This window comes from Micromonospora sp. NPDC127501 (assembly GCF_040302185.1).
In the GTDB taxonomy this organism is placed as follows: Bacteria; Actinomycetota; Actinomycetes; order Mycobacteriales; family Micromonosporaceae; genus Micromonospora.
In genome coordinates, this window is sequence record NZ_JBEORJ010000005.1 from 397221 (window position 1) to 451094 (window position 53874).

Genomic DNA, 53874 nt, shown 5'->3' on the forward strand with positions numbered 1-53874 from the left:
ACCGGCTGGTCGCCGCCGGCATGCTGGAGCGCGAGCCGGGCCGCTTCGACCGGCGGGAGATCTCGCTGCACCTCACCCCCGAGGCCCGCCGGCTCGTCGCCCAGCTGCGGGCCGACCGGCAGGCCCAACTCGCCGCCGTGTTGGCCGGGATGAGCTCGGAGGGCCGCGACGCGCTGCTGAGCGGGATGCGGGAGTTCGACGAGACCGCCCGCCGCCAGCAGACGCAGAACGCGCCGGCGCCGGATGAGTCGACGGGCCAGGGGGACTGGCCGAACGACCCGGACCGGCCCGGTGGACGATCGGGGGACTGGTCGGGCGATTCGGGTCGGCAGACCCGAACGGGGTGGACGGGTTCGTCGGGCGGTCCGGAACGATCGGTCGGCACCACCAGGGAATGGCCGGCCGGCGACCCGCCGGTGGCGCGTACCGCCTGATCACGCCGGCCGGGCCGGCACCCGCCGGTCATGCCGGCGTCGACGCGCCCACGGCCAGCATCGCGATGTCGTCGTGGGCCTGCCCGCCCAGCCAGTCGTCGACCGCGCCAAGCACCCGGTCGATCAGCGCCGCCGGCGGTTGCCCGGCCGCCGACGCGAGCGCGGCCCGCAGCCGGGCCTCGCCGAACATCGCGGCGTCGCGCGGGCCGTGAGCTTCGGTCACCCCATCGGTGTACGCGAGCAGCAGATCGCCCGGATCGAGGTGCACCCGGGTCTCGGCGAACCGGGCGGCCGTCAGCGCCCCCACCGGCATGCCACCGACCGGGACCGGGGAGACCGTGCCGTCGGCGGTGACCAGCAGTGGCGCCGGGTGACCCCCGCCGGCGATGCGGACGTCCAGCCCGGCCGGCCCCCGGTCCAGGGAACCGAGCAACAGGGTGGTGAACTGGTTGCGCCGTGCCGCGTCCGGCGCGTCGAACAGCGCCTGGTTGAGCAGGTGGATCAGCTCCAGCGGGCGTTGCTCGACGAGCCGCAGCGTCTGCAACGACTGGCGGACCCGGCCGGTCAGCACCGCCGCGCCCACGCCCTTGCCGCACACGTCGCCGAGCGCGAACAGGGCACCGCGCGGATGCGGAAACACCTCGTAGAAGTCGCCGCCGATGCGCAGGGTGTCGCCCGCTGCCCGGTAGCCGCCGGCCATGCTCACGCCGGGCACGACGGGCAGCTCGGGCGGGAGCAGACTGGTTTGCAGCACCCGGGCCAGGTGGGCCTGCTCACCGTGCAGGTCGGCGGTGGCCAGCGCGGCACCCGCGCGGGCGGCGAACTCCCGGGCCAGCTCCACGTCGCGCGGGTCGAAGCCGGCCCGCCCGGACCGGCGGATGAGCAGCAGCGCACCGGCCGACCCGCTGGCGCCGAGCAGCGGGCTGACCAGCACCATGCCCGGGGGGCCGAACCCGGGTGGCAGCAGGTCGGCCAGGTCGGTGAGCGGGGCGTCCGGCCAGGGGCCCGGCTCGGCCCGGTCGCCGGCCAGCGCTTCGGCCAGCCCGGGCACCGCGCTGGTCAGCGCGGGGCTGGCCGGCCCGGTGATCGGGGCGGGCTCGCCGTCGGCGTACCGGATCCATCGCGGGTGCGGCTCGGCCGGCACGGTCGGTCGGGGCAGTGCCACGGCGACGTCGGCCAGGTAGGGAACGGCGAGAGTGGTGGTGGCCAGGAGAACCTGGTCCCGGTGCAGGGCCAGCGCCAGCCGACTGCCGGCCTGGGCGAGGAACGCGGTGCGAGAGCGTTCGGCGAGCAGGGCGTCGGCGCGGGCGTGCTCCTCGGTGACGTCGCGGACGTACCACGCCCAGCGGGAACCGGCGAGTTGCCGTCGGACGCCGCGCAGTCGCCGGCCGTGGTGCTCGGCGTCGAAGCGGTCAGCGCCGCTGGCGACGGCCCGGGCCAGGGCTGCCACCGAGCAACCGGCCAGCTCGGTGCCGGCGTCGATCTCCGGGATCAACTCGGCCGCCATGGCGTTGACCAGGGTGACCCGACCGGTCCCGTCCGTTGTCAGCACGGCCTCGGCGAGCCCGTCGAGCAGTTCCCGGGCCAACCGTTCGTCGGCTGGCAACGGGGTGCCGCCGGGTTGCTGGGTCGTGGTCACCGCCGGACGCCGGCTCGCGTCTGACGACGTGTGCGCATGCTGCTTCTCGACTCCTCACCGGGGATCGTTGCCTGAGAGCAAGGGTACCGATTCTCTTGGACAGCGGCGCACGGCGCGGGGTGGCGATCAGCCGGCGCGGGCCAGCCAACCGGCGGGCTGGCCGACGATCCTGCGCACCACCGAGCCGGCGGCGCCTACCGCGGCGGCCTCCGCGCCGAGCGTCGACGGGCGGACCGTGACCGGCGACCAGGCCGCGGTGAGCACCCGGGCGCCGATCTCGGCGAGGACCGGGGGGCACAGCCAGGGTGAGAGCGCCGCGTAACCGCCACCGAGCACCACGGTGTCCAGGTCGAGCAGATTGACGACGCCGGCCACCGCGACGCCGAGCGCCGTTCCGGCATCGTGCAGCGCCCGCAGCGCGTCGGCGTCGCCGGCCTCGGCCAGCTCGGCCAACCGGGCCGTCGCGGTGTCCGCGGGAAGCTCGGCCCGGGCCAGCCCGGCGGCGGCCACGATCGCCTCCTGGCCGGCGTACTGCTCCAGGCAGCCCTGCCCACCGCAGCGGCACGGACGGCCCTCGGGGTGCACCGGAAGGTGCCCGATCTCGCCGCTCCACCCGCGTACGCCGCGAAACAGCGCGCCGTCCAGCACGATGCCGGCGCCGATGCCCACCTCTCCGGAGATGTGCAGGAAGCTGGCCGGGCCGGGTGGCTGCGAGTGCAGCTCGCCGAGCGCGGCGAGGTTGGCTTCGTTGTCCACCACCAGTGCGGGGACGCCGGGCACCTGCTCGATCAGCGGAGGGTGCTCGGCGAGCAACGCGGGCACCGGTACGTCACGCCAGCCGAGGTTCGGTGCGAGCCGGACCAGCCCGGCGTCGTCCACCAGGCCGGGCACCGCGAGCGCGGCCCCGACCAGGGTGAGGCCGCGCCGGGCAGCGTCCTCGCGGGCTGCCCCGGCCATCTCGACCAGGCGGGCCAACGCGTCGGCGGGGGCCACCGGGCGCAGGTCGGCCCTGTGCACCGTGCGGTGTCTGACCTGGCCGGCGAGGTCCACCACGCAGACCGCCAGGTAGTCCACGTTGACCTCCAGGCCGAGCCCGGCCGGCCCCTGGTCGGCCAGGACCAGTCCGCGCGCCGGTCGGCCGGCACCCGAGCGGGGCGCGGGGTCGGACTCACTGACCAGCCGGCCGGCGAGCAGGTCCTCGACCACCGCGGACACGGTGGCTCTGGTCAGGCCGGTCGCGGTCGCCAGGTCGGCCCGGGAGGGAGGTCGGTCGGCCGTGGCGATCCGGCCGAGGACCAGGGCGAGGTTGAGCTCGCGCAGGCTGCCCTGACGGACTGCGCCGGCCGGGGCGTGGGTGAGGCTCACCCCTTGACAGTGCCATAGGGTGGGCAAATAATTCAATCGCTGAACAAATAGAGGACAACACCACCCCGGAGGTTGCTCATGGCACCCCGTCCCACCCCCGCCGACAAGTTCTCCTTCGGGCTCTGGACCGTGGGCTGGCAGGCCCGCGACCCGTTCGGTGACGCCACCCGTCCCGAGCTCGACGCGGTCGAGGCAGTGCACCGGCTCGCCGAGCTGGGCGCGTACGGCATCACCTTCCACGACGACGACCTGATCCCGTTCGGCGTCGACGCGGCCACCCGTGACCAGCACATCGCCCGGTTCCGCAAGGCCCTCGACGAGACCGGCCTGGTGGTGCCCATGGTCACCACCAACCTCTTCACCCACCCCATCTTCAAGGACGGCGGCTTCACCAGCAACGACCGCGACGTCCGCCGGTACGCGCTGCGCAAGGTGCTGCGTCAGGTCGACCTGGCCGCCGAGCTGGGTGCCAGCACCTTCGTCATGTGGGGCGGCCGCGAGGGCTCCGAGTACGACCTCGCCAAGGACGTCCGGGCTGCCCTGGACCGCTACCGCGAGGCCGTGGACCTGCTCACCCAGTACTCCATCGACAAGGGCTACAACCTGCGGTTCGCCCTGGAGCCCAAGCCCAACGAGCCGCGCGGCGACATCCTGCTGCCGACCATCGGGCACGCGCTCGGTTTCATCTCCCAGCTGGCCCACCCGGAGCTGGTCGGCCTCAACCCGGAGGTCGGGCACGAGCAGATGGCCGGGCTCAACTACGCCCACGGCATCGCCCAGGCGCTCTGGCAGGGCAAGCTGTTCCACCTGGACCTCAACGGTCAGCGCGGCATCAAGTACGACCAGGACCTGGTCTTCGGCCACGGTGACCTGATGAACGCGTTCGCCCTGGTGGACCTCCTGGAGAACGGCGGCCCCAACGGCGGACCGGCCTACGACGGCCCCCGGCACTTCGACTACAAGCCGTCCCGCACCGAGGACATGGAGGGGGTGTGGGCCTCCGCGGCGGCCAACATGAGCACCTACCTGCTGCTCAAGGAGCGGGCGGCGGCGTTCCGTGCCGACCCCGAGGTGGTCGAGGCGCTCGCCGCCAGCAAGGTCGGCGAGCTGAGCACGCCGACGCTCGGCGACGGCGAGGGCTACGAGGAGCTCCTGGCCGACCGCTCCGCGTTCGAGGATGTCGACGTGGACGCGGTGGCCGCCCGGGGCTTCGCCTTCGTCCGGCTCAACCAGCTCGCCGTCGAGCACCTGCTCGGCGCCCGCTGAGGCCCCGCCATGCCGTTGGTCGCAGGCGTTGACTCGTCCACCCAGTCCTGCAAGGTGGTGATCCGGGACGCGGAGACCGGCGCCCTGCTCCGGCAGGGCCGGGCACCGCACCCGGACGGCACTGAGGTCGACCCGGAAGCCTGGTGGCAGGCGCTACGTAGCGCCGCCGACCAGGCCGGCGGGTTGGCCGACGTGGCGGCGATCTCCGTCGCCGGCCAGCAGCACGGCATGGTGTGTCTCGACGAGGACGGCCGGGTGGTCCGCCCGGCGCTGCTGTGGAACGACACCCGATCCGCCGACGCCGCCGCCGACCTCATCGAGGAGGCCGGCGGCGGGTCGGCCGGGAGTCGGTTCTGGGCCGAGGCCACCGGCAGCGTTCCGGTGGCCAGCTTCACCCTGACCAAACTGCGGTGGTTGGCGACGCACGAGCCGGAGCTGGCGGCACGGGTGGCTGCCGTCTGTCTGCCACACGACTGGCTGACCTGGCGGCTGGCCGGTGCGCCGGGGTTGGGCGCGCTGCGCACCGACCGGGGTGACGCCAGCGGCACCAGTTACTGGTCGCCGGCCACCGGTGACTACCGACTGGACCTGCTGGAGCGGGGCTTCGGCCGACAGTTGGTGCTGCCCGAGGTGCTCGGCCCGGCGGAGTCGGCGGGAAAACTGGCCGACGACCTGGGTGGGTCGGGTGGCGCGCTGCTCGGCGCGGGCACCGGGGACAACGCCGCCGCCGCACTCGGCGTGGGTGCCGGGCCGGGTGACGTGATCGTCTCGATCGGCACCTCCGGCACCGTGTTCAGCGTCGCGGACGTTCCCGCGGCCGACGAGAGCGGTGCCGTGGCGGGCTTCGCCGACGCGTCCGGTCGGTTCCTGCCGCTGGTTGCCACGCTCAACGCCGCCCGGGTGCTGGACGCCGCCGCCGCGATGCTCGGCGTCAGCCTGGACGAGCTGGCCGACCTGGCGCTCTCCGCACCAGCCGGAGCGGACGGGTTGGTCATGGTGCCGTACCTGGAGGGTGAGCGGACACCGAACCGGCCGCTCGCCACCGGCGCGGTGCACGGCCTGACCCTGCGTACCTCGACCCCCGCGCACCTGGCTCGGGCCGCCGTGGAGGGCATGCTCTGCGCGCTCGCCGACGGCCTGGACGCCTTGACCGCGCAGGGTGCCACCGCCCGCCGGGTCATCCTGATCGGCGGCGGGGCGCGGTCGGCAGCGGTGCGTCAGATCGCGCCGCAGGTCTTCGGCTGCCCGGTGGTCGTCCCGCCGGCGGGGGAGTACGTCGCCGACGGCGCCGCCCGGCAGGCCGCCTGGGTCGCCCTGGGCGGTCCCACGCCGCCGGTCTGGGCGGTCGAGGGCACCGAGGAGTACGCGGCAGCGGCCGTCCCCGCCGTCCGTGACCAGTACGCCGCGGCGCGCGGGTTGGTGCTCGACCGGCGCTGACCGTCGGGATCGACGCGGATGGGTGCCGGTCGACGGTGACCGGCACCCACCCGCGTGACGACCTCCGCCATGGAGTCTGGTTGGCTGCCGGTCATGACGGTGACCACTGGCGGGCCTGGCCTGCGCCCGCACGGTCGGGGCGGTGGGCGGGCGCACCGGTTGTACAGCGTCGTGGTGTTCGTGCTGCTCGCCTCGCTGGACAACGTGGCGATCGGGCTGGTTCCCCCGCTGTACGGCCCGATCTCCGACGCGTTCGACGTGTCCGGGCGGCTGCTCGGCGTGGTCACCGCGGTCAGCTTCCTGGTCAGCGCGCTCGCGGCGGTCGGCTGGGCGTACGTCGGGGACCGGACCAACCGCAAGCCGCTGCTCATGGTGGGCACACTGCTCTGGGCGGCCGGCACCGGCGGTAGCGCGCTCGCCGGCGGCTACCTGACGTTCCTGGCCGCGCAACTGGTCGCCGCGGTCGGCCTCGGCGCGGTCGGCTCGGTGGGCTTCTCCGTGGTCACCGACCTGATCTCACCGACCCGGCGCGGGCTGGTGATGAGCTTCTGGGGGCTCTCCCAGGGGGTCGGCACCCTCGCGGGCACCCTCGTCGGCGGGTTGCTCGGGGCGGCCGACTGGCGGCGACCGTTCCTGCTGCTGACCGGCGTCGGCCTGGTCGCCACAGTGGCCTACCTGTTCACATACGACATCCGGCGAGGCCAGAGCGAGCCGGAACTGGCCGGCAGGTTGGACGCCGGCGCCGAGTACGACTACCGGATCAGCCGCGCCGACCTGCCGCGCATTCTGGCCCGGCGGACCAACCGGTGGCTGATCCTGCAGGGTCTGACCGCGCAGGCCGCGTTCGGTTCGCTGGTCTGGCTGCCGGTGCTCTTCGCCGAACGGGCCGAGGCCCAGGGCTACTCCGCGTCGACAGCGGTGGTGGTGGGCAGCGTCTTCGCCACCCTCTTCCAGCTCGGTGGGGTGCTGTCCATCGTGGGCGGGCTGATCGGTGACGCCGTGCAACGTCGTACCCCGCGCGGGCGGGCGCTCGTCGCCTCGATCGGCATCCTCGCCGCGCTGCCGTTCTACCTGGTGTTGTTCTTCGTCCCGGTGACCATCGACGTGCCGGACGGCGCGAGCGGCGGCGCGGTGGTCGGCGCGGTGCTGAGCAGTGTGTTCACCGAGCCGTCGGTGGGGCTGAGCCTGCTCACCGCGATCGTGGCGCTCGCGTTGACCTCGGCCAACTCGCCGAACTGGTTCGCGTTGATCGCCGACGTCAACCCGCCGGAGCACCGAGGCACGGTCTACAGCCTGGGCAACCTGGTCAACGGGGTCGGTCGCGCGGCCGGCAACGGGCTGGTCGGGGTGGCCTTCCAGGCGCTGCGAGCGGCATTCCCACCACCGCTGAACTTCGCCGTCGGGCTGGCCGCGTTCCAGCTCTTCTTCATCCCGACCGGTGTCATGTACTGGCTCGCCTCGCGAACCTCACCGGCGGACATCGACAACGTGCACGACCTGCTGCACACCCGGGCCGACCGCCTCTGAAGCGCCGCGCTGCCCCGCGCGCCCCGCGCCCCGTTCCCGCGCCCCCCGGCCGTACCGCGCCCCCGCCGCACCGCGCGCCGCCGTACCGCGCCCCCAAGATCGCGCTACTTCCTGGTTCTAGTTGCTTTCCGGTGGGCCGAGGCCACTACATCCTGCAAATAGCGCGATCTTGGGGCGTGGGCTGCGCATCCGGCGGCTGGCCGGCGTCCGTTCGGCGTTGGCGCGCACAGCGCGATGCGGGCGGCGCGGGGCATGAATCGTTTACGACATCAGCTCCACAGCGTGCTGGCTCGCCCCGACCGGCCCGCCCCCGACCGGCCCGCCCCCGACCGGCCCGCCCCCGACCGGCCCGCCCCCGACCGGCCCGCCCGCGAGTACCGCTCGGCGGGACGGGCCGGTCGGCGCGAGATCAGCCTCGCAGCCAGACGGTCACGTCGGCCGGGACCGCGCCGTCGTCGTCCAGGGGCGCGCTGGCGGCGAGCACCTCGGCGCCTGCCGGCAGCGGCACCGGGGCGGCACCGAAGTTGGTCAGCACGGTCAGCTCACCGTTGCGGAAGCTCAGCACCTCGTCGCCGGAGGACAACCACTCCAGGGTGCCGCGACCCAGCCCGTGGGTACGCCGCAACCGCAACGCCGCGCGGTACAGCTCGTACGTCGAACCGGGCACGTCGCGCTGGCGGTCCAGCGCGTACTCCGCCCAGAGCGCGGGCTGCGGCAACCAGCTCGCGTCGGTCGGCCCGAAGCCGTACGACGGGGCGTCGGCCTCCCACGGGATCGGCACCCGGCAGCCGTCCCGGCCGCGCTGGGTGTGCCCGCTGCGGACCCAGGTCGGGTCCTGCCGGGCCTCGTCGGGCAGGGTGGTGTGCTCGGGCAGCCCCAGCTCCTCACCCTGGTAGAGGTACGCCGAGCCGGGCAGCGCCAGCATCAGCAGGGTGGCCGCCCGGGCCCGGCGCAGACCGAGGGCGGCGTCCGGCTGCGGGTCGCCGATGCCGATGCCGTTGGGGCGTACGGTGCCGACCGGCAGGCCGAGCCGGGAGGCGTGCCGCACCACGTCGTGGTTGGACAGCACCCAGGTGGTCGGCGCGCCGACCGAGTCGGTCGCCTCCAACGAACGGGTGATCACCGCGTACTGGGCTGGTGCGCTCCACGCGGCGAGCAGGTACTCGAAGTTGAACGCCTGGTGCATCTCGTCCGGGCGGACGTAGCGGGCCAGCCGCTCGGCCGGTTCCACCCAGGCCTCGGCGACCAGCACCCGCTCGCCGGGGTAGCTGTCCAGGACCTGCCGCCACTGCCGGTAGATCTCGTGCACGCCGTCCTGGTCCCACATCGGCGGGCGGGGCTTGTCGACCTCGTTGCCGGAGAGGATCTCCTGCGGCTCCTGCCAGTCGGCCAGGTCGGCCTGCTTGATGAGGCCGTGCGCCACGTCGACCCGGAAGCCGTCCACGCCGCGGTCCAGCCAGAAGCGCAGCACGTCCAGGAACTCCGCGTGCACCTCCGGGTTGTCCCAGTTGAGGTCGGGCTGCCCGGTGTCGAACAGGTGCAGGTACCACTGGCCGGGCTGCCCGTCGGCGTCGACCGTCCGGGTCCAGGCCGGACCACCGAAGACGCTCTGCCAGTCGTTCGGCGGCTGGTCGCCGGCCGGACCGCGGCCGTCCCGGAAGATGTACCGCGACCGTTCCGCGCTGCCGGGCGCGGCCGGCAGCGCGGCCTGGAACCAGCGATGCGCCGAGGAGGTGTGGTTCGGGACCAGGTCGACGATCACCCGCAGGTTGCGGGACCGGGCCTCCGCGATCAGCTTGTCCGCGTCCGCGAGGGTGCCGAACAGCGGGTCGATGTCGCGGTAGTCGGCCACGTCGTAGCCGGCGTCGGCCTGCGGCGAGGGGTAGAAGGGGGAGAGCCACACCGCGTCCACGCCCAGCTCGACCAGGTGATCGAGGCGGGCGGTGATGCCGGGCAGGTCACCGATCCCGTCCCCGTCCGAGTCGGCGAACGAGCGGGGGTAGATCTGGTAGATGGCGGCCTCGGTCCACCAGCCGGTGGCCGGGTGACCGGAGGGGGTCTGCTGCGTCGGGTCGGTGTTCAGGGTCGTCTCCCGTGTTGCGGTGTTTGGATTTCAGTGTGCCCGGGGCGGTGCGGTCGAGTCCCGGACCACCAACCGGGTGGGCAGGACCACCGGAGTGTCGCAACCGGCGCCCCGCTGAGTGACGATGGGGCCCGGCGGTCGGGCCCCGAGCGGGTCGAGCAGCATCTGGGCGGCCAGCCGGCCCTGCTCGGCGGCGGGCTGGGCGACGGTGCTGAGCCCGAGCACACCGGCCAGGTCGTGGTCGTCGATGCCGACCACGCTGACGTCCTGCGGCACCCGCAGTCCGACGTCGCGCAGGGCGGTCATCGCGCCCATCGCCATCTCGTCGCAGGCGGCGACGATCGCGGTCGGTGGCTCGCCGCGGGCCAGCAGCTCGGCGGTGGCCCGGTTGCCGCCGTCGATGGTGAAGGTGGACTCGATGTCCAGTGTGGGGTCGGGCCGCAGGCCGGCGGAACGCAGTGCCGCCTGGTAACCCCGGCGCCGGTCGAGGTGGGTGGTGAAGGCCAGCTCGTCGTCGGGGTCGCCGGAGATGTGGGCGATCCGGTGATGGCCGAGGTCGATGAGGTGCTTGGTGGCGACCCGCGCGGCCGCCACGTCGTCGATCCGTACGCACGGCCAGTTGGGCACCCTGCTGCCCGAGCTGATGGTGACGCCGGGCAGTTCCAGCGTGGCCAGCGCGGTCAGGTCGGCCGGGCGCAGGGGCGTGGCGACCAGCATCATGGCGTCCACCCGCTTGTGCAGGTTGGCCGTACGCAGGACCCGCTGGCGGACCTGCTCCCGGCCGCCCAGGTTGTAGAGCAGCAGGTCGTAGCCGGCCTGGTGGAGGTACTCCTCGACCGCCTCGACGACGGTGCTGAAGAACCAGCGGGTGATCCGGGGGACCACCACCGCGACCGTGCCGGTCCGGCCGCCGGCGAGCCGGGACGCGCTCGGTGAGACCTCGTAGTCCAGTTGCTCGGCGGCGGCGAGTACCCGGCGTCGGGTGGCGGCCGAGACCGTCGGTAGTCCGCGCAGCGCCCGCGAGACGGTGGCCGTGGACACTCCGGCCAGCCGGGCAACATCATCGATCCTCGTCACGGTTTCCCCCGCTCGGTGCCCGGAGCGCCCGCCGCCGCCCGAGGGGCCAGGCGGCGGCGGACGCGCGGGTCAGCCCTTGACGCTGCCGGCGAGCAGACCTCGCACGAAGAAACGCTGCAGGGACAGGAACACGATGAGCGGTATGACGATGCTGACGAACGCACCGGCGGTGAGGCGCTGCCACTCGTTGCCCCGGGTGCCGGCCATCTCGGCGAGCCGGACGGTCAGCGGGGCGGTCTCGTCGCCGCCGCCCGCGAAGATCAGCGCCACCAGCAGGTCGTTCCAGACCCAGAGGAACTGGAAGATGCCGAACGCCGCCAGCGCCGGGGTGATCAGCGGCAGCACGATGGTGCGGAAGATCTTCGGGTGGGTGGCCCCGTCGACCCGGGCCGCCTCCATCAGGTCCCCCGGCAGCTGCGAGATGAAGTTGTGCAGCAGGAAGACGGCGAACGGAAGCGCGAAGCAGGTGTGGGCGAACCACACCTGGGCGAACTTCTGCTCGTCGACCAGGTCCCAGGCCGGCATCAGGGTGACGCCGCCGAGGGTGACCCCGGTGGAGAAGAACCTCAGCAGCGGCACCAGGGCCATCTGCAACGGCACGATCTGCAACGCGAAGATCGCGATGTAGACCCAGTCCCGGCCGCGGAAGTTGATCCACGCCAGCGCGTACGCGGCGAGGCACGCGAAGGCGAGCGGGAAGAGCACCGACGGGATGGTGATCGCCAGCGAGTTGATGAAGGAACCGGCGAGCTGCCCGGAGGACGCCGAACGCCCGAACAGGACCTGCTCGTAGTTCTCGAAGGTGAACTGCGGGTTGGTGAACGAGGTCCACCAGCCGGTGGTCTTGATCTCGTCCTCCGGTCGGAGGGAGGAGACGAGCAGGCCGAAGGTCGGGATGGTCCAGACCACCGCGATGACGATCGAGACGAGCGTCGCGGTGCGGCTGTTCAACCGCTTGCGGACCCGGCCGGCCGTGGTGGTCGGGGTGCCGTCGGTCTTCTGGGTGCCGACGGCGACGGTGGGCGTTGCGGTGGTCATCTCAGCCCTCCCGCTGTTGACGGAGGTTACGGATCTGGTAGATCACGACCGGGATGACCAGGATGAAGAGGAAGACCGCGAGCGCGGAACCCCGCCCGTTCTCGCTGTACCGGAACGCCTGGTTGTACATCTCGTTGGCGATCACGCTGGTGTCGTAGTTGCCGTTCGTCGAGGTCCGGACGATGTCGAAGACCTTGAGCGTGGCGATCGTGAGGGTCACCATCACGACGATCAGCGCCGGTCGGATGCTCGGCATGGTGATCTGCCAGAACATCTGCCAGGGGCTGACACCGTCGAGCCGGGCGGCCTCGACGATGTCGCCGGGGATCGCCTTGATCGCGGCGGAGAGCACCACCATGGCGAAGCCGGCCTGGATCCAGACCATGATGACGATCAGCAGAAGCGTGTTCAGTGGCGACTCGAGCAGCCACTGCTTGGGCTCACCGCCCAGGCTGACCACGATCTGGTTGAGCAGACCGATCTGGTCGCCCTCACCTCGGTAGGCGTAGACGAACTTCCAGATGATGCTGGCGCCGACGAAGGAGATGGCCATCGGCAGGAAGATCAGTGACTTGGCCACGGACTCGAACCGGGCCTTGTCCACCAGCACGGCGTAGATCAGGCCGAAGCCGGTCGCCACCAGTGGGACCAGGAGTACCCAGATCAGGGTGTTGATCAGGACCCGGACGATCGCGTCGTCGGAGAACATCCAGCCGAAGTTGTCCAAGCCGACCCACTCCGTGCTGGTCCTGTCCATCAGGGAGAGCAGCACGGTGCGGATGGCCGGCACGACCAGACCGATGGTGAGCAGCAACAGCGTCGGCAGCAGGAAGAAGAGCGCGAAGATCCCCTCCCGCTGCTTGGGTCGACGGGGAAGTGGAGCACCACCCACCGAGGCGGCGACGAGCTGCGCCTCCCGCCGCCGGGCGAACCAGGCCGGCACCACGTCGAGCAGCAGTAGGAGACCACCCACCACCAGCACGAAGGCGACCAGCCCGTACATCAGCATGAGGAGCTTCGGCTGCTCATCGGCGAAGTCGAACTCCATCAACCCTCCCTTCCGGGTCCACCTCGGCCGGTGGCCCGGTCCGCGTCAGCGGACCGGGCCACCGCCGGGGATCACTTAGGCCAGCTGCTCTCGATGCCCTGGAGCACCGGGGCGGTCGCCTTGCCGTTCAGCCACTCGACCATGCCCTTCCAGAACGTTCCCGCGCCGACGGCGGCCGGCATCAGGTCGGATCCGTCGAAGCGGAAGGTGCCCGTCTTGTCCTGGAGGATCTGGACGGAGAGCTTGTCGATCGGGCTGGCGACGTTGGCGATGTCCAGCTTGTTGTTCGCCGTGACCCAGTTGCCGAGCTTCGCGCGGCTGTTCACGTACTCCGCCGAGACGAGGTAGGTCTGCACGGCCTGGACCTCGGGACGGTCGGCGTAGCCGACGACGAACTCGCCTGCGCCCAGCACCGGCTTGCCCTTGGACGGGTCGATGGCCGGGAAGTAGAAGGCGAACGCGTCGCCGTCCTCGGCCACCTTGGTGCCCTCGGGGAACTGGTTGGCGTAGAACGACGCCTGTCGGTGCATCGCGCACTTGCCGGTGGTCACCGGCAGGCCCGCCTCCTGGAAGGCAGTGGTGGTGATGCTCTTGACGCCGCCGAAGCCGCCGTTGACGTACTTGTCGTTCTTGAGGATGCTGCCGGCGCGGTCGACCGCGTCGACGATCTTCGGGTCGTTGAACGGGATGGTGTGGGTGGTCCACTGGTCGTAGACCTCGGGACCCTGCGTACGCAGGACCACGTCCTCGATCCAGTCGGTGGCCGGCCAGCCGGTGGCGTCACCGGACTCGACGCCCGCGCACCACGGCTTGATGCCGCTGGCGGCGATCTTGTCGCTCAGGGCGATGAGCTGGTCCCAGGTGGTCGGGACCTCCCAGCCCTTCTCCTTGAACGTCTTCGGCGAGTACCAGACGAAGGACTTCACGTTGGCGCCGAGCGGCACGCCGTAGAGCGTTCCGTTCACGGTGCCGTACTTCAGCCAGTCGGCCGGCATGTTCTGCTCGGCGAGGGCCTTGGTGTCGGCGCCGAGGGACTTCAGCTTGCCGGCGTCCGCGAATCGCTTCACCAGGCCCGGCTGGGGCACGAAGGCGATGTCGGGGGCGTTGCCGCCGTCGACCCGGACGGGGAGCTGCGCCTCGAACTCGCCGCTGCCCTCGTAGTCGATCTCGATGCCGGTGCACTCGGTGAACTGCGACCAGGACCGCTCCAGCAGGTCGGCCTCGGCGTCACGGATGGACGCGTAGATGGAGACCTTCTTGCCGTCGTGGCCCTCGTACTTGTCGTATGCGGCGCACTCCGCGGAGCCCGCTTTGCTGCTCTTCTTGTCGTCGCCGGTACCGCAGGCGGTGGCGCTGAGCGCCAGCCCGATTACACCGGCGATCACGAAGGCCTGGCGTGGTCTGGTAAAGACCGCCATGCCGTCCTCCTTCCTAGCCGGCGCGGTCGTGCTGGTGACCTGTCGCCGGTCCGATTGGGCGTGCACACATGTAAGCGCTTGCATCCGGCCCGGTCCACCCCCAGTCAGACACGAGCGAGTAACAATCCGGAAACCTGCGCTCTGCCTGGTGGGCGCGCTCCCGGGACAAGCTGGGGACTCTTTCGAAGATTGACGATATCTGTCAGGCTAGGCACCTCACATCGAAGGTTTTCGACATAGGAGGAGCTGTATGCGAAAGCGGTGGATCAGCCTGCTGGTGACGGGTCTCTTCGTCGGGGGAGCGCTGGTGCCGGCGACCCCGGCCCTGGCCGCGCCGACCTTCAAGGTGCCGTTCCCGTGCGGCCAGTCCTGGTCCGGGCAGACCCGGTCGGATCACAGCCCGGCGTACGCCGTCGACTTCAACCGCACCGACGACCTCGGCGACCCGGTGGTCGCCAGCGCCCCGGGCACTGTCGACCGGGTGACCGACCTCGGTGGCACCAGCTACGGCAAATACGTGCGAATCAACCACGGCGGCGGTTACAGCACCTACTACGCGCATCTCAACGGCTTCAACGTCTCGGTCGGGCAGACGGTCGGGTACGGCAAGGTGCTGGGCTGGGTCGGCAGCACCGGCGGATCGACCGGCCCCCACCTGCACTACGAGCAGCGCCTCAACGGGGCCGACATCCAGGTCCGCTTCAACGGCACTCTCGCGCTGTACTGGGGCACCAAGAGCTACACCAGTAACAACGGGTGCTCCTCGGGCAGTGGCAACGGCACTGTCGACACCAGCGGCACGCCGCTGACCGTCCGCTCCGGCCCCGGCACCGGGTACGCCTCGGTGGGCACCGTCGCCGACGGCACCCGGGTGACCATCGCCTGCCAGACCAGCGGCACCACGGTCACCGGCACGTACGGCACCAGCTCGATCTGGGACCGGATCGGCTCCGGCCGCTACATCGCGGACGCGTACGTGTACACCGGCTCCGACGGATACATCCCCGGCGTGCCCCGCTGCTGACCCGGTGACGGCCACGGTCCCCGGCGGACGCCGCCGCCGGGGACCGTGCCGTCAGTTGTTCAGCTGCCAGATCGACAGGTTCAACGCGGCGGCGAAGGTGACCCAGGCCCAGTACGGCAGCAGCAGCGCCGTCGCCACCCGGGACACCCGGGCGAACAGCACCACGGTCAGGCCGATCGCCAGCCACATCAGCACGATCTCGGCGAACGCCAGCCCGTACCGCCCCGCGCCGAAGAACAGCGGGGTCCAGATCGCGTTGAGCACCAGTTGGGCGGTCCACGCCCAGAGGGCGGGGGAGAAGCCGACCCGGCGCCAGACCAGCCAGCCGGCCACCGCGATCAGCGCGTAGAGCAGCGACCAGACCGGGCCGAACAGCCACGAGGGCGGGGCCCACCCGGGCTGCCGGAGGTTCGCGTACTCCGCGGTGGTGCCCTGCACGCCCAGCCCGCCGATCGCGGCGGCGACGAAGACCGCGGCCGCGAAACCGGCGAGGGCCCACCACGCTCGCCGTCCGGAGGTCGCCGGCGCGTCCCGAGATATCTCCATCGTCGAGATATTTCCTCTCGAGGTCGGCTCAAACCGACGAGCGGGAGGGTGCTTCACGGAGCCGGCCAGCCACGAAAAAGCGCCGGGATCGCCACGGCCGATGCTTCTGTCGGGAGGACGAAGCTTCGGTCGCGGCGACCCCGGCGGGTCCCGGTGTTAGGGCGTACGAGCGCTAATTGAAGATGCTGACACCACCCGGGCCGACCAACAGCCCGACGACGATGAGGACGATGCCCCACAGGATCTGCCGGCGGAACAGCGCGAGGATGCCGGCGACCACGAGTACGACTGCGAGAATCCAGAGAATCAGCTCCATGACCTCTGACTACCCGACTGGCCGATCGGGGAAACCTGGTCGGTGTCGAGTTGATCGCCAACGTGAAAGACGCTGTACGCCTGCTTGATCACCGGGTGCGCGACGTTGCGGACACGTACCCCGCCGGGGGTCGTGCCGCGCTCGGTGCCGGCGTGCGCGTGCCCGTGCACTGCCAGCGCCGTGGGCGCCGAGTCGATCGCCTGCCCCAACTGGTACGACCCCAGGAACGGGTAGATCTCCAACGGCTCCCCGACCAGCGTGTCCGGCACCGGTGCGTAGTGCGTGAGCGCCACCAGCATGTCGCAGTCCAGCGAGCGCAGCGCCGTGCCGAGGCGTTCGGCGCTCTCGGTGGTCGTTCGCACGAACGCCTTCATCTCCGGCTCGCCGAAGTCACTGGCGCACCGCCCGGCGAACCCGCCGCCGAAGCCCTTGACGCCGGCGATGCCGAGCCGGCCACCCGCGCAGTCCAGCACGACGCCGTTGCCCTCCAGCACGGTGATGCCCGCGTCCTCCAGCACCTTGACCACCTGTGGCACCTGGTCACACTGGTGGTCGTGGTTGCCCAGCACGGTCACCACCGGTACGGCCAACCCACCGAACTCCTCTGCCACGCAGCGCGCCTCGGCCTCGGTGCCGTGCCGGGTCAGGTCCCCGGCCAGCAGCAGCACATCGGCGCACTCCGGCAGCTCCTCCAACGCCGGTCGGAACCGGCCGACCACGTCCTCGTCCAGATGCACGTCGCCCACAGCGGCAATCCGGATCACCATGGAACCTCCCTCAGGGCAGTTGCTCGATCTCCGTGGGCGCCTGCGTGCGGATCACCCCGATGTCGCTGGTGACCGGCACGTCCGGGAAGCGCTCGGACACCCGGCGCAGGATCTCCTCCCGCCGGTGCGGGCTCTCCACCTCGCCGTGTAGCACGAGGACGCTGTCCCGCCGGACCACGGTGATCCCCTGTTCGGCGACGGCCGGATTCTCGGCGAGCATCCGCTGGATCTCCGCTTCGACGTACTCGTCCGGTGGCCCGGCGCCGATGTCGCGATCGTGGGTCACGATGTCCCCTCTCCTGGCTGGGTGCCGGCGGCCGGCACCACCTCCAGCCGGTCCAGCAGCACCAGGAACGCCTCGGCGTACGGCGAGTGCTGCGTCTCCTTGCGTACCCGTTCCCAGTCGATCTGCTCCCGCAGCGAGCGGGCCAGCGGCAGACCGCGGGCGAAGTCGCAGTAGTGCTGGGAGAAGCTGAGCAGTTTGTGCACCATCAGCTGGGTCGCGGACAGCACCGGCATGTGAATCGCGTCCACCGGTCGGATGACCGTGTCGGCGAACGTCTCCTCGGTCACCGGCGTCTCGATCGGCCGGTGGATCAGGTCCACCATCCGGCCGTCGTCGAAGACCTTCACCAGCCAGTCCTCCGGTGGGCGCTCGGCGACGAAGCCGGCGGCCACCAGGGCCTCCAGTGCCTCTTCCACGTCGGCCTCCCGGATCAGGAAGTCGACGTCGTGATCACTGGAGTGACCCCCGTGGGCGTAGACCGCGAAGCTGCCGCCCAGGGCGAACGGAATCTCGGACTGCTTGAGCACGGCGGCGACCTTCTTGAGGGTGTGCACAAGACTCTCGTCTCCGCGCTCAGCCATCTGGTTCCTCCGTCGTGGTGTTGGTGGACCGGCGGTTGGATTTCAAACTCCGGTACCCGGCATTCCGGTCGTCCACACCTGCTGGTGTCTCGGTCGGGCGTCAACAGGGATGAAGCACCACAAACCTCGCGGAGCAGGTGCGTGGGTCGGATAACCTGTGGAGAGTGGCCAGATCATCGGGGATGCGACGACGCAAGGCCCGATTGCGCACCGTCGCCCTGATCGGGATCGACGGTTCGGGCAAGACCACGCAGGCACACCGGCTGGCCGACGCGCTGACCGCCGCCGGACGCCCCGCCACCTACCGCCGCAACGCCAGTGGCCGCCGCTGGCTCGGCCGCCTCGCCCAACGCCTCGGCCGGCCGGACGCGCAACGGCTCGTCGGTCGCGACGGCGTGCTCGCCGTGGAATCGGTGCTGCGCTGGCTGGCCATCGCCATCGCCCTGCTCAGCTGTCTGCTCACCGGCCGGACGGCGGTGATGGACCGCTACTCGGCCTGCCAGTACGCGAGCATCCGGGCGCACGGCGGGCAGCGCTGGGAGCGGCTCGCCCGGGCCGGCTACCGGCTGTTCCCCACGCCGCAGGTGACCTTCCTGCTCGCCGTCGACCCGGCGGAGGCGTACCGGCGCATCGAGGAACGCGGCACCGACCACGAGACGATGGGGTGGCTGACCGCCGCCGACACCGCCTACCGGGCACTGCCCGAGTACCCCAGCTTCGTGCTGGTGGACGCGGGCCGCCCGGCCGAGGAGGTGACCGAGCAGATTCAGGCGCACCTGGAGACCTGGCTACCGCCGTCCGCCTCGGGCGGAGAGGACGCCGGCCCGGTGGTGGCTCAGGCCCGCCCGTAGACCGGCACCGTGGCGCCACTGGTCGGGGCGGAATCGGCCGACGCGAGGAACCGGATCACCGGCGCGATCTCGGCCGGGGTCACCCAGCGGGAATGGTCGGCGTCGGGCTGGGCCGCCCGGTTCGCCGGGGTGTCGATGACGCTGGGCAGCACCGTGTTGCAGCGCACGTTCTGCGACCGGTACTCCACCGCGACAGCGTTGGCGAAGGCCAGCACCGCCGCCTTGGCCGTCGAGTAGCCGGCCGCGCCGCGGAACGGGGTGACCGCCGCGCGGGCCGAGACGCAGACCACCGCGCCGCCGCCAGACGCCACCAGGTGCGGAAGCGCGGCCTGGGTGACCAGGTAGGTCGGCCGCAGGTTGACGGTGAGCATCCGCTCGAACTCCTCGACCGGGGTCTCGTGCACCAACCCGCCGCTGGCGTACCCCCCGACGAGGTTGACCACCGCGCGCAACGGCGCCGCCGGTTCGCCGGCCGCGGCCTCGACCGCCTGCGCCGCGCCCGCCGGCTCGCCCAGGTCCGCGACCACCCGGACCAGTCCGGCCGCCGCCGGCTCCGACCCGGGCCGAGCTTTCCGCTCCGGTACGACCACCCGCCAGCCCGCCTCGACGAACGCGGTGACGACCGCCCCGCCGAGCCCGCCGGAACCCCCGGTCACCAACACGCTGCGCTCTCCCATGCGCCCCACGGTAGTGCCCCGCCCCCTTCGAGCCCCTCCGTCGATCATGAAGTTGTCGCCGTGACACACCGATCTGAGTGGCAACAACGTCATGATCGCGGTCTGCCGTGGGCAGATTGGTTGGGATGTGCGGACCTTGGGGGCGCAGGATCGGCGGATGCGGATCCTCATTCTCGGTGGCACCCGGTTCCTCGGTCGGGCGGCGGCACGGCTCGCCGTCGAACAGGGGCACGAGGTGACCTGTGCGGCCCGGGGCGTGTCCGGAGCGGTGCCGGCCGGGGCGCGGTTCGTGGCGACCGACCGCGATGATCCCGAGTCGCTGGTCCCCCTCGCCGCCGCGGGCTTCGACGCCGTGGTCGACGTGACCCGCCAGATCAGCCACGCCCGGCACGCGCTGGCCGCGCTCGCCGACCACGTCGGCCACTGGTCGTTCGTGTCGACGATCTCGGTGTACGCGGACCACACCACCCCGGGCCAGACCGCCGCGGACGCGCCGATCCTGGCGCCGGCCCCGCCGGACGTGGACGGTCCGGTCGGCCCGGACCACCGCTGGTACGGCGAGTGCAAGGTGAGCATCGAGGAGCTGGTCCGGGAGCGGATGGGCGTGGACCGTTCGTTCATCTGCCGAGCGGGGCTGATCGTCGGCGCGGAGGATCCGAGCGATCGTTTCCCGTACTGGGTGCGGCGGCTGTCGGCCGGTGGCGAGGTGCTGGCCCCCGGGCACCCGACCGATCGGGTGCAGTTCGTGGACGTCGCCGATCTGGCCGGTTGGCTGTTGCACGCCGCCGGCACCCGCCTCGGCGGCACGTACGACGGCAGCGGTCCGGCGATGTCCCGGGCCGAGATGTTGGCCGGGGTGGCCGCCGGGCTGGGCATCGCCGATCCGGCCTTCACCTGGGTCGACCAGGAGTTCCTGCTGTCCAACGACGTACGCGAGTGGTCGGGGGAGCGGGCGCTGCCGCTCTGGGTGCGGCTGCCCGAGACCGCTGGCCTGATGGACCGGGACGTCCGGCCGGCCCTGGACGCCGGTCTGACGGTCCGTCCGCTGGCCGATACCGTTCGGGCGACCGCGTCCTGGATGGCCGCGCACCCGGCGGCCGTCCGGCAGGGTGGACTCGACCCGGCGGATGAGGCGGCGATCCTGGGAAAGTGGCAGGCTGTGCGGGACCGGTGATCCCGGCGATCGAAGTTTCCCCCCACCTCGGACAGTCATAGTTGACGCTCACGCCTGCTGAAAGTAAGTTTCATCCGTGGCGAAGAGTGCGAAGATTTCTGCGAGTCACGAGCCCGGTGGGCTGATCGTCCACATCAGCGGGCTGTTGCCATCGCTGTCGCCCGCCGAGCAGCGGGTCGCCCGGTTGGTGGTCTCCGACCCGGCGGCCGCCGCCCGTCGGACAATCACCGACCTCGCCACCGCAGCCGAGACATCCGAGGCGACCGTCATCCGGTTCTGCCGTTCGGTCGGCATGGACGGTTATCCCCAACTGCGCATCCGCCTCGCCGCCGAGGCCGCCCGCCGGATCGAGCCACCGGACGCCCGAGTGGTCGGCGGTGACATCCCGCCCGGCGCCGACCTCGCCCAGATCATCGCCACCATCGCGTTCAACGACGCCCGCGCGGTCGAGGAGACCGCCGAGCAACTCGACCCCGCCGTCTGCGAGCAGGTGGTCGAGGCGATCAGCGGTGCCGGTCGGATCGACATCTACGGCGCCGGCGCCAGCGGGTTCGTCGCCTCGGACTTCCAGCAGAAGCTGCACCGCATCGGCCGGATCGCCTTCTACTTCCCGGACGTGCACACCGCGCTGACCTCTGCCGCACTCCTGGGCCGGGGAGACGTGGCGATCGGCATCTCGCACACCGGCACCACCTCCGACGTGATCGAGGTGCTGGAGCAGGCCCGTACCCGCGGTGCCGCGACAGTGGCGCTGACCAACTTCCCGCGCTCGCCGATCACCGACGTGGCGGACTTCGTGTTGACCACGGCGGCCCGGGAGACCACCTACCGCTCCGGCGCGACGGCCAGCCGGCTGGCCCAGCTCACCGTGGTCGACTGCCTCTTCGTCGGGGTGGCCGCCCGCAACCGGGCCCGGGCCCGCAAGGCCCTGGAGGCGACCGCCGAGGCGGTCCAGTCGCACCGGGTGGGTGCCAACCGGAGGCGGGCATGACGGCCGGTGCGGAGATGCCCGCACGGCCTGCTCGCCCCACGGTCCGGGTGGGTGCCCCCACCGAACGGCGTAACCCGCTCAGCGTCGACCTCGACCTGATGTCGACCCGGGACGTGCTCACCGTGATCAACGAGGCGGACCGGCGGGTTCCCGCGGCGGTCGCCGCGGTGCTCGACGAGATCGCCACCACCGTCGACCTGGCGGTCGCGGCGCTACGCGGCGGTCACCGGGTGCACTACTTCGGTGCCGGCACCTCCGGCCGACTGGGCGTGCTCGACGCGGCCGAACTGGCCCCCACCTTCAACTCGCCCCGACACTGGTTCTGCGCGCACCTCGCGGGGGGCCCGGACGCCATGTGGCGGGCCGTCGAGGACGCCGAGGACGACGAGCGGGGCGGCGCGGTCGAAGCGGCCAGTTGTGTACGGGCCGGGGACCTGGTGGTGGGTCTGGCGGCCAGCGGACGCACCCCGTACGTCCTCGGGGCGCTTGCCTCGGCCCACGCCAAGGGCGCCTCGACGGTGCTGCTCTGCGCCAATCCGGAGGCGGAGGCCGCCCGGTCGGTCGACGTGTTCATCGGGGTGGACACCGGACCCGAGGTGGTCACCGGGTCGACCCGGATGAAGGCGGGCACAGCGCAGAAGTTGGTGCTCAACACGTTCTCGACCGCCGTCATGGTGCGCCTGGGGCGGGTCTACTCGAACCTCATGATCGATATGGTGGCCACCAACGCGAAACTCCGCGGACGAATGATCTCGATTCTGGTCGAGGCCACCGGTTGCTCGGAGGAGCTCTCCCGGCAGGCCCTCACCGAGGCCGACGGGGATCTGAAGACGGCGCTCGTCGCCCTCGTCTCGGGCGCCGAGATCGACGCCGCCCGGGCCGCGCTGGCGCGCTCGGCCGACCAGGTGCGTGGCGCCCTCGCCCTTCTCGCCTCCTAGCGCCACCCGGCGACCGGGAAGCGAACCGGCCCTCGGATTGTTCATCTGGCCGGGGGGTAATAACACCCCCGTGAATGAACCGACCGGTCCACGGGTGCGTATCTCGCAGTGACCAGGATCGCATCGCGGTGGTGACCCGGGTCGCTGTGCCCCCACGGCGGGCGGTGTTGCCATGGTGCGGTAACCCGTACGTGGTGCCCAGTGGCGAGCCACCCGATGGGGTGCTGACAGCAAACATGGACCGTGCTCTCAGCTACTACTCAGGCATTCGTGACACTTTCGACTCACGACGAGGAATCCCCGACACGTCTCATCTGTTGTGTAGGTGTCAGCACCGATCGGCACAGCAGAAGTTACCAGGGGCTGACAGGTGTGGGGAATGGCAAGGAACCGGGCAACCGGCGCGAGCGAGGGGACCGTGGGCAACGTGGACAAGAACATCGGCATGCGAACCGACGAGGTTGCCGAGGAGCGCGACCTGGTCGGCGTCTACCTGCACGAGATCTCCCGGACGCCACTGCTGGACGCCGCCAAGGAGGTCGATCTCTCCAAGGCGATCGAGGCCGGCCTCTACGCCGAGCACCTGCTCGGTGAGGAAGCCGTTCCCGCCGGTGTCGACCGGGCCGACCTGGAGTGGCTGGTCGTCGAGGGGGAGCGGGCGAAGGACCTCTTCATCCGCGCCAACCTCCGACTGGTCGTGTCGATCGCCCGACGGTACGTGCGCTCGGGGATGCCCATGCTGGACCTGATCCAGGAGGGCAACACCGGCCTCGTCCGGGCGGTCGAGAAGTTCGACTACGAGCGCGGCTACAAGTTCTCCACCTACGCCACCTGGTGGATCCGGCAGGCGATCAGCCGGGCGATCGCCCAGCAGGAGCGCACCGTCCGTCTACCGGTGCACCTGGTGGAGGACGTCAACCGGATGCGCAACGTGGCCCGGCAGCTGACCCGCGAGTTGGGCAGCGACCCGGAGCCGGAGCAGATCGCCAACGCCCTCGGCGTCACCGTCGAGCGGGTGAACGAGCTGCGCCGCTGGTCGCAGGACACCGTTTCGCTGGACACCCCGGTCGGCGACGACGGCGACACGAACCTCGGTGACCTGGTCGCCGACAGTGACGCGCCGTCGCCGGAGGACATCGTCCTCAGCGGCCTGGAGCGGCAGCGCATCGAGGGGCTGCTCAACCACCTCGACGACCGGTCCGCCGGCATCATGCGGGCCCGCTACGGGCTGGAGGACGGCCGGGAGCACTCGCTCACCGAGGTCGCGTCCCGGTTCTCGCTGTCCCGCGAGCGGATCCGGCAGCTGGAGATCCAGGCCCTCGGCCGGCTCCGCGAGCTGGCTCGGGCGGAGGGGCTGCAAGCAGCCTGACCTGGTAGCAATGACGGCGAACGGCCGGCGTCCGATAGGGGGACGCCGGCCGTTCGCCGTTTCCGGTTGTGGTTAGCGGACCCGGCCGTAACCCTGGATGGACATCATGTTCATGCCACGCTTGAGCACGTTGCGACCGGCGCTGGGCGCGTCGATCACCTGACCGTCGCCCACGTACAGGGCGACGTGCCCGAGCCCGCTGTAGAAGACCAGGTCGCCGGGGCGTAGTTCGCCCCGCCCGATGTGGGCGACCGCGCTCCACTGCATCCGGGTGTTGTGCGGCAGGGACTTCCCGGCCGCCCGCCAGGCCGCCGAGGTCAGGCCGGAACAGTCGTAGCCGTTCGGCCCGTCGGCCGCCCAGACGTACGGCTTGCCGATCGCGCCGAACGCGTAACGCACCGCGGTGCCGGCAGCACCGGACACGGCGGGCACGTTCTTGGCCTCTGTCGTCGCCGCCTTGGGCTCGGGTCGCTCGGTGGCGGCCCCGTACGCCTGCCGGCGCAGCTCGTACAGCTTGGCCAGGTCCTGCTCGATCTGCTTCTTACCCGCGGCGAGCTGACGGGCCTGTGCGGCCTGCCGGGTCAACGTCGCGCCCAGGCGGGCCTTCTCGTCGAGCAGTCGCTGCTGGTCGGCCGTGAAGCCGGAGATGCGCTCCTGCCGTTGGCGGGTCAGCTGCTCGATCGTGCCGAGCCGGTCAAGCAACGCGGCCGAGCCACCCGGGCGCAGCAGGGCGTCCGCGGTGCGCAGGCCGCCACTCTTGTACGCGGTGGAGGCCAGCTCCGCGACGTCGGCCCGGCTCTGCTCGACCTGCTGTTCGAGCGGGCCGATGCGGGTCTGTAATCGGGCCACGGCGGCCTCGTTTGTCTTGATCTCCTCACGCAGTTTGTTGTACGACTCGACGACCCGCTCCAACTCGGCCGAGGACGTCTCGATCCGGCGGGTCAGGTCGGCGGGGGACGGCTCGGCCTGGGCCGCCGCCGTCGGGGCGATCAGCGCGGCCGACATGCCGACCAGCGCCACGGTGCGCAGCAGATTTCTCAGGGATGACAAGAGCGGAAGGCCCCTCTCCCACGGCCGCCGGGGCTGCTGACGCCCTCGACGACACCGGCCGGGGCCATCCGGGCGGACGGCACTGGGCCGGACCGGCTCGCCCAACCTAACCCGGGACGGATGTCGCTCGCAGTTGAAGCAGGGGCGAAAGTTGGCAGAGTTGCGGGTCGGGCCGCTGGGCTGGGTGGCGTCATCGTGGCTGATGACGCCTCCGAACGAGGGAACATCGCCCTTTTAGCGAGCTACTGACGGATATGCGACTTTCGTCGTTCCGGGCGTATGCCGCCGGATTCCTGGCTGCCATAACCGATAAAAACCGAAATGGATGCTGTTTCTCGGCGATGTCACCCGGCCGTGGCGAGCTGTCGGGACCCGGTAAATGCCCAGGTGGACTGGCGGTGCCGCAACACAATGAAGTCCGGAGCCGGGAATCCCGTCGACAGCCAGCGATGACTGTCGTCAGCGGGCCCACTCGGCCAACCGTCCCCTTCGGGAGGAACCGTGAATCGTGAAGGCGCAAAGACGCGACCGCCGCGAACGGTGCCGGGCGCCCGGTCGACCCTGCTGTACGCGCGGCCCGGCATCATCGTGACCGTCGACCGGTTCACCGTCGGTCGGAACAGTTACCGGGTCGCCGACCTGACCCATCTGCGTACCACCCGGGGTCCGCACGACCGGATCGCCGTCCGGGCCGTGGTCATCACCGCCAGCATGCTCGGGGGTGTGGGGGTGCTCCTCGGCTTCACCGGCGGTCTGCAACGTCTCACCGCCGAGGCGTACCTGATCCTCGGCGCGGTGTTCCTGCTCCCGGCCGCTCTCGCCCTGGTCGGCGATCGCTGGCGCCCACCGCCGCACGAGCTGTGGGGGTGGTACCAAGGCTCGGAGGTGCTGCTCTTCAGCGCCGACGACGAGCGGCAGTTCGGCCAGGTCACCCGGGCGTTGCTGCGGGCCCGGGAGGTCAACCGCTACGGCAGTTGGGTCGACCCGCTCGCGGACGCGGACCCGTGGCGGCCCAACCGCTGACCCGGCGGCGGTGCGCCGGAGCCGCGTCGGCCCACCTGCCGTCCAGCAAGCTCAGCGGGCGACCGGCTCCGGAGCCCGTTCCTGCTGCGGTGCGGCAACCCAGGCGCTGGCCCGGCGCTCCGCGTAGAACGAGACGAACGGCACCGTGCCGGCCAGCATCACCAGCAGCATCCGCTTCAGCGGCCAGTCGGCTCGGCGGCTCAGGTCGAACGCCGCCACCAGGTAGATCATGTAGAGGAAGCCGTGCGCCGGCCCGATGGTCTCGACGACGACCGGGTTGTCGAACGCGTACTTCAGTGGCATGCCGATCACGACCAGCAGGATCAGCACCACGCCCACGATCCAGGCGATCACGCGGTACCGGGTAAGGGCAGCGCCCACCTTCGTCCGTCCTTCCGAGCCCGGCTCAGCCGGGATAGTCACCGGGCCGGGCGCCCGGATTGGCGTTCAACCATGACAGGTAGTGGTTGTAGGCGGCCAGGTCGGTGTCCTCGACGACATCGCCGGTGGCCGGCACCCGGGACACCCGCACCGGTCGGCGTACCGCCGGTCGGGACCCGGTGGCGACCGCCGGTGCCGGCTCGACGGCCGGATCCGCCGGCGGCGCGTCGGCGTCGGCCGCCCTGCGGCGGGCCAGCTTCACCTCACGCCACCAGACGTAGACCACGAAGCCGGCGAAGATCGGCCACTCGACCGCGTACCCCCAGCTCAGGCTGTTGCCGGCGGTGGCCCGGCTGATCTGCCACCAGCCCAGCCCGAGGAAGCTCACGACCAGCACGACCATGGCCACGTGGCGTGCGATCCACGCCGGGGTCCAGAGCCGCCTCATGACATTGAGGGTACCGGGGGCGCTACCGATCTCCGACACCGTGTCGTAGTCGTCGCCTCGCCGGCTTGGTTTGGCATCACCACGCCTGGGCAATCGTCTAGACGCCAGCCCAAACGAGATCAAGGGGGGCGATCATGACCGGATCGGTACGTGAGGACGGCTTCGCGTCCGGCGGCAGTGCGGATATGAGCCCGGAGCAGCGGGTGCCCGAGTGGGGCGGCGATCAGCTCGCCGACCCGGCCGGCGCTCCCGACCTCGACGGCGACCTCGGCATCGACCCGACGGAGCTGACCGACGAGGACCTGATCCGCGAGATGCACAGTCTGCACCGCACCCGCCTGGACACCCTGCGGCACGCGGCGGACTCCGCACTCGCGAACCACCTGCGGCGCACGGCGGAGCTGGAGACCGAGTACCTGGCCCGACACCCGGGCCGTGAGGTCGATCCCAGCCGCCTGCGGGACGCCTGATGCCGGCGCGCGCCGTGCGCGGCATGTCCGCGCCACCCGAGGTGGTCTTCAACACGGCCACCGACCCCGACCGTGCCTCGGCCTGGCTGCCGGAGCCGCTCCGTGGCGACGGCAGTCCCGCCGCGGAGATCAGCGGCGAGGAGCTGCGCGCCCGCTGGGGCGACGGCGACACCGACGACTGGTCCGCCGAGATCCGGGTGGAGCCGGCCGATTCCGGTGGCGCCCGGATCCAGCTCGACCTGGCCGACGGGTCCGGCGGACCCGGTCCGGACCAGCTGGCCGACGAAGCGCTCGCCAACCTGGTACGCGAGGTCGCCGACAACCTCCAGGCCGGCTGAGCCGGCCGCGCGGGACGCCGTTCCCACACCACCACGACACGTGAGGAGATCGGGTGAGCGACACTGGCCTGCGACAGAAGGCGGCCCGGCTGCGCCGGGCGTACGCGCCGCACGAGCACCGGCCGCTCGGCGGCTACCTGGTGGCGATGGGCGCCTACGCCGGGGTGACCGGAGCTATCGCCGGCCTGGTCAAGGCGACCGGCCGACCGGTGCCGGAGCGTCCCGCGCCGTCCGACGTGGTGCTGCTCTCCATCGCCACGCACAAGCTGAGTCGGTTGCTGTCCAAGGACGCGGTGACCAGCCCGTTGCGGGCGCCGTTCACCCGCTACGACCGTCCGATCGGCAGCGGCGAGGTGATGGAGCAGGTCCGCGACTCGGGCAGCCCCACCCGGCACGCCATCGGCGAGCTGCTGAGCTGCCCGTTCTGCCTGGCGGTCTGGGTCGCCACCGGGTTGACCGGTGGCCTGGTGCTCGCGCCCCGGCTCACCCGCCTGGTGGCCACCGCGCTGACGGCGGTCGCCGCGTCCGACTTCCTCCAGATGGCGTACGCGGCGGCGCAGCAGGCCGCCGAGGGTGGGCACCAGGACGAGGACTGACGAGCAGTACGCGAAAGGGGGGCCGGCAGATACCGGCCCCCCTTTCGCGTACGCCTCAACGTTGCATGCCGGACCAACCGTGCGGCGACTCCGGCTCCCGTTCGTCCTCGTCCGCCCCGGTGATGATGTCCCGATCCACCGCCGTGCGGTCGTGCTCGTTGGCGAAGTCCGGCTCGGGCGTGGTGTCCCTACCCTTCGGGGGCTGACCCAGCGCCGGCACCTTCTCGTCGTGGTCCTCGTGGTGCGTCATGTCGGTGTCCCTCCTGCGGTCATTCACGCGATGGTGCCGCCCAGGTCGCTCAGCCGATGGAACCGCCCAGCAGGTCGCTGGCCTCGTCCACCGCGTACTCGCCCTCGGGAAGCGCGTCGATGCGGGCGAGCAGGTCCGGTGGAAGCTCGGCGGCCACCGCCCGGCGATAGATCTCCGCCTGGGTGACCCGCTCCTGCGCCCGGAAGATGTCGTCGAGCAGGTCGTCGAGGGTCTGGGTGTCCGGCTCGTCGGCCACGGATGCGTCGTCGGTCACGTCGATCAGCTACCCGGGGCGGAATCGGTCAAACGTCACCCCGGTGGCCGCCTGCCCTGCCGGTCGACGGCCCTGCGAACCCCCTGTGCACAGCGCCGCCCCCGGCCTTGTGGGCCGGGGGCGGCGCTGGTGTCGGTGTGCAGGTCGCCTCTCGGCGAGTGGCACTACGCGGCTCCAGCCGGACGGTATTCCGCGAAGGCTATTTAGGTGAGGCCCGGGGACACTGGACACACCGACACCCCAGTCAACGAGCCGACCCCCGCTCGTGTTCCGGGAGGCGTGGTGTCGGCGGTCACACCGTCGTCGGCAGGGTGGCCCGACGGGCCCGCACGGCCGAGGCGAGGTGGTCGAGCACCTCGGCGGTGTCGTCCCAGCCCAGGCAGGCGTCGGTGACCGACCGGCCGTACTCCAGCTCCCGGGTCGGGTCGAGCTCCTGCCGGCCGGGCAGCAGGAACGACTCCAGCATCACGCCGGTGATCCCACGCTGGCCGGCGGCCAGTTGGGCGGCCACGTCCGCGGCGACCAACGGCTGGTTACGGTGGTCCTTGCCGCTGTTGGCGTGACTGGCGTCGATCACCAGTCGCTCCGGCAGGTCGGCGGCGCGGAGCAGGTCGAGTGCCCCGGCGACCGACTCGGCGTCGTAGTTGGGCCGGCCGCCCCCACCGCGCAACACCAGGTGCCCGTCGGTGTTGCCCCGGGTGTGCATGATCGCCGGAGTGCCGGAGAAGTCGATGCCGGGGAAGACGTGCGGCACACCAGCGGCGCGGATCGCGTCCACGGCCGTGCCGATGCTGCCGTCCGGGCGGTTCTTCATGCCGATCGGCATGGACAGGCCGGAGGCGAGCTGGCGGTGCACCTGGCTCTCCACGGTGCGGGCACCGATCGCGCCCCAGGCCACCGTGTCCGCGATGTACTGCGGGGTGATCGGGTCGAGGAACTCGCAACCCACCGGCAGACCGAGGCGGAGCACGTCGAGCAGCAACGCCCGGGCCAGCCGCAGACCGGTGTTGACGTCCCCGCTGCCGTCCAGGCCGGGGTCGTTGATCAGGCCCTTCCAACCGACTGTGGAGCGCGGCTTCTCGAAGTAGACCCGCATGACGATCAGCAGGTCGTCGGCGAGCCGGTCGGCTGCCGTCCGAAGACGCTGCGCGTAGTCCAGGGCGGCGGCCGGGTCATGCACCGAGCAGGGACCGACCACCACCAGCAGGCGGTCGTCCTCGCGGTCCAGCACGCGACCGACCGCGCGGCGGCCGGTCAACACGGCCGACGCGAGCGGGGCGTCCAGGGGCAACTCGTGGTGCAGCAGGGCGGGCGTGGTCAGCGGCACGACACGGTCGATCCGCTGATCGCTGACCCGATCGGTCTCCGGGGTCGTCACGGTGGGCATCCTTCCGCCGACCGTGCCCGGGGCCGGTGCCCGGGACGAGCCGGCTGCTCGTACGCAAAAGGGCAGGAACGACAGCTCCTGCCCAGCCGGCTCGGTCCGTGGTGACGTCAGTTCATGGTGAAGTCACCGGCGTGCGAGCCGGCTGCCTAAACCATCGATAGGAACGCGTCACCGGGCCAGCGTACCCGACCGGACGCCCTCACCCGTCCTGTCGTCCCAAGATGCGGGGCGAAGATCGCGTGCCGGGGGTGCGGTCGGGGTAACAGGGGTGCCATGACACACGAGCAGAGCGATCAGGAGCGGGTGGAGTCCCGCGCGCACCACCTCCTGCCCGAGGAGGAGGCGGTGGGCAGCGACGACCCGGAGGCGCAGGCGGAGGCCATCCTCGCCGATTCGGACATCCGCGAAGCGGACCAGAACGCCGCACCGGACACGGTGCTGGAGCGTCGTACCTCGGATCAGACCGTGGTGGCGGTCGAACCGCCGGACTGAGCGGTCGCCCCGCGGGCCCGGCGCGACCCCCGGTAGGTCTGGTCGCGCAGCCAGGCGAGCGGACCTGCCACCCGCAGTTCGGGTGGCAGGTTGCGCACCGGGTCGAACGCGAGCGCCGCGTCCTCCGCGGCGCTGAGCTGGGCATCGAGGCTGACCTGCCCGACCAGCCGCCACGGCCCCACCGCCGACGCGACCGCGAGCACCAGGCGCGGGGTGTCCGTCCGGGTCGCGGCGGCCGCCGTGGCAAGGCTCCGACCGAGGTCGGCCGAGTCGGGGTCGGCCAGGGCGGCCAGCCAGAGGCGGCGCGGACCCGCGCGGTAGCACGTGATCGTGCTGTACGTGCCGGTGAAGCGGCGTCGGGGCAGCGGCAGGTTCCGCAGCAGCGGGGCCGCGCCGCTGGAGCTGACCAGCAGGTCGAACGGCCGGCCGCCGTCGCGGTGCAGGCGCAGCGCGAGGCCCAGGACGTCGGGCCAACTGCCGGGCGTGGGCGTCCCCTTGGAGAGCCGGATGGTGGTCCGGTACCGGCCGGGGTGGTCCAGCAGGGCGACCCCGGTGGGCGGTCCGGGCGTACCCCAGATCACCGTCTCGCCGACGAACGAGCGACCGGCCGGATGCAGCAGCCGGCCGCGGCGCAGCCGGCCGAGTGCGGTGCTGGCGCGTTCGACGGCGGTGGCGGTGGCCCGGCCGGCGGACCGGGACGGAGGCGGGGTGACGGTCATTGCTCTCCGGTACCCCACGCGGCGGTTCCGATGCCGCCCGGGTCGGCTCGCCGACCGACCGCACGTCACCTTTCCGCCTCCGAGATCGGATAGCGTCGGGGGCATGCCCGACAGCGGTTACCCCTGGCCCATTCAGACGTCCCGACTGGACAACGGCCTGCGCGTGGTGGTGAGTGAGGATCGCACCGCGCCCGCCGTGGCCGTCAACCTCTGGTACGACGTCGGCTCCCGGCACGAGCCGGCCGGGCAGACCGGTTTCGCCCACCTCTTCGAGCACCTGATGTTCGAGGGCTCGGTGAACGTGGCGAAGACCGAGCACATGAAGCTGATCCAGGGCTCCGGCGGCTCGCTCAACGCCACCACCAACCCGGACCGGACCAACTACTTCGAGACGGTCCCGGCCGAGCACCTGGAGCTGGCGCTCTGGTTGGAGGCCGACCGGATGGGTGGCCTGGTCCCCGCCCTCACCCAGGAGACGCTGGACAACCAGCGGGACGTGGTGAAGAACGAGCGCCGGCAGCGCTACGAGAACGTGCCGTACGGCGACGCCTGGCTGCGGTTGCTGCCGCTGCTCTATCCGTCGGGGCACCCCTACCACCACGCGACGATCGGCTCGATGGCCGACCTGAACGCCGCCGACCTGGCTACCTTCCAGGCGTTCCACCAGACCTACTACGCGCCGAACAACGCGGTGCTCACCGTGGTCGGCGACGCCACCGCCTCCGACGTGTTCGCGCTCGCCGACAAGTACTTCGGCGCGCTGCCCGCCCGCGACGACATTCCGCCGGCACCGGACGGCCGCAGCGTCCCCGCCACCGGGCAGACGGCCGTCGAGTCGGTGAGCGCCGACGTGCCGGCGCCACGGGTCTACATCGCCCACCGCAGCTACCCGTTCGGCAGCCCGGGATACAACGTGATCACCGTGCTCGCCACCATCCTGGGTAGCGGCCGGGGCAGCCGGCTCTACCAGCGCCTCGCCGATGGTGAGCGGATCGCGCAACCGGACCTGGTCGGGGCGTACGGGGTGGACCTCGCCCACGCCCCGGCACCGCTGATCGCCACCGCCACCGCCCGCCCCGGAGTGAGCGCCGAGCGGCTGGCCGAAGGGCTGGCCGAGGTCGTCGACGAGCTGGCCACCGTGCCGGTCACCGCCGCCGAGCTGGACCGGGCCAAGGCGTTGCTCACCACCGGGTGGTGGCGTCAGCTGTCCACCGTCGACGGCCGCGCGGACCTGCTCGGCCGGTACGCCACGCAGTTCGGTGACCCGGCCCGCATCGCCGAGCAGTTGCCGGCCCTGCTCGCGGTCACCGCCGAGCAGATCGCCGAGGCCGCCGCCGACGTGCTCGCCACCGACCGGGTGACCCTGACCTACCTGCCCGAGGAGACCTCATGACGCTGATCGCCGACCGTCCCGGCCCGGGTGCCGCCCGCCCGTACCGGTTCCCGCCGGTGGTCCGCCGCGCCGCGGCCGGTGGTCAGGTCGTCGCCGCGCACCTGCCGGGGCAGAACCTCGCCGTGGCCCTGCTGCTGCTCGACGTGGGCGCGGGCCAGGAGCCGGTCGGCAAGGAGGGCCTGTCCGGTGTGCTGGCCAAGGCGTTGGAGGAGGGGACCGCACAGCGGGACGCCGCCGCGTACGCGCTCGCCGTCGAAGGGCTCGGCACCGCGTTGTCCACCGGTCTGGACTGGGACTCGTTCCAGGCCAGCGTGGTGATCCCGGTGGACCGGCTGAGTGCCGCCGTGGAGCTGCTCGCCGAGGCGGTCCGGACGCCCAGGCTCGACCCCGCCGACGTACGCCGGGTCCGCGACGACGAGGCGACCGCGCTCCGGATGGACTGGGCCAACCCCGGCCCGCGCGCCGACGCCGCGCTGCGCGCCGACCTGTTCGGTGCACAGAACCGCTGGGGCCGGCCGATGCACGGCGACCCGGAGTCGGTCGCTGGTTTGGACGTGGAGGACGTGACGGTCTTCCACTCCGAGTGGTTCCTGCGCCCCGGCACCCTGATCGTCGCCGGTGACCTGGACCGGATCGACCTGGACGCGCTGGCCGCCGCGGCGTTCGCCGGCACCGGCGGTGGCCCCGCCCAGCGGGGCGGTCCCATCGAGGTGCCGCTGCACACCGGTCGGCGGATCATCCTGGTGGACCGGCCCGGCTCGGTGCAGTCCACGCTGCGGCTGGGCCACCCGTCGCCGCACCGGGCGCACCCCGACCACGTGCCGATGACACTCGCCGGCACGGTGCTCGGCGGGGCGTTCACCTCCCGACTCAACCACCTGCTGCGGGAGGTGCACGGCTACACCTACGGCATCCGGGGCGACTTCGCCGCGTCGCGGCGGTTCGGTCGGTTCGCTGTCAGTTCCGGCGTGCAGACGGCGGTCACCGCGCCGGCCCTGGTCGAGGCGGTGGGGGAGATCACCCGTACCCAGGCCACCGGGGTGACGGAGGACGAGCTGGAGGTGGCCCGCTCCTGGCGGGCCGGGCAGCTCTCGGTCGAGTTGCAGAGCCCCCGGGCGATCGCCTCCGCGCTGACCACCCTGGTGGTGCACGACCTGCCGGACGACTACCACGCGCGGTTGCGCGAGTCGCTGCTCTCCGCCGACGTTGACCAGGTCTCCGCGGCGGCGGCCACCCACCTGCACCCGGAAGCCCTCACCCTGGTCATCGAGGGCGACGCCGCGGTGATCCGCGACGACCTGGAGGCCACCGCCCTAGGAGATCTCCTCCCCTGACGCCCCCGGACAAACGCCGTTGATCAAGAGGTCTGCGTCATCCGGAGCACGGTTTCTGACGCAGATCTCTTGATCGACAGATGGTGGGCGGGGTGTGAGGTGGAACCCGGGGGGTGGGAAAGGGGTCCCGGTTTCCGGGGTGGGGTCGGTAGCCTCGCGGGCATGAGGATCGGCATTGTGGGGGCCACCGGCCAGGTCGGTGGCGTGATGCGGCAGGTGCTGACGGAGCGGAAGTTCCCGGCGGAGCAGGTGCGGTTGTTCGCCTCGGCGCGGTCCGCCGGGCGTACGCTGCCGTGGCGCGACGGTGAGGTGACCGTCGAGGACGCGGCGACCGCGGACTATTCCGAGCTGGACATCGTGCTCTTCTCGGCCGGTAAGGGCACGGCCCGGGAGTTGGCGCCACGGGTCGCCGAGGCCGGCGCCGTGGTGATCGACAACTCGTCGGCGTTCCGGATGGACCCGCAGGTGCCGCTGGTGGTCGCCGAGGTCAACCCGCACGCCGCCCTGGACCGCCCGAAGGGCATCATCGCCAACCCCAACTGCACCACGATGGCCGCGATGCCGGTGCTGCGTCCGCTGCACGCCGAAGCTGGCCTGGTGGGCCTGGTCGTCTCCACCTACCAGGCGGTTTCCGGCGCGGGGCTGGCCGGCGTCGCCGAGCTGGACGAGCAGGTCCGCAAGGTGGCCGAGCACGCCGCCGGGCTGGCCTTCGACGGGTCGGCCGTGGAGTTCCCCGCACCGCGCTCGTTCACCCAGCCGATCGCCTTCAACGTCCTCCCGCTGGCCGGTTCGATCGTCGACGACGGCTCGTTCGAGACCGACGAGGAGCAGAAGCTCCGCAACGAGAGCCGCAAGATCCTGGAGATCCCCGACCTGTTGGTCTCCGGCACCTGTGTCCGGGTGCCGGTCTTCACCGGGCACTCGCTCCAGATCAACGCCCGGTTCGCCCGGCCGCTCACCCCGCAGCGCGCCCACGAGCTGCTGGCCGACGCGCCCGGGGTGGCACTGACCGACGTCCCGACGCCGTTGCAGGCCGCCGGCCAGGACCCGACCTACGTGGGTCGGATCCGCGCCGACGAGACCGTCGAGTACGGGCTGGCGTTGTTCTGCTCCAACGACAACCTGCGCAAGGGTGCCGCGCTGAACGCGGTGCAACTCGCCGAGCTGGTCGCCGCCGAGCGCCGCTGACCGGCACTGTCGCACTCTCACCGAGCCCTCGCCGTCCGTCGGCGAGGGCTCGGTGCCGTTCCGGGTGGTCGCCCTGCCGTTCCGGTGGTCGCCCGCGGCGGCCGGCAGGTCGTGCTTGGATGGGTCGGAGACGATCGTCCAACCTGGAGGACACCATGCCGGATGACCGCACCCAGCAGGCGTTGACCGATCTGGTTGCCGGCCGCTCGATGGGCGTGCTCGCCACCATCAAGCGGGACGGGCGTCCGCAGCTGTCCACGGTGCTCTACTCCTTCGACCGGGACGCGGGCCTGATCCGGGTCTCGGTCACCGACAGCCGCGCCAAGACCGCCAACCTGCGCCGCGACCCGCGCGCCAGCTTCCACGTCAGCAACGAGGACGGCTGGGCGTACGCGGTGGTCGAGGGTCGCGCCGAACTGACCCCGCCGGCCACCCGGCTCGACGACGAGACCGTCGAGGAGTTGGTGGCGCTCTACCGCGGGCTGAGCGGTGAACACCCCGACTGGGACGAGTACCGCCAGGCCATGGTCGACGAGGGACGGATCGTGCTACGCCTGCACGTCGAGCGGCTCTACGGGATGGCGCCCCAGGGCTGACCCGCCCACAGCCGATCAGCCCGGCTCGATCACGGTCACGCCGGGCCAACGCTGCGCCGGCCGGTGCCGGGCCAACCGCTGCCGCGACCGGGCCACGTCCACCCGGGCCGGGTTGTGCCGCCACACCCCGGCCAGCAGATCCGTCAGACCGTACGGGGCGCAGACCCTGAGTCGGCCGGCCTGGTCCAGGCGGACGGCCACCGCTGTCGCGTACTCCGGCCAGGTGGCGACCGCCTCGGCCACGCTGCGGTACGGCTCGATCGGGTCGCCGCCGAACTTGGCCGCGTACCAGGTGTGCACCGCCGCCTGGTTGCGCGCCTGCCACGGCGGCTGCGGCCACATCCCGGCCAGCCGGGCGGTGGCCCGGTCGTCGTCGGCGCGGGTCAGCCTCGCCGGGTCGAAGAAGACCACGTCCACGTCGCGGACCCGCGCCGGGTCGAACCCGTCGCCGTACCGCTCGCCCCACACCAGGTCGCGCAGGGCGCCCGCGCCGATCCAGGCGTCCGGCAGCCCGGAATCACGCACGACGGTCAGCGCCCGGGTCAACCAATCGCTGCCGGAGACCAGTTCCCGCAGCTCCTCCTCGCCCGTCATCATCCGCCCACCGTAGGCAGCGGAGCCGACATGCGCCGCCCGTCGACGGGTACATCGCCCCTGCTTCGCCGTCGCGGGACGTCGGGGAGGGGGTGGGCGATGGGCACCGGCACGGGCAGCGACGAGACCAGCCCCGGCGGCCCGGCCCTGCGGCGGGAAACCTCCCGGCTGCTGTCGTTCAGCGACGGGGTCTTCGCCATCATCATCACGCTGCTGGTGCTCGACCTCCAGCCGCCTCGGGTCGGCCGCGGTCAGCTTCTGCACGCGCTGGTCGAGCAGTGACCGGCGTGGTCGTCCACGGTCTGGTCGGATTCCTGGCCAGTCCGCTGTTCGCGCTGGTGATCTTCCTGCTGCTGCCGGCGTTCTACAGCCGGACCAGCAGCGGCTTCTACGAACTGCGGCACCCGCGCGGATAGGCCGGGGCCGTATGCGTTACCCCCTCCCGGGCGGCGGGTAGACGGGCCGTGCCGACACCGAGAGGGGAGCACCATGACAACGGTCGGAGAGTTCATGACGACCCGGTTGGTGACGATGGACGGCAACGACACGCTCATCGCCGCCGCGCAGGAGATGCGTGACAGCGCGATCGGCGATGTGGTGGTGACCGACGGCGACAGTGTGGTCGGCATCGTCACGGACCGGGACATCACGGTCCGAGGTGTCGCGGAGAACATGGACCCGGGCTCGACCCGGTTGAGCCAGATCACCACTCGCGACGTGATCACGGTGAGTCAGTACGACGACGCCGTGGCCGCCGCGGACCTGATGCGGACGTACGCCGTACGCCGACTTCCGGTGATCGACGACGGGCGCCTGATCGGCCTGGTGTCGATGGGTGACCTCGCGGTCGAGCGGGAACCGCAGTCGGTCCTGGCCGACATCAGCGCCGACGACCCGAACAACTGACCCGTCCGCCGCGGCACGCGCCGGCTCTCCCCTTCCGGGAGGGCCGGCGCTGTGGCGTCGTCACCCCTCGGTGATCAAGAGGTTCGCGTCACGACACGCCGAAAGCGATGACGCAAAAGCTCTTGATCACCGCCGCAGGGGCAGGGCGGCGGGCGGGGGTGGAGGCGGGGTGGGTGACGGGTCACCCGAATTGGGCGAGGTTGAGCGGGTGAGCGGCGGGGACCCGTGCGGGGACGTGCAACGCCGGCCGTCCGTGCGACGCGAGCGCGGTGGGTGGGATCCCCGGCCCGGCAACTGGGAGGAGTGGACCCGATGGTGGACGCGACCACGAGGTTCTTCGAGGACCTGGACCGGCGGGGGTACGAACCCCTGCTGGCCAAGACCTCCGGGACGCTGCGGATCGACCTGCACGAGGGGGCGCAGACCCGGCACTGGCTGCTGAGGATCGACCACGGCCGGCTGAACGTCAGTCAGGAGGACCAGGAGGCCGACACGGTGATCGGCGCGAGCCCGGTCCTCTTCGACGACATCGCCTCGGGGCGCGAGCACGGCCTGGCCGCGTTGTTGCGGGGGGACATGACGGTGTCGGGCGACGCGCGTCTCGTCGTACAGGTGGAGCGGATCTTCCCGGGTTCCCCGGACGCCCGCGGGCCGCGTCGGCGATTCGCCGGGGAGGTGCACTGATGGGGCAGAGCAACACGATCCGGATCCTGGACGGCAACACGTTCGTCGTCTGCGAGGACACCGGTGACATCGAGGCGACGCCGAGCGAGCCCACCGGGCTCTTCTCCATCGACACCCGGTTCCTGTCGACCTGGGTGCTGACCGTCAACGGTGAGCGACTCAACTCGCTCTCCTACGACGACCTGCAGTACTTCGAGTCGCGATTCTTCCTGGTTCCGGGGATGGCCACGCACTACGTGGACGCGAAGCTGTCGATCATCCGGGAGCGCACGGTGGGTGGCAGCTTCTGTGAGCAGCTGACCATTCTCAACCACGACGAGAAGCCGGTCGACCTGGAAGTCCGGATGGACGCGGCGTCGGACTTCGCCGACCTGTTCCAGGTCAAGGACGAGATCCTGAACAAGAAGGGCGAGATCTACACCGAGGTGGAGTCGGACCGGCTGCGGCTGGGGTACCGGCGGGGGAACTTCCGGCGGGAGACGATCATCTCGTCGTCGATGTCGGCCCGGTACGACAGCAGGGGCTTCACGTACACGGTGCACCTGGAGCCCAACGAGCAGTGGGACGCCTCGATCGACGTGCAGACCCACGCGGTCGGGCCCGGCGGCCGGGACCTGCGGTTCGGGCTGCGCAAGCACGGCACCGAGCGGCTCGCTCTCCAGCACGACCTGGAGAAGTGGATCGCCGACGCACCGAAGGTCAACAGTGAGCACGGTCGGGTGGCCAGCACGTACCGGCGCAGTCTGATCGACCTGGCGGCGCTGCGCTTCTCGCCGCTGTCGCTGGGCGGCGCCACCCTGCCCGCCGCCGGTCTGCCCTGGTTCATGACCATGTTCGGCCGGGACAGCATCCTCACCTGCCTGCAGACGCTGCCGTTCACTCCGCAGCTGTCGAAGACGACGCTGCGCATCCTGGCGTCCCTTCAGGGCAGCCGGTTCGACGACTTCCGGGACGAGGACCCGGGGCGGATCCTGCACGAGATGCGCTACGGCGAGACCGCTGCCTTCGAGGAACAGCCACACTCGCCGTACTACGGCTCGGTCGACGCGACGCCGCTGTTCATCGTGCTGCTCGACGAGTACGAGCGGTGGAGCGGGGACGTCGCGCTGGTCAAGGAGTTGGAGCAGGAGTCCCGGGCGGCGCTGAGGTGGATCGACAACTACGCCGACCTGGTCGGCACCGGCTACATCTGGTACGAGCGACGCAACACCGAGACCGGTCTGGAGAACCAGTGCTGGAAGGACTCCTGGGACTCGATCTCCTACTCCGACGGCACGCTGCCGCCGTTCCCACGGGCCACCTGCGAGGTGCAGGGGTACGCGTACGACGCGAAGGTCCGCGCGGCCCGGTTGGCGCGCGAGTTCTGGGGTGACCCGGAGTTCGCCGACCAGTTGGAGCGGGAGGCGGCAGAGCTGAAGGAGCGGTTCAACCGGGACTGGTGGGTGGACGACGGCGAGTACTTCGCCCTGGCCCTGGACCCGGACGGCCGGCAGTGCGACATCCTCAGCTCCAACATCGGCCACCTGTTGTGGAGCGGGATCGTCGAACCCGAGCGGGCGGAGAAGCTCGCCGCGCACCTGGTCGGGCCGCGGCTCTTCTCCGGCTGGGGGGTTCGCACCCTCGCCGAGGGGGAGGCCCGCTACAACCCCATCGGCTACCACAACGGCACGATCTGGCCGTTCGACAACTCGTTCATCGCCTGGGGTCTGCGCCGTTACGGCTTCGCCGAGGAGGCCGCGACCATCGCGAACGGCATCCTGGACGCGGCCACGTACTTCGACGGCCGGTTGCCGGAGGCGTTCGGCGGCTATCCGCGGGAGCTGACCAAGTTCCCGGTGGAGTACCCGACGGCGTGCAGTCCGCAGGCCTGGTCGACCGGTACGCCGCTGTTGCTGCTGCGGACCATGCTCGGTCTGGAGCCACATGAGGGTCACCTGTCGGTCGAGCCACGGCTGCCGGTGGGGATGGGGCGCATCGAGGTGCTGGACATCCCCGGTCGGTGGGGTCGGGTGGACGCGTTCGCCCGGGGCCGACTGGAACTGAACAAGCTCGCCGACTGACACACCTGAGCGCCGAACCGGCGGTGGCGCGTCACCCGTGTCGCCGCCGGTTCGCCACCCAGCCGATCCCCAGCCGGTCAGGGTAGATTCTGCGAATGCCGGAGCTCGTGTACCCGCCCGTTATCGCCGCCGCCAAGACGCTGTTCCGGGTCCTCGACCTGAAGATCACCATCGAGGGCGCCCACCACGTACCCCGCACGGGCGGGGCGGTGCTGGCCAGCAACCACGTCAGCTACCTCGACTTCATCTTCGCCGGTCTGGGCGCGAACGCGTCGGGCCGGCTGGTCCGCTTCATGGCCAAGGATTCGGTCTTCACGCACAAGATCTCCGGCCCGCTGATGCGTGGGATGCGGCACATTCCGGTGGACCGGCAGGCCGGCGCGGCCTCGTTCCGCGCCGCGGTGGGCGCGCTCAAGCAGGGCGAGGTCGTCGGCGTCTTCCCCGAGGCGACGATCAGCCGGTCGTTCACCGTGAAGGAGCTCAAGAGCGGCACGGTCCGGATGGCCCGCTCGGCGAAGGTGCCGGTGCTGCCGGTCGCGTTGTGGGGCACCCAGCGCCTCTGGACCAAGGGCCGCCCGCGCACTCTGACCCGTCGGCACACGCCGATCACTATCCTGATCGGCGAGCCGATCGACCCGGCGGACTTCCCGGACCCGAACGTGCTGGCCGCCGAGCTGACCACCCGGCTCAGCGCCCTCGTCGACCGGGCGCAGCGGAATTATCCGGACACCCCCGCCGGCCCGGACGACACCTGGTGGCAGCCCGCGCACCTGGGCGGCAGCGCGCCCACACCGGAGGAGGCCGCCGCTCTGGACGCCGCCGCCGAGCACCGCGCCCCCAGCGCCTGACGCCGGGGGCCTCGACCCACGCCGAGTTGGCCGGATCGTTCCGCACCTGGACAGAATGGTGTCTGCCGGCGCGAACGCCGTCCGACCAGGATCGACGTCATGAGCAGAGCAGCACTCGTCGTGATCGACGTGCAAGAGTCCTTCCGTCAGCGCCCGATCTGGGCGTACGGCTCCAACCCCGACATGATCCGCCAGGTCGACCGGCTGGTGGCTGCCGCCCGGCAGCGCGGCGACCTGGTGGTCTGGGTCCTGCACTCGGAACCCGGGACGGGCGGGTTGTTCGACCCCGCCCTTTCCTACGTCCGGCTGATCGACGGGTTGGTCCCGGCCGAGGGTGAGCCGACGCTGGTCAAGACCGCGCACAACGCGTTCACCACCACGAACCTCCAGCAACTGCTCACCCGGGCCGGCATCACCGACATCACCGTCTGCGGCATCCGCACCGAGCAGTGCGTGGAGACCACCACCCGGGTCGGCGCGGACCTGGGCTACCGGATGACCTTCGTCACCGACGCCACGCTGACCTTCCCCATCCCACACCGGGACCTGCCGGAGACCGCCACGGTCGCGGAGATCCTCGCCGACCCGCGCACACTGACGAACGAGGAGATCGTGTCCCGCACCGAGTACGCGCTGGCGGGCCGCTTCGCGACCATCCGCACCGTGGACGAGGTCACCGGCGCGACCCTCGCCGGCAGCCGGGGCTGACGTCGTGACCCGGGTCGTCTTCCTGCTGGTCCCACAGCTGCACCTGCTGGACCTCGCCGGGCCGGCTCAGGTCTTCTCCAGCGCCGCCGACCTCGGGTACGACTACCAACTGCACTACGTCGCGGAGCGCGAGCAGGTGCCCACTGTGCAGGGCGTACCGCTGGTCTCCGACACCCGGTGGCCCGAGCTGGCCCCGGACGACCTGGTGATCGTGCCCGGTTGGCGGCCGGCGGCGCACGGGCCGCAGGGACCGGTGTCGCCGGGCGATCTGCGGCGGCTCGCCGAGCACCACGCGGCCGGTGGCACGGTGGCCAGTGTCTGCGCCGGGGCGTACGCGCTCGGGCGGGCCGGCCTGCTCGACGGCCGACGCTGCACCACCCACCACGAGGTGCAGGACGACCTGGCCCGCCGGCACCCGGCGGCCCAGGTCGTCCGAGACGTGCTGTACGTGGTGGACGACCGGGTGGTCACCTCGGCGGGCATCGCCAGTGGCATCGACGTGGCGCTGCACCTGGTGGCGACCCGGCACGGCCCGGCGACCGCCGCGAAGATCGCCCGCACGCTGGTCGTCTACGCCCGCCGCAACGGGCACGAGCCGCAGGCCAGCGCGTTGATGCGGCACCGCTCACACCTGTCCGACTCCGTGCACCGGGTGCAGGATCTGATCGACAGCCGGTTCGCCGAGCCCCTGCCGCTGGCCGAACTGGCCGCCGCCGGCGGTGTGGCCGAACGAACCCTGACCCGGCTCTTCCGGGCGAGCACCGGCCTCACCCCGCTCGGCTACCAGCAGCTGCTCCGGGTGGAACGGGCCGAGCACCTGATCGGGCACGGCACCACAGTGGAAGCCGCCGCGCGGGCGGTCGGCTTCACCGATGCCCGGATGCTGCGCCGCCTGCGAGCCCGTCCCACGAGGTCGGATCCGGTCTCGAGCGGTAGTAGTCGTCCCGGGAGTGGAACTCCACCGGCAACGAGCCGGGCAGCGTGATCCGGGTGTCCCCGGCGAGCAGACCGGGGCCGGCCCGCAGCAGCAGCACGTCGCGCTCCTGGGCCGAGAGGTCGACCAGTTGCGGACGGTTGAGCCGGAACATGGCCACCGCCCGGCGGACCTGCCGGGCCAGCGCCACGACCTCGGCGGTCGTTCCGCTGAGGGCCAACGCCGGCTGCTGAATGGTGCGCAGCGCGTCGCAGACGATCAGCAGCTGCGCCGGGGTGTCCGGCGCGCTCGTCGGCAGCTCCAACCGGGACGGCCACTGCCAGCGGATCTGACCGCTCATCAGGCCGTTCAGTCGAGCCGGCGGTCGGGCCCGGTGCGTGCCGTCGGCGACCAGCGACAGGTGCGAGCCACTGCCCACCCAGCAGATCCGCTGGTCGGTGACTGTCACCGCGACCGGCTCTGGCAACTGCCAACGGCGTCGCACCTCGCTCGGCCCGAGCAGGTAGCCCGCGACCAGCAGCCGGTGTCGCCCGAGCAACCGTTCGCCGGGCACCGGTCGCAGGTTGTAGCGGCGGTCCAGGGTCGGGCCCACGTCGTCGTCGGGGGCGTCGAACCGGTGGGGACCGATGAAGAAGGGGGACGCGTCGGCGTGCATCGTCACGACCTTCCGGTCAGCTGGCTGTGTACTGAAGCCTTCCGGACCGCAGCGCCCCTGTCATGACGCCTGTTAGGGGGTCGGCCGGTCGTGTGTCGCCTGTGACCGGTAGATGCCGATCTCCTCCGGGCGGACGAGACCGTCCTCGATCGCACGGGCGAGCAGTGCCGCCTTTGTGGCGGCTGGTCGCCCCGCCCGGGTGTACTTGATCCGCGCCCGGTCGACGTACTGCTTCACGGTGTGCTCGCTGATCTGCATCCGCCGAGCCACCGACGCCTTGGACATCGACTGGAACCAGAGCAGCAGCGCCTCACGCTCCTTGTCGGACAACATCGGCCGGTCCGGCCGCGGGTCCCCGACCATCGCACCGGCCAGCGCCGGCGGCACGTACGGGCGGTCGCTCGCGGCGGCCAACACCGTCTCCACGCAGTGTTCCCGGCCCTCGTGCTTGGCCAGGAACGCCACCGCCCCGGCGTCCAGCGCGGCGAGCATCGTCTGCGGGTCGGTGTGCTCCGAATAGACCACCACCCGCCGACCGGCGGCGCTCAGCTCGGCCAACTTGTCCAACGCCATCCGCCCGTGCAGCCGCAGGTCGAGCAGGATCACATCGGCGTGCGGCGCCGCCCGCAACACCGCGTCCGGGTCGTCGCCGGTGGCGAGCACCGTCAGACGAGGCTCGGTGGCGAGCCAGGCGCGGACCCCCTCGACCACCACCGGATGGTCATCGACGATCGCCACCCCGACCGGCCGATCGCCGGTCACCGCCGCCACCGGGTCTGCGCCCATCTGATGTTCCCGTCCCGTTCGTAGAGGTACTGCACCGGCCCGTCGTCGTGCTCCCCGGGGGGCGGGCCGGTCGACTCCGGTCCCTCCCGGTCCGGCGTGACCAGGCTGACCACCACGTCGTCCGAGCCGGAGACCACTGTCAGACGCGCCCATCCCCGGGCGTCGGCGAGGGTGCCGGTGAGCGGGTCGGCCAGCCGGCGGCGGACCTCCACCGGCAGCGGCGGCGGGGTGCCGATGGTGACCAGGTCGATCGGTAGGCCGTTGCGTTCCGCCAGGTCGGCGGCGGCGCGCAACTCGTGCAACAGCGGGTCGGGCACGTCGTCGGACTCGGCGATCAGCCGGCGCAGCCGGGCGGCGGCCAGCATGCACCGGCGCTGCACCTCCGGGTCGTCCGGGTCGGCCTGGCCGCCGGCCAGGTCCCCGAGGACCCGCCCGGCCGCCGAGCTGACCAGAGCGAGCCGGTCCCGGCGTTCCCGAAGGCCCCGCTCGGCGGCATCCCGCTCCGCGGCCATCGCGTGACCGGCGGCCGAGACGGCGGCCCGTTCCCGAGCCAGGCCGACGATGACAGTGCTGCCCACGAAGACCGCCACCGGCAGGGAGAACGTGCCGTAGACGTACATCACGTAGCGGGCCACGTCGGCCGGATCGGGGCCGTGCACGAGCACGGCGACCAGGGCGATCAACGCGTGCGTGCTGAGGAGCGCGATCAGCCCCACGACGCGCCGACCCCACACCGCCAGCACGAAGAACCAGCCGAGCGTGCCCCACACCCAGTTGGCGGCGGTGAACAACTGCCGCTCACCGGCCGCGGCGAAGACGGCCGCGTCGACGACCAGCAGCAGCCCGGCCAGCGGCCACGGCGGCAGCGGCGAGCCTTGCAGCAGCCGTACCCCGGCCACCGCGCCGGTCACCGCGACCAGGATCCAGGTGCCGAGCACCACCACTGGCGCGGCGAACTCCGCGCGGGCGGACAGCACCGCCGGTAACGCGATCGCGACGTGCCAGGCCAACGCGATGGCGACGGCGGCGATCCGGGCGCCCCGGTCGGACGCGTGCGCCACGGCGGCCGGCGCGGCGAGCGTCCCGGGGGAGTCCGGCTCGCGGGGGGTCGGGACGCTGGTGCGGTTCGGTGCCTCCGGCGCGTCGGTGGGGTGCGCCGGGGCGTTCAGGTCAGCCGACACCGGGCCACTCCAGTCGAATCCGGGTGCCCGCGCCGACGGCCGAGTGCACGACGGCCCGCCCACCGACCGTCGCCATCCGGCCGCGGATCGACTCGCGCAACCCGTAGCGGTGTGGTGGGACGGTGGCCAGGTCGAAGCCGGGGCCGTCGTCGGCGACCTCGACCACGACGCCGATCGCGTCGCGGCTCAGCCGCAGCGTGGCCCCGGCGCCCGGCGCGTGGCGGACCACGTTGGACAGCGCCGCGTAGGCGCTCTCGCTGATCGCGTCGGCCACCCCGACCGGGACCGTGCAGGACGCCAGGTCCAGCCGTACCGCCAGCTCGGGCAGCCGGTCGGCCACCAACCGCAACCGCCCGTCGAGCGGCACCGGGCCGTCGCCGGCCACCGGGCCGACGTCGGTGAGGGAGACGAGGGTACGCAGGTCGGCCGCGCACCGGTCCCGGAAGGCGACCGAGGGTCCCGCCACCGCGCCCAGCCCCACCATGGTCAGCGTCCCGAGCACTGTGTCGTGCAGGTCGCGGTTCTGCTGACGTTCGGCCTCGCGGGCGGCGCGCGCGACCAACGCCTCCCGGGTCATCCGCTGGTGTTCGACGAAGGCGCGGTCCGCCCGGCCGATGCGTCGGCGCATGACCGCCGCCATCATCGCCGTGCAGGCGGTCTGCACCAGTAGCGTGGCCGCGTGCGCCCTAGCCTCGGTGGGGTTGCCGGCGGCCTGCGCCCCGGTCACGTAGGTGGCCGTCACGAGTAGCCCGGCCGGGATCGACCAGCGTGCCGAGGTCGTGGCCTGTGTGTTGATCACCGTGGTGCTGGCCAGCACGGCGATCCAACTGCCCTCGCCGGGCAGCACCTCGGGCGCCACCAACACCGGGATGAGCAGGCAGGTCAGCGCGGTGAACGCCACGTCACCGGCCACGAGGCCGGGGCCGATGCCGTGGCGCAACGCGCGGTGCGCGTACCAGAGAGACCACCCGGTCAGCACTGCCACAGCAGGCAGCAACACCGTCTGCTGCACCGGCGGGGTCTGCACCGACACGGCCACCGCCGCGCCGAACAGCCCGCAGCTCAACCGCAGCAGCGCCGGCAATGTGGTGAAGATGAGGCCCAGGGCCCCGCCGGCCGGATTGTCCAGCGTGGGCGGCGGCACGGTGGGGGTGGCAACGGCCGGCATCGGGAAGTGTCCTTCCGACAACGACCCGGTCCGGGTCCACGCGGCGTAGATCGACATCGGACAATAGCATGGGGACTGTGACCGAGTGATCCTTTGCGTGCGGAGTGTCGCTAATGTGTCACTCTGTGCTGCGGGGTTGGAGAAGGTCCCAGCGGTTGCCGTAGATATCGACGAACACCGCTACCGAACCGTACGCCTCGTGCCGCGGTTCCTCCAGAAAACGCACCCCGGCCGCCACCATCCGGGCATGGTCGCGGGCGAAATCCTCCGTGTAGAGGAACAGCCCGACCCGGCCGCCGGTCTGGTCGCCGACCCGAGCCTGTTGCTCGGTGCTGCTCGGCCGGGCCAGCAGCAGGGCAGTCTCGCGGGCGCCCGCCGGGCGGACCACCACCCAGCGTGAACCGTCCGGTCGGGCGGTGTCCTCCACCAGCTCGAAACCGAGGTCGCCGACGTAGAAGTCGATCGCCTCGTCGTACTCCCTGACCAGTAGCGCGACAAGTCCCAGATGTGCCATTCGGTCATTCTGCCGGCGGATGCCCCCGGCCCGTCCGGCGACGTCCCCACCGGTCGCCCGCGTCACGCCGCGGCCCGGCCGGCCGGAACCGGACGCGTCTGTCGTCCGTCTCATCCCCGGGTGGAAGGGTGGTGAGCCGGATGCGCTCGTCCCGGACGGTACTGGCGGTGGCACTGCTCGGCATGGCGCTGGGTGGCTGCGGTGGCACGGACATCGGGCCGGGCGGAGCCGACGAGCCCGCTCCGGCTCAGATCGTCGACGGGTGGACCTCCTGTGCCAAGGCGGCCCCCCGGGCCGGCGAGATGATCACGGTGCCGAACACGGGGACGTCGCCACCGGCCGTGAAGGAGCCGACGATCGGTCGCATCGACCCGGCGTTCGCCCCGGTCGCGGCCGTGATCTGCGGGCGCGAGATTCGGCCGGGGCCCAACGGTGGTCAGGAGCAGGTCGCCATCGAGCGACGCGCCGAGCAGATTGGCCCGCTGGTCACCGCGCTGCGCCTGCCCAGTGAGCAGACCGGCGGGGAGGTCGCCTGCACCCTCGAGATGGTCGTCCCGCCGTGGTTGGCCCTGGTGGACGACAGGGGGCGCTGGCTGCGGCCCCACATCCCGACGGACTCCTGCGGCAAGCCTCGCGCCGAGGTGATCGCCGCGTTGGCCGGGCCGCAGTGGACCACGGTGGACACCCGTACCATCCGGCAGATCGAATCTGCGGCGGCCGAGGCCGCCGGTTGCGCGCAGCAGTGGACGGACATGGTGTGGGTGGAAACCCGGAACGGTAGCCCCGGGCCGGCCGGGCCCGGGCTACCGCCGGCCGCCGGGCCGCTGCGCCTCTGCGTCTACCAGGTGCCCGCGTCGCTTCAGGAAGGCGAGAAACCCGCGGGCGACTTCGTGTACGGCGGGCCGCTGCCAACCGAGCGCCAGGCGGGCGTGTTCCGGGCGCTGTCCAACCGCCGGGCAGTGCTCGACTGTGCCACCCCGGCGACCCGCTTCGCGGTGCTACGCCCGCTTGAAGGCGCAGGCCCCGACCGGTACGTGGAACTCGACGGCTGCCGCCGGTTCCTGATCGCGCCAGCGACGGGCGGTGCGCGGCTCGGCCAGGGTGACGACACGCTGGTCGCCCTGCTGGGGCCCGTCTGAGCCGGCTCGGCGGATCCACCGCCCGACCGGTCGCTACTTCGACAGGGCCCGCTCGAGCTCGCTCTTCGACATCGACGAGCGGCCCTTGATGCCGCGTTGCTTCGCCTCGTTGTACAGCTGCTCCTTGGTGCGACCCTGGGCGCCGCTGTGGGAGCGCTTACCACCACGGTGCCCGGACGACACGTCGTTCCGGGAGGACCGGCTCGCCGTTCGGGACTCACCCGAGCGGGCCCGTTCCTTGTTGACAGTGCGGGCCGCGATCTCCTTGGCCCGCCCGGAGGAGGCGCCCCGCTGCTGCGCGCTCTCCTTGATGTGCTCGTACTGTCGTTCTCTCTTCGGGCTCGATCCTGCTGGCATCGGTGCCTCCCACCTCCGCTGTCGGTGCGGTCGAGGCCCGGCTCGCGCGCTTCTGTCTGACATCGGCACATTCCGAGCCGGGGCATGATGTTCACGCTGTCTGAGCACGATGCCCCGCCGTCCGGGGCGTCAAACGAGTGCACCCGAGCTGATCCGGCTGCGCCTTCGGGGACGCTCGACTCGGCGTCGTATAGTTGTCGCCGCAGCCGACGCCTGGGCGTCGGTCAGTCAGCGTCCAGCAGCGGGCGCCCGGGCTCCGTTGGCGAGTCCGTGCGGCGCCCCGTGCTCGCGGAGCGCCATCACCACGCGCGCTGCCGTCGCCTTCCTGCAACCGGTACGCGCCCCGGGCACGAGGACCTTGAAGTCATGGCACAGCAGCCCATTGATCCCAATGTGGCGATCTCCGAACTCGGCCAGATCAAGCTCGGCGAGACCGATCTGTCCGGAGTGTTGACCCAGGTCTCCGAGTTGGCACGACGCACGATCCCCGGTGCGGAGGAGGTGTCGGTGACGTTGATCAAGCAGGAGGGTGCGCACACCGCCGCGTTCAGCGGGGAGATGGCACTGCGACTCGACGAACTGCAGTACGAGCAGGGCGAGGGTCCGTGTCTGGAGGCGGCCAGAGCCGCCGCTGTCGTGTCCGTCCCCGACATGTCCGAAGAGGCCCGCTGGCCACAGTGGGCGGCCGAAGCCGTGCAGGGCGGAGCTCAGAGTTCACTGTCGATCGGGTTTCCGATCCAGGAGTCCGTGCTCGGTGCGCTGAACATCTACGGGGCCAAGGTGGGTGCCTTCGACGACGACGCGGTCACCCTCGCACAGACGTTCGCGGGGTACGCCGCCGTCGCCCTCGCCAACGCCCACCTCTACGACGCCACCGCCACCCTGGCCGCACAGATGCAGTTGGCCATGCAGAGCCGGGCCGTCATCGAGCAGGCCAAGGGCATCATCATGGGCGAACGCCGATGCACCCCCGACGAGGCGTTCGCCGTCCTCGCGAAGGTTTCCCAGGACTCCAACCGCAAACTGCGGGAGGTCGCTGCCGCACTGGTGGAACGGGCCACCCAACCGCCGAGTCTCAAGCGTGATCGCGGTGGGTTGGGCAACCTGCCGTAGGCGTTCGGCAGCGGGCTGCTGTGCCCCGGAAGATGGCGGCCCGTCAGCGCAGCGTCGGCTGAGGTCGGCCACGAGCGGACGCGCCGACTGGCGGCTGACTGCGCAGGCCATTATCGTCGAGGATGGTCAAGCCATGCGCCAATCCTGTTACGGATCTCCACAGGAGGCGTGTGCTCCTATGACCGAGCGTTCCTGGTTCTTCCAGAGCCACTTCGATCGACTCCCGACGGCAGTCAGCCTCGGGCAGGTCACGCCCGCGACGCTCGCCGGCAGCCGACGGGATGGGCGTTTCGACGTCGACTCCTCCGGGCCGTCGTTCCGGGTGACCCGCTACACCGAGCCCACGAACCTCTCCGCGACCATCTCGGCCGACCGGATGGTCGTCGCCCCGGTGGGATACGTCGACATGGACACCGCCCCACGTCTGGCCACGGCCCTGATGAACGCGATCGACAGCCATCCCGAAGTCTGTTGCGACCTGACCGGCGTCGGCTTCTTCAGCGCCGCGGGTGTGCGCGTACTCCTGCTGGCGCGGAACCGGGCCGAGCGGGTCGGCTCCCGTTTTTCGATCCGAGGCGCCGGGGGGATCACGCAGCGTGTGTTGCGGGTCACCGGGGTGGAGCGCCTGCTCCTGGGCCCCGAACAAGACACCGGCCCAGCCGCACGTCTTGGCTGACCCGCGGCTCATGAACCACACACTGGCGCCACCCGGTCCCGTCACCAGGTGTCCGGGCGATCGAGATCGCGGGCCGGCTGGTACCCGCCGAGGATCGCCAAGCCCTCTGCCTCGGTGTAGCCGTTCCCCCGACCCTTGCGGAACGCCTCGACATGGCAGGGCTTGACCACCATCTCCAGCACGTCCCTGCCCTGCCGGCGGGCCCGGTAGGGGCCGGCGACAAGATCCCCGCGCCGGACGTCGTCGCCGGCCGGGGCGAGTTGCGCCCGAACGGTCAGCCAACGGCCGGATGCGTCACCGACCACCAGCGAGCCCTCGACGAAGGCGTCCCGCGCCGACCGGCCGAGCGTGACCGAGCACTCCAGCAGCCGTCCGTCGGGCGGCAGCGACTCCAGGCGGAACGGCACGACGCAGCGGTGGGCACCGTCGAACCGGACCCGGCTCGCCGTACCTGCCGCCTCGTCCCGGGTGGTCGCGTAGATGTCCAACTGGGCCCAGAGTCCGTCGGCGGGTTGCCAGCGGACGAACCACAGCTTCCGGTCACCGGACGGGTCGAACCAGGCGACCCCCGAGCGGTCGCCGACGCGGACCTCGGCCCGTCCCTGCGGTCGCCCCTGCGAGGACAACGTCTGCTGGAGCCCGTCCAGCAACCCTTCGGTGCGCGCCAACACGAAACGAGCCTGACCGCTCGGGCCCCGGAACTCGACGCTCTCGATGCCCCGCCCGGTGCGCCACGACGCGAAATCGGCATCGCTCACCAGCGTGTCGGTCGAGAAGTGCACCGTCGCGGGATCGGCACCGACCTCCTCGGGGCGTACGGTCCCATCACTCTGTGCCTCCGGCAGCATCAGCGTCGCGGCCGGCATGATCGGGTCATCGGTGCTCCGAACGCCCGGGATCGCCAGCACCACAGAGGTGAGGGCGACACACGCCGCTGCCACGCCGCCGGCGATCAGCCCCCGTCGCCGCAGCCGCAACCGTCGGCCGCGATGCCGGGCCTGTTGCACGATCGGCGTCGGATCGATGTCGCCGCCCGCCCGATGCTTGAGCGTGGTGGCAAGCTGCTCATCGAGGTCACTGAACATCAGAGCTCTCCTGCCCATGCGTGCGTTGCGGCAACCTGACGCTGACGCAACGTCGCCAGGGCGCGCCTCGCGTGTGTGCGTACCGTCCCGGTCGAACAGGCCAGGATCTCGGCGATCGACGTGTCGTCCAGATCCTCGTAGTAGCGCAGGACGATCACGGTGCGCTGACGCGCCGGCAGATCACCGACCAACCGCCACAGTGCGTCGCGCTCGGCGACCCCGGCGGCCTCGTCCACGTCGCCCGGCCGATCGAGGACCGCGGCAACCGAGACCTCCCGGCTGCTGAGCCGACGCCACCACGAGTTGTGGGTGTTGACGAGCATGCGCCGGACGTAGGCATCGGGACGGTCCGTCCGCGAGATGCGACCCCACCGGGCGTACGCCCGCGCGAGGACATCCTGAACCAGATCCTCGGCTCGGTGCTCGTCACCGGTCAGCAGCCGGGCGAGCCGCACCAGCGCTGAGGTGCGAGCGAACGCGTACTCCTCGAACGTCACGCCCTATTAACGCCGTAGGCCGGCCAGCCCGTAGACACCTGCCGGGCACTTTCTGCCGAACCAAACCTGCCGTAGAGGTGTCAAGCCTGCCTCAACCGGTGTCCCCGGGGCGTCGGGCCTGCGGCGTAAGCGACGACCGGTTAAGGCCGGGCATCCTCTCGGTTGTGCCGCACGAGGACCAGGCGGAGGAACAACCGGAATTCTTTGGTGAGGGCATCCGGTCGGTTCTTCGCGGCTGGCCCGACTCGGACGGAAGTAGACGGCAAGCAACATTGGCTCGATCAACAATGCATAAAAGGCTGTAAATTCTTGGACAGTAGGAGGCCTGGGCTTTCGCTGTAAGTCATTATCGAACTCGAACACGACGCACATCGGGGAGGCGTCGTGCTGTCGAAAGCAGGAACGCTCTATGCGCTATCAAAGGTTATTGGCGGCCGCCGCAGCCCTCGTGCTTGCATTCACCGCCCTGCTGACACCAGCCGGAGTGGCCGGCGCGTCGGCCGGAAAAACCGGTGCCGCGAGCCGAAACTTCACCGCGGAGGCGCGGGCTGCCGGGCTCACTCTGGACGAGGCCGAGGAACTCCAGGGGCGTGTGAACGCCTACCTGGCCAAGGCCGGAGGGAGGCAGGTCGCGGCAAACAGGATCGAGTATGGGAGCGGAGGCGCTCTGCTCCTCGCTCTGCCGGGCGAAAAGGCCGCGCGCGAACTCGACCAGCCCATTGGCACCCTGGCCGACTGTTGGTACCTCTACTTCTGTGCCTACAGTGCGCAAAACTACTACGGGGACATGCGATACGAGGACAAGTGCTCCGAGCTGATAAAGATCCCCTGGTCGTGGGCCGGGTCTTGGAAGAACGCCCAGACCACCGGCACGAGGGCACGTTTCTTGACTGCTACCCAGGGTTTGTACCACTACTCGACACCCGCCTCCAGTCGCAATCCTAACTTCTCATGGGCCCCCGTCTACTTCATTGACCCATGCTGACGAAGAGTAGCTGTTTATAGGAACGGGCGAAGGCCCACTAACCACGGTAACCTCCCGCTGAATGCGCGAAGGAACCGCTGCCAGAAGCGCTAAAGCGCCCCGCCGCCTCGGATGGAGTCGGCGGGGCGCTTTACAGATAGCGCCGCGGTCGATGCTGTTCCCGGGCGTGCCCGCTGCGGCATGGTCATCACCGGTCCACGCTCTAGAGCTGTTGGACGATCTGGATCGGGTTGCCGTCCGGGTCGGCCGTCCAGGCGATCAGCAGGCGATCGAGCCACCGGTGCGGTGCGGCAAGTGCTGGGGCGCCGTTCGCGGTGAGTTCGGCGTACGCGGCGGCGGTGTCGTCGGTCCAGAGGATCACCGCGGCCCGCTGGCCCCGGGGTACGGGGTCGAGCCCGTGGTCGTCACGGGTGGAGGCCACCGAGGCGACGCCGATCTTGTAGCCGTCGAGCACGAGATCGATGTGGATCGGCTCGCCCTCGGCCGGCACCCGGAAGGTCTCGGTGAAGCCGAGGCCGGCGTAGAACTCGGCGGCGCGCGGGACGTCCTCGCTGAAGAGGATCACCTGAGGAGTGCGGAACATCGACACGGCCCGACGTTATCAGCGCAGTGCTGGTGCTGAGAGCCAGCAGACAGCCGCGCGCCGGCGGGGCTATCTCCGTCCTCGGAGAAAATCTACGTCCGAAGCGCTAGACATTCGCATCGTCGCCAACTAACGTTCCTGTGGTCGAGAGCAGAGCCAACAAAGACGCTGACGTTGCCGCCCCGCACGAGGGCGAAGGAGCCGGACCGGGGATCTTGCAAGCCCTGCTCGGCTCGGCGGCAGACATCTGCCGCAGTCAGGTAGTACGCAGGAAGGCGTGTGACAGCGGGTGGGGGCCAACGCTTGTTCAGGGCTTCACCCGAGGTGAGAAGAGTTCGTCGTACGTGTTGGGGCCATGAAGTCGCGTGGGGCTCGGACACCGACGGACAGCACGGAGTACGGCAGAGGAAACCAGAGGCAAGGGAGGGCATTACACCGTTGGATCGCCCGCTGCCAGCCGCGTTCGTGGGCTGGGCGCGGACACCGCAGTTTCCCTCGAACGAGAGGTGGTCTCCGGTCACGCTTATGCGATCCTCGCACCCGAAGCCGTCCCTGACGGCCGGTGCGGACAAGACAAGCCGACGTTCTGTCGGTAGATGGTGTTCCTGAC

The 53874-nt window shown here is 71.3% G+C and carries 61 protein-coding genes (1 of these 61 cut by a window edge); 31 read left to right on the plus strand and 30 right to left on the minus strand.

The window, feature by feature from the left end; translation table 11 throughout:
- Positions 1-434 carry the 3' portion of a MarR family winged helix-turn-helix transcriptional regulator gene (locus ABTW72_RS14520; protein ID WP_350858614.1) on the plus strand. 193 nt of this gene lie to the left of the window's left edge, so 434 of the gene's 627 nt are visible here — the last part of the coding sequence; its start codon lies beyond the left edge, outside the window; it ends in the stop codon at positions 432-434.
- A 28-nt stretch (positions 435-462) separates the two neighbouring features.
- On the opposite strand, the gene ABTW72_RS14525 is transcribed toward ABTW72_RS14520, so the two are convergent.
- Together ABTW72_RS14525 and ABTW72_RS14530 are read right to left on the minus strand one after the other, a co-directional pair.
- Positions 463-2073 (minus strand): SpoIIE family protein phosphatase, encoded by a 1611-nt coding sequence (locus ABTW72_RS14525; protein ID WP_350858617.1) that lies wholly within the window; start codon positions 2071-2073, stop codon positions 463-465.
- Between the two features lie 126 nt (positions 2074-2199).
- Complete coding sequence (locus tag ABTW72_RS14530) at positions 2200-3438, minus strand: ROK family transcriptional regulator (protein WP_350858620.1); 1239 nt, start codon at positions 3436-3438, stop codon at positions 2200-2202.
- A 78-nt stretch (positions 3439-3516) separates the two neighbouring features.
- On the opposite strand from ABTW72_RS14530, the gene xylA reads away from it, so the two are divergent.
- From xylA to ABTW72_RS14545, 3 genes are all read left to right on the plus strand, one after another.
- Positions 3517-4704: a xylose isomerase gene (gene xylA / locus ABTW72_RS14535; RefSeq protein WP_091405721.1), complete on the plus strand. Its 1188-nt coding sequence runs from the start codon at positions 3517-3519 to the stop codon at positions 4702-4704.
- Positions 4705-4713: 9 nt separating this feature from the next.
- A complete protein-coding gene (gene xylB / locus ABTW72_RS14540; protein WP_350858623.1) occupies positions 4714-6141 on the plus strand; it encodes a xylulokinase in 1428 nt (475 codons plus the stop codon).
- 93 nt (positions 6142-6234) lie between these two features.
- A complete protein-coding gene (locus ABTW72_RS14545; RefSeq protein WP_350858626.1) occupies positions 6235-7668 on the plus strand; it encodes an MFS transporter in 1434 nt (477 codons plus the stop codon).
- 409 nt (positions 7669-8077) lie between these two features.
- Here the strand turns inward: ABTW72_RS14545 and ABTW72_RS14550 are convergent, their stop codons facing one another.
- The 5 genes from ABTW72_RS14550 to ABTW72_RS14570 form a co-directional block, all read right to left on the minus strand.
- The gene (locus ABTW72_RS14550) at positions 8078-9751 is read right to left on the minus strand and encodes a glycoside hydrolase family 13 protein (protein WP_350858935.1); all 1674 of its coding nucleotides are present in this window, start codon (positions 9749-9751) and stop codon (positions 8078-8080) included.
- Positions 9752-9781: 30 nt separating this feature from the next.
- A complete protein-coding gene (locus ABTW72_RS14555; RefSeq protein ID WP_350858629.1) occupies positions 9782-10828 on the minus strand; it encodes a LacI family DNA-binding transcriptional regulator in 1047 nt (348 codons plus the stop codon).
- Positions 10829-10897: 69 nt separating this feature from the next.
- A complete protein-coding gene (locus ABTW72_RS14560) occupies positions 10898-11866 on the minus strand; it encodes a carbohydrate ABC transporter permease (RefSeq protein ID WP_350858632.1) in 969 nt (322 codons plus the stop codon).
- 1 nt (position 11867) lies between these two features.
- Positions 11868-12914: a carbohydrate ABC transporter permease gene (locus ABTW72_RS14565; RefSeq protein WP_350858635.1), complete on the minus strand. Its 1047-nt coding sequence runs from the start codon at positions 12912-12914 to the stop codon at positions 11868-11870.
- A 71-nt stretch (positions 12915-12985) separates the two neighbouring features.
- Positions 12986-14332, minus strand: coding sequence for an ABC transporter substrate-binding protein (locus ABTW72_RS14570; RefSeq protein ID WP_350858638.1), 1347 nt, complete (start codon positions 14330-14332; stop codon positions 12986-12988).
- 250 nt (positions 14333-14582) lie between these two features.
- On the opposite strand from ABTW72_RS14570, the gene ABTW72_RS14575 reads away from it, so the two are divergent.
- Entirely contained in the window at positions 14583-15356 is a 774-nt protein-coding gene (locus ABTW72_RS14575) for a peptidoglycan DD-metalloendopeptidase family protein (protein ID WP_350858641.1), read from the plus strand.
- A gap of 51 nt (positions 15357-15407) precedes the next feature.
- On the opposite strand, the gene ABTW72_RS14580 is transcribed toward ABTW72_RS14575, so the two are convergent.
- The 5 genes from ABTW72_RS14580 to ABTW72_RS14600 all read right to left on the minus strand — a co-directional run bounded on the left by ABTW72_RS14580 (position 15408) and on the right by ABTW72_RS14600 (position 17852).
- The gene (locus ABTW72_RS14580) at positions 15408-15902 is read right to left on the minus strand and encodes a TspO/MBR family protein (protein ID WP_350858643.1); all 495 of its coding nucleotides are present in this window, start codon (positions 15900-15902) and stop codon (positions 15408-15410) included.
- Positions 15903-16074: 172 nt separating this feature from the next.
- The gene (locus tag ABTW72_RS14585) at positions 16075-16218 is read right to left on the minus strand and encodes a GPGG-motif small membrane protein (RefSeq protein WP_007464364.1); all 144 of its coding nucleotides are present in this window, start codon (positions 16216-16218) and stop codon (positions 16075-16077) included.
- Positions 16209-16985, minus strand: coding sequence for a metallophosphoesterase family protein (locus ABTW72_RS14590; protein WP_350858648.1), 777 nt, complete (start codon positions 16983-16985; stop codon positions 16209-16211). The genes ABTW72_RS14585 and ABTW72_RS14590 overlap by 10 nt, the downstream gene beginning before the upstream one ends.
- A 10-nt stretch (positions 16986-16995) precedes the next feature.
- The gene (locus ABTW72_RS14595) at positions 16996-17205 is read right to left on the minus strand and encodes a hypothetical protein (protein WP_350858938.1); all 210 of its coding nucleotides are present in this window, start codon (positions 17203-17205) and stop codon (positions 16996-16998) included.
- 62 nt (positions 17206-17267) lie between these two features.
- A complete protein-coding gene (locus tag ABTW72_RS14600; RefSeq protein WP_091405683.1) occupies positions 17268-17852 on the minus strand; it encodes a nucleotidyltransferase family protein in 585 nt (194 codons plus the stop codon).
- Positions 17853-18034: 182 nt separating this feature from the next.
- On the opposite strand from ABTW72_RS14600, the gene ABTW72_RS14605 reads away from it, so the two are divergent.
- A complete protein-coding gene (locus ABTW72_RS14605; RefSeq protein ID WP_502892205.1) occupies positions 18035-18703 on the plus strand; it encodes a dTMP kinase in 669 nt (222 codons plus the stop codon).
- Here ABTW72_RS14605 and ABTW72_RS14610 read toward each other — a convergent pair.
- Positions 18688-19380 (minus strand): SDR family NAD(P)-dependent oxidoreductase, encoded by a 693-nt coding sequence (locus ABTW72_RS14610; RefSeq protein ID WP_350858654.1) that lies wholly within the window; start codon positions 19378-19380, stop codon positions 18688-18690. The genes ABTW72_RS14605 and ABTW72_RS14610 overlap by 16 nt on opposite strands.
- Positions 19381-19537: 157 nt before the next feature.
- Here ABTW72_RS14610 and ABTW72_RS14615 point away from each other — a divergent pair, with 157 nt between their 5' ends.
- From ABTW72_RS14615 to ABTW72_RS14630, 4 genes are all read left to right on the plus strand, one after another.
- Positions 19538-20554, plus strand: coding sequence for an NAD-dependent epimerase/dehydratase family protein (locus ABTW72_RS14615; RefSeq protein ID WP_350858657.1), 1017 nt, complete (start codon positions 19538-19540; stop codon positions 20552-20554).
- A 76-nt stretch (positions 20555-20630) separates the two neighbouring features.
- Positions 20631-21545 (plus strand): MurR/RpiR family transcriptional regulator, encoded by a 915-nt coding sequence (locus ABTW72_RS14620; protein WP_091405675.1) that lies wholly within the window; start codon positions 20631-20633, stop codon positions 21543-21545.
- Positions 21542-22483, plus strand: a complete 942-nt coding sequence (gene murQ, locus ABTW72_RS14625; RefSeq protein ID WP_350858661.1) for an N-acetylmuramic acid 6-phosphate etherase — start codon at positions 21542-21544, stop codon at positions 22481-22483. The genes ABTW72_RS14620 and murQ overlap by 4 nt, the downstream gene beginning before the upstream one ends.
- Before the next feature lie 379 nt (positions 22484-22862).
- On the plus strand, positions 22863-23852 hold the full coding sequence (locus tag ABTW72_RS14630; protein ID WP_091405669.1) for a sigma-70 family RNA polymerase sigma factor: 990 nt from the start codon (positions 22863-22865) through the stop codon (positions 23850-23852).
- Positions 23853-23924: 72 nt separating this feature from the next.
- Here ABTW72_RS14630 and ABTW72_RS14635 read toward each other — a convergent pair whose 3' ends face one another.
- On the minus strand, positions 23925-24902 hold the full coding sequence (locus ABTW72_RS14635; protein WP_350858664.1) for a C40 family peptidase: 978 nt from the start codon (positions 24900-24902) through the stop codon (positions 23925-23927).
- A gap of 501 nt (positions 24903-25403) precedes the next feature.
- Here ABTW72_RS14635 and ABTW72_RS14640 point away from each other — a divergent pair.
- Positions 25404-25925, plus strand: coding sequence for a DUF6232 family protein (locus ABTW72_RS14640; protein WP_350858667.1), 522 nt, complete (start codon positions 25404-25406; stop codon positions 25923-25925).
- Positions 25926-25976: 51 nt separating this feature from the next.
- Here the strand turns inward: ABTW72_RS14640 and ABTW72_RS14645 are convergent, their stop codons facing one another.
- Positions 25977-26306 carry a DUF3817 domain-containing protein gene (locus tag ABTW72_RS14645; protein ID WP_350858669.1) on the minus strand — a complete coding sequence of 110 codons (330 nt, stop codon included), beginning with the start codon at positions 26304-26306 and terminating at the stop codon, positions 25977-25979.
- A gap of 25 nt (positions 26307-26331) precedes the next feature.
- Positions 26332-26754 carry a hypothetical protein gene (locus ABTW72_RS14650; RefSeq protein ID WP_350858672.1) on the minus strand — a complete coding sequence of 141 codons (423 nt, stop codon included), beginning with the start codon at positions 26752-26754 and terminating at the stop codon, positions 26332-26334.
- Between the two features lie 131 nt (positions 26755-26885).
- Between ABTW72_RS14650 and ABTW72_RS14655 the strand changes: the two genes are divergently transcribed.
- Genes ABTW72_RS14655 through ABTW72_RS14665 form a run of 3 tightly spaced genes read left to right on the plus strand, consistent with a single transcriptional unit; the run spans position 26886 to position 28158 of the window.
- Positions 26886-27224, plus strand: coding sequence for a DUF6158 family protein (locus tag ABTW72_RS14655; RefSeq protein ID WP_502892206.1), 339 nt, complete (start codon positions 26886-26888; stop codon positions 27222-27224).
- Entirely contained in the window at positions 27224-27562 is a 339-nt protein-coding gene (locus ABTW72_RS14660) for an SRPBCC family protein (RefSeq protein WP_350858678.1), read from the plus strand. Before ABTW72_RS14655 ends, ABTW72_RS14660 begins: the two co-directional genes overlap by 1 nt.
- Before the next feature lie 53 nt (positions 27563-27615).
- Positions 27616-28158, plus strand: coding sequence for a DUF1360 domain-containing protein (locus tag ABTW72_RS14665; RefSeq protein ID WP_350858681.1), 543 nt, complete (start codon positions 27616-27618; stop codon positions 28156-28158).
- Positions 28159-28213: 55 nt separating this feature from the next.
- Here the strand turns inward: ABTW72_RS14665 and ABTW72_RS14670 are convergent, their stop codons facing one another.
- The 3 genes from ABTW72_RS14670 to ABTW72_RS14680 form a co-directional block, all read right to left on the minus strand.
- Positions 28214-28408 carry a hypothetical protein gene (locus tag ABTW72_RS14670; RefSeq protein WP_091405645.1) on the minus strand — a complete coding sequence of 65 codons (195 nt, stop codon included), beginning with the start codon at positions 28406-28408 and terminating at the stop codon, positions 28214-28216.
- A gap of 49 nt (positions 28409-28457) precedes the next feature.
- Positions 28458-28691: a hypothetical protein gene (locus ABTW72_RS14675; RefSeq protein ID WP_502892207.1), complete on the minus strand. Its 234-nt coding sequence runs from the start codon at positions 28689-28691 to the stop codon at positions 28458-28460.
- Positions 28692-28974: 283 nt separating this feature from the next.
- The gene (locus tag ABTW72_RS14680) at positions 28975-30069 is read right to left on the minus strand and encodes a 3-deoxy-7-phosphoheptulonate synthase (protein ID WP_091405633.1); all 1095 of its coding nucleotides are present in this window, start codon (positions 30067-30069) and stop codon (positions 28975-28977) included.
- A gap of 273 nt (positions 30070-30342) precedes the next feature.
- Here ABTW72_RS14680 and ABTW72_RS14685 point away from each other — a divergent pair, with 273 nt between their 5' ends.
- On the plus strand, positions 30343-30561 hold the full coding sequence (locus tag ABTW72_RS14685) for a hypothetical protein (protein WP_091405628.1): 219 nt from the start codon (positions 30343-30345) through the stop codon (positions 30559-30561).
- On the opposite strand, the gene ABTW72_RS14690 is transcribed toward ABTW72_RS14685, so the two are convergent.
- Positions 30528-31280 carry a phosphodiesterase gene (locus ABTW72_RS14690; RefSeq protein WP_350858688.1) on the minus strand — a complete coding sequence of 251 codons (753 nt, stop codon included), beginning with the start codon at positions 31278-31280 and terminating at the stop codon, positions 30528-30530. The two genes, ABTW72_RS14685 and ABTW72_RS14690, sit on opposite strands and share 34 nt — an antisense overlap.
- Before the next feature lie 103 nt (positions 31281-31383).
- Between ABTW72_RS14690 and ABTW72_RS14695 the strand changes: the two genes are divergently transcribed.
- The 4 genes from ABTW72_RS14695 to ABTW72_RS14710 all read left to right on the plus strand — a co-directional run bounded on the left by ABTW72_RS14695 (position 31384) and on the right by ABTW72_RS14710 (position 35791).
- Positions 31384-32673: a M16 family metallopeptidase gene (locus ABTW72_RS14695; protein WP_350858690.1), complete on the plus strand. Its 1290-nt coding sequence runs from the start codon at positions 31384-31386 to the stop codon at positions 32671-32673.
- A complete protein-coding gene (locus tag ABTW72_RS14700) occupies positions 32670-34007 on the plus strand; it encodes a M16 family metallopeptidase (RefSeq protein WP_350858693.1) in 1338 nt (445 codons plus the stop codon). Before ABTW72_RS14695 ends, ABTW72_RS14700 begins: the two co-directional genes overlap by 4 nt.
- Before the next feature lie 162 nt (positions 34008-34169).
- Positions 34170-35195: an aspartate-semialdehyde dehydrogenase gene (locus ABTW72_RS14705; protein ID WP_091405615.1), complete on the plus strand. Its 1026-nt coding sequence runs from the start codon at positions 34170-34172 to the stop codon at positions 35193-35195.
- 155 nt (positions 35196-35350) lie between these two features.
- Positions 35351-35791, plus strand: a complete 441-nt coding sequence (locus tag ABTW72_RS14710) for a PPOX class F420-dependent oxidoreductase (RefSeq protein WP_350858941.1) — start codon at positions 35351-35353, stop codon at positions 35789-35791.
- 15 nt (positions 35792-35806) lie between these two features.
- On the opposite strand, the gene ABTW72_RS14715 is transcribed toward ABTW72_RS14710, so the two are convergent.
- Positions 35807-36388, minus strand: a complete 582-nt coding sequence (locus ABTW72_RS14715) for a nucleotidyltransferase family protein (RefSeq protein WP_350858697.1) — start codon at positions 36386-36388, stop codon at positions 35807-35809.
- A gap of 96 nt (positions 36389-36484) precedes the next feature.
- Here ABTW72_RS14715 and ABTW72_RS14720 point away from each other — a divergent pair, with 96 nt between their 5' ends.
- The 8 genes from ABTW72_RS14720 (at position 36485) to ABTW72_RS14755 (ending at position 42576) form a co-directional block, all read left to right on the plus strand.
- The gene (locus tag ABTW72_RS14720) at positions 36485-36667 is read left to right on the plus strand and encodes a TMEM175 family protein (RefSeq protein WP_350858700.1); all 183 of its coding nucleotides are present in this window, start codon (positions 36485-36487) and stop codon (positions 36665-36667) included.
- A 5-nt stretch (positions 36668-36672) separates the two neighbouring features.
- On the plus strand, positions 36673-36801 hold the full coding sequence (locus tag ABTW72_RS14725; protein ID WP_350858702.1) for a hypothetical protein: 129 nt from the start codon (positions 36673-36675) through the stop codon (positions 36799-36801).
- Positions 36802-36874: 73 nt separating this feature from the next.
- Positions 36875-37291 carry a CBS domain-containing protein gene (locus ABTW72_RS14730; RefSeq protein ID WP_091405600.1) on the plus strand — a complete coding sequence of 139 codons (417 nt, stop codon included), beginning with the start codon at positions 36875-36877 and terminating at the stop codon, positions 37289-37291.
- Positions 37292-37603: 312 nt separating this feature from the next.
- The gene (locus ABTW72_RS14735; protein WP_091405597.1) at positions 37604-37975 is read left to right on the plus strand and encodes an SCP2 sterol-binding domain-containing protein; all 372 of its coding nucleotides are present in this window, start codon (positions 37604-37606) and stop codon (positions 37973-37975) included.
- Positions 37975-40035, plus strand: coding sequence for an amylo-alpha-1,6-glucosidase (locus ABTW72_RS14740; protein ID WP_350858707.1), 2061 nt, complete (start codon positions 37975-37977; stop codon positions 40033-40035). The genes ABTW72_RS14735 and ABTW72_RS14740 overlap by 1 nt, the downstream gene beginning before the upstream one ends.
- A 95-nt stretch (positions 40036-40130) precedes the next feature.
- Positions 40131-40883: a lysophospholipid acyltransferase family protein gene (locus ABTW72_RS14745; protein WP_350858710.1), complete on the plus strand. Its 753-nt coding sequence runs from the start codon at positions 40131-40133 to the stop codon at positions 40881-40883.
- A gap of 99 nt (positions 40884-40982) precedes the next feature.
- Positions 40983-41591, plus strand: coding sequence for an isochorismatase family protein (locus ABTW72_RS14750; protein WP_350858713.1), 609 nt, complete (start codon positions 40983-40985; stop codon positions 41589-41591).
- Positions 41592-41595: 4 nt separating this feature from the next.
- Positions 41596-42576, plus strand: coding sequence for a GlxA family transcriptional regulator (locus ABTW72_RS14755; RefSeq protein ID WP_350858716.1), 981 nt, complete (start codon positions 41596-41598; stop codon positions 42574-42576).
- Here ABTW72_RS14755 and ABTW72_RS14760 read toward each other — a convergent pair.
- The 5 genes from ABTW72_RS14760 to ABTW72_RS14780 form a co-directional block, all read right to left on the minus strand.
- Positions 42458-43180, minus strand: a complete 723-nt coding sequence (locus tag ABTW72_RS14760; protein ID WP_350858719.1) for a hypothetical protein — start codon at positions 43178-43180, stop codon at positions 42458-42460. The two genes, ABTW72_RS14755 and ABTW72_RS14760, sit on opposite strands and share 119 nt — an antisense overlap.
- Positions 43181-43252: 72 nt before the next feature.
- A complete protein-coding gene (locus ABTW72_RS14765) occupies positions 43253-43966 on the minus strand; it encodes a response regulator (protein WP_091405585.1) in 714 nt (237 codons plus the stop codon).
- Positions 43939-45147: a hypothetical protein gene (locus ABTW72_RS14770; RefSeq protein WP_350858722.1), complete on the minus strand. Its 1209-nt coding sequence runs from the start codon at positions 45145-45147 to the stop codon at positions 43939-43941. The genes ABTW72_RS14765 and ABTW72_RS14770 overlap by 28 nt, the downstream gene beginning before the upstream one ends.
- Positions 45137-46315, minus strand: a complete 1179-nt coding sequence (locus ABTW72_RS14775) for a sensor histidine kinase (RefSeq protein WP_350858943.1) — start codon at positions 46313-46315, stop codon at positions 45137-45139. Before ABTW72_RS14775 ends, ABTW72_RS14770 begins: the two co-directional genes overlap by 11 nt.
- Before the next feature lie 118 nt (positions 46316-46433).
- Complete coding sequence (locus ABTW72_RS14780) at positions 46434-46829, minus strand: VOC family protein (protein WP_350858725.1); 396 nt, start codon at positions 46827-46829, stop codon at positions 46434-46436.
- A gap of 140 nt (positions 46830-46969) precedes the next feature.
- On the opposite strand from ABTW72_RS14780, the gene ABTW72_RS14785 reads away from it, so the two are divergent.
- Positions 46970-47968, plus strand: coding sequence for a hypothetical protein (locus ABTW72_RS14785; RefSeq protein WP_350858728.1), 999 nt, complete (start codon positions 46970-46972; stop codon positions 47966-47968).
- 33 nt (positions 47969-48001) lie between these two features.
- On the opposite strand, the gene ABTW72_RS14790 is transcribed toward ABTW72_RS14785, so the two are convergent.
- Positions 48002-48325, minus strand: a complete 324-nt coding sequence (locus ABTW72_RS14790; protein ID WP_091405580.1) for a plasmid stabilization protein — start codon at positions 48323-48325, stop codon at positions 48002-48004.
- 366 nt (positions 48326-48691) lie between these two features.
- On the opposite strand from ABTW72_RS14790, the gene ABTW72_RS14795 reads away from it, so the two are divergent.
- Positions 48692-49438 carry a GAF and ANTAR domain-containing protein gene (locus ABTW72_RS14795; RefSeq protein WP_350858731.1) on the plus strand — a complete coding sequence of 249 codons (747 nt, stop codon included), beginning with the start codon at positions 48692-48694 and terminating at the stop codon, positions 49436-49438.
- 178 nt (positions 49439-49616) lie between these two features.
- Entirely contained in the window at positions 49617-50114 is a 498-nt protein-coding gene (locus tag ABTW72_RS14800) for an STAS domain-containing protein (RefSeq protein ID WP_350858734.1), read from the plus strand.
- A gap of 41 nt (positions 50115-50155) precedes the next feature.
- Here ABTW72_RS14800 and ABTW72_RS14805 read toward each other — a convergent pair whose 3' ends face one another.
- Together ABTW72_RS14805 and ABTW72_RS14810 are read right to left on the minus strand one after the other, a co-directional pair.
- Entirely contained in the window at positions 50156-51199 is a 1044-nt protein-coding gene (locus ABTW72_RS14805) for a hypothetical protein (protein ID WP_350858737.1), read from the minus strand.
- Positions 51199-51696, minus strand: a complete 498-nt coding sequence (locus ABTW72_RS14810; protein WP_350858740.1) for a SigE family RNA polymerase sigma factor — start codon at positions 51694-51696, stop codon at positions 51199-51201. Before ABTW72_RS14810 ends, ABTW72_RS14805 begins: the two co-directional genes overlap by 1 nt.
- A gap of 409 nt (positions 51697-52105) precedes the next feature.
- Here ABTW72_RS14810 and ABTW72_RS14815 point away from each other — a divergent pair, with 409 nt between their 5' ends.
- Entirely contained in the window at positions 52106-52681 is a 576-nt protein-coding gene (locus ABTW72_RS14815) for a hypothetical protein (RefSeq protein ID WP_350858743.1), read from the plus strand.
- 202 nt (positions 52682-52883) lie between these two features.
- Here the strand turns inward: ABTW72_RS14815 and ABTW72_RS14820 are convergent, their stop codons facing one another.
- Positions 52884-53264 (minus strand): VOC family protein, encoded by a 381-nt coding sequence (locus ABTW72_RS14820; protein WP_350858946.1) that lies wholly within the window; start codon positions 53262-53264, stop codon positions 52884-52886.
- Positions 53265-53874 lie beyond the last annotated feature (610 nt).

Bases quoted from the DNA above. Each gene is read 5' to 3' on its own strand.
- ABTW72_RS14720 (WP_350858700.1), top strand. From the start codon at position 36,485: ATGGGCACCGGCACGGGCAGCGACGAGACCAGCCCCGGCGGCCCGGCC.
- ABTW72_RS14750 (WP_350858713.1), top strand. From the start codon at position 40,983: ATGAGCAGAGCAGCACTCGTCGTGATCGACGTGCAAGAGTCCTTCCGT.
- ABTW72_RS14570 (WP_350858638.1), bottom strand. From the start codon at position 14,332: ATGGCGGTCTTTACCAGACCACGCCAGGCCTTCGTGATCGCCGGTGTA.
- ABTW72_RS14585 (WP_007464364.1), bottom strand. From the start codon at position 16,218: ATGGAGCTGATTCTCTGGATTCTCGCAGTCGTACTCGTGGTCGCCGGC.
- ABTW72_RS14805 (WP_350858737.1), bottom strand. From the start codon at position 51,199: ATGTTCAGTGACCTCGATGAGCAGCTTGCCACCACGCTCAAGCATCGG.
- ABTW72_RS14740 (WP_350858707.1), top strand. From the start codon at position 37,975: ATGGGGCAGAGCAACACGATCCGGATCCTGGACGGCAACACGTTCGTC.
- ABTW72_RS14580 (WP_350858643.1), bottom strand. From the start codon at position 15,902: ATGGAGATATCTCGGGACGCGCCGGCGACCTCCGGACGGCGAGCGTGG.
- ABTW72_RS14745 (WP_350858710.1), top strand. From the start codon at position 40,131: ATGCCGGAGCTCGTGTACCCGCCCGTTATCGCCGCCGCCAAGACGCTG.
- ABTW72_RS14775 (WP_350858943.1), bottom strand. From the start codon at position 46,315: ATGCCGGCCGTTGCCACCCCCACCGTGCCGCCGCCCACGCTGGACAAT.
- ABTW72_RS14605 (WP_502892205.1), top strand. From the start codon at position 18,035: ATGCGACGACGCAAGGCCCGATTGCGCACCGTCGCCCTGATCGGGATC.
- murQ (WP_350858661.1), top strand. From the start codon at position 21,542: ATGACGGCCGGTGCGGAGATGCCCGCACGGCCTGCTCGCCCCACGGTC.
- ABTW72_RS14565 (WP_350858635.1), bottom strand. From the start codon at position 12,914: ATGGAGTTCGACTTCGCCGATGAGCAGCCGAAGCTCCTCATGCTGATG.
- ABTW72_RS14560 (WP_350858632.1), bottom strand. From the start codon at position 11,866: ATGACCACCGCAACGCCCACCGTCGCCGTCGGCACCCAGAAGACCGAC.
- ABTW72_RS14785 (WP_350858728.1), top strand. From the start codon at position 46,970: ATGCGCTCGTCCCGGACGGTACTGGCGGTGGCACTGCTCGGCATGGCG.
- ABTW72_RS14680 (WP_091405633.1), bottom strand. From the start codon at position 30,069: ATGCCCACCGTGACGACCCCGGAGACCGATCGGGTCAGCGATCAGCGG.
- ABTW72_RS14800 (WP_350858734.1), top strand. From the start codon at position 49,617: ATGACCGAGCGTTCCTGGTTCTTCCAGAGCCACTTCGATCGACTCCCG.
- ABTW72_RS14705 (WP_091405615.1), top strand. From the start codon at position 34,170: ATGAGGATCGGCATTGTGGGGGCCACCGGCCAGGTCGGTGGCGTGATG.
- ABTW72_RS14660 (WP_350858678.1), top strand. From the start codon at position 27,224: ATGCCGGCGCGCGCCGTGCGCGGCATGTCCGCGCCACCCGAGGTGGTC.
- ABTW72_RS14685 (WP_091405628.1), top strand. From the start codon at position 30,343: ATGACACACGAGCAGAGCGATCAGGAGCGGGTGGAGTCCCGCGCGCAC.
- ABTW72_RS14610 (WP_350858654.1), bottom strand. From the start codon at position 19,380: ATGGGAGAGCGCAGCGTGTTGGTGACCGGGGGTTCCGGCGGGCTCGGC.
- ABTW72_RS14760 (WP_350858719.1), bottom strand. From the start codon at position 43,180: ATGCACGCCGACGCGTCCCCCTTCTTCATCGGTCCCCACCGGTTCGAC.
- ABTW72_RS14700 (WP_350858693.1), top strand. From the start codon at position 32,670: ATGACGCTGATCGCCGACCGTCCCGGCCCGGGTGCCGCCCGCCCGTAC.
- ABTW72_RS14670 (WP_091405645.1), bottom strand. From the start codon at position 28,408: ATGACGCACCACGAGGACCACGACGAGAAGGTGCCGGCGCTGGGTCAG.
- xylB (WP_350858623.1), top strand. From the start codon at position 4,714: ATGCCGTTGGTCGCAGGCGTTGACTCGTCCACCCAGTCCTGCAAGGTG.
- ABTW72_RS14795 (WP_350858731.1), top strand. From the start codon at position 48,692: ATGGCACAGCAGCCCATTGATCCCAATGTGGCGATCTCCGAACTCGGC.
- ABTW72_RS14780 (WP_350858725.1), bottom strand. From the start codon at position 46,829: ATGGCACATCTGGGACTTGTCGCGCTACTGGTCAGGGAGTACGACGAG.
- ABTW72_RS14595 (WP_350858938.1), bottom strand. From the start codon at position 17,205: ATGCTCGCCGAGAATCCGGCCGTCGCCGAACAGGGGATCACCGTGGTC.
- ABTW72_RS14765 (WP_091405585.1), bottom strand. From the start codon at position 43,966: ATGGGCGCAGACCCGGTGGCGGCGGTGACCGGCGATCGGCCGGTCGGG.
- ABTW72_RS14630 (WP_091405669.1), top strand. From the start codon at position 22,863: ATGGCAAGGAACCGGGCAACCGGCGCGAGCGAGGGGACCGTGGGCAAC.
- ABTW72_RS14790 (WP_091405580.1), bottom strand. From the start codon at position 48,325: ATGCCAGCAGGATCGAGCCCGAAGAGAGAACGACAGTACGAGCACATC.
- ABTW72_RS14600 (WP_091405683.1), bottom strand. From the start codon at position 17,852: ATGGCTGAGCGCGGAGACGAGAGTCTTGTGCACACCCTCAAGAAGGTC.
- ABTW72_RS14710 (WP_350858941.1), top strand. From the start codon at position 35,351: ATGCCGGATGACCGCACCCAGCAGGCGTTGACCGATCTGGTTGCCGGC.
- ABTW72_RS14650 (WP_350858672.1), bottom strand. From the start codon at position 26,754: ATGAGGCGGCTCTGGACCCCGGCGTGGATCGCACGCCACGTGGCCATG.
- ABTW72_RS14815 (WP_350858743.1), top strand. From the start codon at position 52,106: ATGCGCTATCAAAGGTTATTGGCGGCCGCCGCAGCCCTCGTGCTTGCA.
- ABTW72_RS14735 (WP_091405597.1), top strand. From the start codon at position 37,604: ATGGTGGACGCGACCACGAGGTTCTTCGAGGACCTGGACCGGCGGGGG.
- ABTW72_RS14695 (WP_350858690.1), top strand. From the start codon at position 31,384: ATGCCCGACAGCGGTTACCCCTGGCCCATTCAGACGTCCCGACTGGAC.
- ABTW72_RS14690 (WP_350858688.1), bottom strand. From the start codon at position 31,280: ATGACCGTCACCCCGCCTCCGTCCCGGTCCGCCGGCCGGGCCACCGCC.
- ABTW72_RS14590 (WP_350858648.1), bottom strand. From the start codon at position 16,985: ATGGTGATCCGGATTGCCGCTGTGGGCGACGTGCATCTGGACGAGGAC.
- ABTW72_RS14575 (WP_350858641.1), top strand. From the start codon at position 14,583: ATGCGAAAGCGGTGGATCAGCCTGCTGGTGACGGGTCTCTTCGTCGGG.
- ABTW72_RS14820 (WP_350858946.1), bottom strand. From the start codon at position 53,264: ATGTTCCGCACTCCTCAGGTGATCCTCTTCAGCGAGGACGTCCCGCGC.
- ABTW72_RS14545 (WP_350858626.1), top strand. From the start codon at position 6,235: ATGACGGTGACCACTGGCGGGCCTGGCCTGCGCCCGCACGGTCGGGGC.
- ABTW72_RS14730 (WP_091405600.1), top strand. From the start codon at position 36,875: ATGACAACGGTCGGAGAGTTCATGACGACCCGGTTGGTGACGATGGAC.
- xylA (WP_091405721.1), top strand. From the start codon at position 3,517: ATGGCACCCCGTCCCACCCCCGCCGACAAGTTCTCCTTCGGGCTCTGG.
- ABTW72_RS14715 (WP_350858697.1), bottom strand. From the start codon at position 36,388: ATGATGACGGGCGAGGAGGAGCTGCGGGAACTGGTCTCCGGCAGCGAT.
- ABTW72_RS14615 (WP_350858657.1), top strand. From the start codon at position 19,538: ATGCGGATCCTCATTCTCGGTGGCACCCGGTTCCTCGGTCGGGCGGCG.